54 protein-coding genes, 1 rRNA gene and 2 pseudogenes (1 of these 57 only partly in view) are annotated in these 57,671 nt (G+C 39.8%); 43 read left to right on the forward strand and 14 right to left on the reverse strand.

Features of this window, described 5'->3' with window-relative positions; all coding sequences use genetic code 11:
- Positions 1-1,037: 1,037 nt before the first annotated feature.
- A complete protein-coding gene (locus MKX36_RS12015; protein WP_340864746.1) occupies positions 1,038-1,931 on the reverse strand; it encodes a DGQHR domain-containing protein in 894 nt (297 codons plus the stop codon).
- 137 nt (positions 1,932-2,068) lie between these two features.
- Between MKX36_RS12015 and MKX36_RS12020 the strand changes: the two genes are divergently transcribed.
- On the forward strand, positions 2,069-2,431 hold the full coding sequence (locus tag MKX36_RS12020; protein ID WP_340864747.1) for a helix-turn-helix domain-containing protein: 363 nt from the start codon (positions 2,069-2,071) through the stop codon (positions 2,429-2,431).
- A gap of 1,301 nt (positions 2,432-3,732) precedes the next feature.
- Here the strand turns inward: MKX36_RS12020 and MKX36_RS12025 are convergent.
- Genes MKX36_RS12025 through MKX36_RS12045 form a run of 5 tightly spaced genes read right to left on the reverse strand, consistent with a single transcriptional unit; the run spans position 3,733 to position 6,047 of the window.
- Positions 3,733-4,029 (reverse strand): spore coat protein, encoded by a 297-nt coding sequence (locus tag MKX36_RS12025; RefSeq protein ID WP_340864748.1) that lies wholly within the window; start codon positions 4,027-4,029, stop codon positions 3,733-3,735.
- 11 nt (positions 4,030-4,040) lie between these two features.
- A complete protein-coding gene (locus MKX36_RS12030; RefSeq protein ID WP_064797162.1) occupies positions 4,041-4,241 on the reverse strand; it encodes a hypothetical protein in 201 nt (66 codons plus the stop codon).
- A gap of 31 nt (positions 4,242-4,272) precedes the next feature.
- Positions 4,273-5,409, reverse strand: coding sequence for a zinc-dependent alcohol dehydrogenase (locus MKX36_RS12035; protein WP_340864749.1), 1,137 nt, complete (start codon positions 5,407-5,409; stop codon positions 4,273-4,275).
- Positions 5,406-5,792 (reverse strand): spore coat protein, encoded by a 387-nt coding sequence (locus tag MKX36_RS12040; RefSeq protein WP_102998069.1) that lies wholly within the window; start codon positions 5,790-5,792, stop codon positions 5,406-5,408. Before MKX36_RS12040 ends, MKX36_RS12035 begins: the two co-directional genes overlap by 4 nt.
- 12 nt (positions 5,793-5,804) lie before the next feature.
- On the reverse strand, positions 5,805-6,047 hold the full coding sequence (locus MKX36_RS12045; protein WP_063211977.1) for a hypothetical protein: 243 nt from the start codon (positions 6,045-6,047) through the stop codon (positions 5,805-5,807).
- A 190-nt stretch (positions 6,048-6,237) separates the two neighbouring features.
- Here MKX36_RS12045 and MKX36_RS12050 point away from each other — a divergent pair, with 190 nt between their 5' ends.
- The 9 genes from MKX36_RS12050 (at position 6,238) to rrf (ending at position 12,608) form a co-directional block, all read left to right on the forward strand.
- Positions 6,238-6,519 carry a hypothetical protein gene (locus MKX36_RS12050; protein ID WP_340864750.1) on the forward strand — a complete coding sequence of 94 codons (282 nt, stop codon included), beginning with the start codon at positions 6,238-6,240 and terminating at the stop codon, positions 6,517-6,519.
- A 548-nt stretch (positions 6,520-7,067) separates the two neighbouring features.
- Entirely contained in the window at positions 7,068-8,153 is a 1,086-nt protein-coding gene (locus MKX36_RS12055; protein WP_340864751.1) for an L-dopachrome tautomerase-related protein, read from the forward strand.
- 237 nt (positions 8,154-8,390) lie between these two features.
- Positions 8,391-8,942, forward strand: a complete 552-nt coding sequence (locus tag MKX36_RS12060; protein ID WP_340864752.1) for a TetR/AcrR family transcriptional regulator — start codon at positions 8,391-8,393, stop codon at positions 8,940-8,942.
- A 396-nt stretch (positions 8,943-9,338) separates the two neighbouring features.
- Positions 9,339-10,190 (forward strand): SDR family NAD(P)-dependent oxidoreductase, encoded by an 852-nt coding sequence (locus MKX36_RS12065; RefSeq protein ID WP_044785942.1) that lies wholly within the window; start codon positions 9,339-9,341, stop codon positions 10,188-10,190.
- Between the two features lie 12 nt (positions 10,191-10,202).
- The gene (locus tag MKX36_RS12070; protein ID WP_340864753.1) at positions 10,203-10,829 is read left to right on the forward strand and encodes an FAD-dependent monooxygenase; all 627 of its coding nucleotides are present in this window, start codon (positions 10,203-10,205) and stop codon (positions 10,827-10,829) included.
- A 60-nt stretch (positions 10,830-10,889) separates the two neighbouring features.
- Entirely contained in the window at positions 10,890-11,294 is a 405-nt protein-coding gene (locus MKX36_RS12075; RefSeq protein WP_340864754.1) for an FAD-dependent oxidoreductase, read from the forward strand.
- 111 nt (positions 11,295-11,405) lie between these two features.
- Complete coding sequence (locus tag MKX36_RS12080) at positions 11,406-11,729, forward strand: putative quinol monooxygenase (RefSeq protein ID WP_044785947.1); 324 nt, start codon at positions 11,406-11,408, stop codon at positions 11,727-11,729.
- Between the two features lie 95 nt (positions 11,730-11,824).
- Positions 11,825-12,157, forward strand: a complete 333-nt coding sequence (gene csaA, locus MKX36_RS12085; protein ID WP_290409898.1) for a chaperone CsaA — start codon at positions 11,825-11,827, stop codon at positions 12,155-12,157.
- Between the two features lie 333 nt (positions 12,158-12,490).
- A 5S ribosomal RNA gene (gene rrf / locus MKX36_RS12090) occupies positions 12,491-12,608 on the forward strand.
- 562 nt (positions 12,609-13,170) lie between these two features.
- On the opposite strand, the gene MKX36_RS12095 is transcribed toward rrf, so the two are convergent.
- From MKX36_RS12095 to MKX36_RS12105, 3 genes are read right to left on the reverse strand one after another with little or no spacing between them, the layout of a single operon-like run.
- Positions 13,171-14,274 (reverse strand): Ger(x)C family spore germination protein, encoded by a 1,104-nt coding sequence (locus MKX36_RS12095; RefSeq protein WP_340864755.1) that lies wholly within the window; start codon positions 14,272-14,274, stop codon positions 13,171-13,173.
- Entirely contained in the window at positions 14,271-15,392 is a 1,122-nt protein-coding gene (locus tag MKX36_RS12100) for a GerAB/ArcD/ProY family transporter (RefSeq protein WP_340864756.1), read from the reverse strand. Before MKX36_RS12100 ends, MKX36_RS12095 begins: the two co-directional genes overlap by 4 nt.
- A 1-nt stretch (position 15,393) precedes the next feature.
- Entirely contained in the window at positions 15,394-16,842 is a 1,449-nt protein-coding gene (locus MKX36_RS12105) for a spore germination protein (protein WP_290409901.1), read from the reverse strand.
- A gap of 603 nt (positions 16,843-17,445) precedes the next feature.
- Between MKX36_RS12105 and MKX36_RS12110 the strand changes: the two genes are divergently transcribed.
- The 8 genes and pseudogenes from MKX36_RS12110 (at position 17,446) to MKX36_RS12140 (ending at position 22,201) form a co-directional block, all read left to right on the forward strand.
- Positions 17,446-17,889: an ASCH domain-containing protein gene (locus MKX36_RS12110; RefSeq protein WP_340864757.1), complete on the forward strand. Its 444-nt coding sequence runs from the start codon at positions 17,446-17,448 to the stop codon at positions 17,887-17,889.
- Positions 17,890-17,932: 43 nt separating this feature from the next.
- Positions 17,933-18,226: pseudogene (locus MKX36_RS25400) on the forward strand (IS4 family transposase); the annotation flags it as partial.
- Positions 18,227-18,455: 229 nt separating this feature from the next.
- Positions 18,456-18,812, forward strand: coding sequence for a hypothetical protein (locus tag MKX36_RS12115; RefSeq protein ID WP_340864758.1), 357 nt, complete (start codon positions 18,456-18,458; stop codon positions 18,810-18,812).
- Between the two features lie 190 nt (positions 18,813-19,002).
- Positions 19,003-19,596 (forward strand): hypothetical protein, encoded by a 594-nt coding sequence (locus tag MKX36_RS12120; RefSeq protein ID WP_290409909.1) that lies wholly within the window; start codon positions 19,003-19,005, stop codon positions 19,594-19,596.
- Positions 19,597-19,707: 111 nt separating this feature from the next.
- On the forward strand, positions 19,708-19,914 hold the full coding sequence (locus MKX36_RS12125; RefSeq protein ID WP_290409910.1) for a hypothetical protein: 207 nt from the start codon (positions 19,708-19,710) through the stop codon (positions 19,912-19,914).
- Between the two features lie 39 nt (positions 19,915-19,953).
- The gene (locus MKX36_RS12130; RefSeq protein WP_340866098.1) at positions 19,954-20,574 is read left to right on the forward strand and encodes an ATP-binding protein; all 621 of its coding nucleotides are present in this window, start codon (positions 19,954-19,956) and stop codon (positions 20,572-20,574) included.
- A 28-nt stretch (positions 20,575-20,602) separates the two neighbouring features.
- A complete protein-coding gene (locus MKX36_RS12135; protein WP_340864759.1) occupies positions 20,603-21,211 on the forward strand; it encodes a hypothetical protein in 609 nt (202 codons plus the stop codon).
- Between the two features lie 45 nt (positions 21,212-21,256).
- A complete protein-coding gene (locus MKX36_RS12140) occupies positions 21,257-22,201 on the forward strand; it encodes a hypothetical protein (protein WP_290409913.1) in 945 nt (314 codons plus the stop codon).
- Between the two features lie 91 nt (positions 22,202-22,292).
- Here the strand turns inward: MKX36_RS12140 and MKX36_RS12145 are convergent, their stop codons facing one another.
- On the reverse strand, positions 22,293-22,622 hold the full coding sequence (locus MKX36_RS12145; RefSeq protein WP_103042446.1) for a helix-turn-helix domain-containing protein: 330 nt from the start codon (positions 22,620-22,622) through the stop codon (positions 22,293-22,295).
- Between the two features lie 137 nt (positions 22,623-22,759).
- Between MKX36_RS12145 and MKX36_RS12150 the strand changes: the two genes are divergently transcribed.
- The 13 genes and pseudogenes from MKX36_RS12150 to MKX36_RS12210 all read left to right on the forward strand — a co-directional run bounded on the left by MKX36_RS12150 (position 22,760) and on the right by MKX36_RS12210 (position 39,735).
- Positions 22,760-23,755 (forward strand): DGQHR domain-containing protein, encoded by a 996-nt coding sequence (locus MKX36_RS12150; protein ID WP_103042445.1) that lies wholly within the window; start codon positions 22,760-22,762, stop codon positions 23,753-23,755.
- Positions 23,756-23,869: 114 nt separating this feature from the next.
- Positions 23,870-24,094, forward strand: a complete 225-nt coding sequence (locus MKX36_RS12155; RefSeq protein WP_145958752.1) for a hypothetical protein — start codon at positions 23,870-23,872, stop codon at positions 24,092-24,094.
- A gap of 465 nt (positions 24,095-24,559) precedes the next feature.
- Positions 24,560-25,038: pseudogene (locus MKX36_RS12160) on the forward strand (IS3 family transposase); the annotation flags it as partial.
- Positions 25,035-25,637 (forward strand): hypothetical protein, encoded by a 603-nt coding sequence (locus tag MKX36_RS12165; protein ID WP_103042444.1) that lies wholly within the window; start codon positions 25,035-25,037, stop codon positions 25,635-25,637. The pseudogene MKX36_RS12160 and the gene MKX36_RS12165, both read left to right, overlap by 4 nt.
- Positions 25,638-25,736: 99 nt before the next feature.
- The gene (locus tag MKX36_RS12170) at positions 25,737-26,327 is read left to right on the forward strand and encodes a hypothetical protein (protein ID WP_290409915.1); all 591 of its coding nucleotides are present in this window, start codon (positions 25,737-25,739) and stop codon (positions 26,325-26,327) included.
- Between the two features lie 354 nt (positions 26,328-26,681).
- Positions 26,682-29,849 carry a TerB N-terminal domain-containing protein gene (locus MKX36_RS12175; RefSeq protein WP_340864760.1) on the forward strand — a complete coding sequence of 1,056 codons (3,168 nt, stop codon included), beginning with the start codon at positions 26,682-26,684 and terminating at the stop codon, positions 29,847-29,849.
- Between the two features lie 20 nt (positions 29,850-29,869).
- Entirely contained in the window at positions 29,870-31,189 is a 1,320-nt protein-coding gene (locus MKX36_RS12180) for an ATP-binding protein (protein ID WP_103744610.1), read from the forward strand.
- On the forward strand, positions 31,186-33,363 hold the full coding sequence (locus MKX36_RS12185) for a DEAD/DEAH box helicase (protein WP_340864761.1): 2,178 nt from the start codon (positions 31,186-31,188) through the stop codon (positions 33,361-33,363). Before MKX36_RS12180 ends, MKX36_RS12185 begins: the two co-directional genes overlap by 4 nt.
- Positions 33,364-33,691: 328 nt before the next feature.
- Complete coding sequence (locus MKX36_RS12190; protein WP_340864762.1) at positions 33,692-34,000, forward strand: ArsR/SmtB family transcription factor; 309 nt, start codon at positions 33,692-33,694, stop codon at positions 33,998-34,000.
- A 650-nt stretch (positions 34,001-34,650) separates the two neighbouring features.
- Positions 34,651-35,307, forward strand: coding sequence for a hypothetical protein (locus MKX36_RS12195; protein ID WP_340864763.1), 657 nt, complete (start codon positions 34,651-34,653; stop codon positions 35,305-35,307).
- Positions 35,304-37,388, forward strand: coding sequence for a hypothetical protein (locus MKX36_RS12200; protein WP_340864764.1), 2,085 nt, complete (start codon positions 35,304-35,306; stop codon positions 37,386-37,388). The genes MKX36_RS12195 and MKX36_RS12200 overlap by 4 nt, the downstream gene beginning before the upstream one ends.
- Positions 37,388-39,067: a hypothetical protein gene (locus MKX36_RS12205; protein WP_340864765.1), complete on the forward strand. Its 1,680-nt coding sequence runs from the start codon at positions 37,388-37,390 to the stop codon at positions 39,065-39,067. The genes MKX36_RS12200 and MKX36_RS12205 overlap by 1 nt, the downstream gene beginning before the upstream one ends.
- 473 nt (positions 39,068-39,540) lie before the next feature.
- Positions 39,541-39,735, forward strand: coding sequence for a hypothetical protein (locus tag MKX36_RS12210; protein ID WP_340864766.1), 195 nt, complete (start codon positions 39,541-39,543; stop codon positions 39,733-39,735).
- Between the two features lie 387 nt (positions 39,736-40,122).
- Here MKX36_RS12210 and MKX36_RS12215 read toward each other — a convergent pair.
- Positions 40,123-41,240, reverse strand: a protein-coding gene (locus MKX36_RS12215) for an IS3 family transposase (protein WP_340864767.1) whose coding sequence is annotated in 2 segments (ribosomal slippage) — positions 40,123-40,994 and positions 40,994-41,240 — 1,119 coding nt in all. Because the reading frame shifts where the segments join, the coding sequence is not laid out codon by codon here.
- Between the two features lie 158 nt (positions 41,241-41,398).
- On the opposite strand from MKX36_RS12215, the gene MKX36_RS12220 reads away from it, so the two are divergent.
- The 6 genes from MKX36_RS12220 (at position 41,399) to MKX36_RS12245 (ending at position 48,234) form a co-directional block, all read left to right on the forward strand.
- On the forward strand, positions 41,399-41,722 hold the full coding sequence (locus MKX36_RS12220; protein WP_340864768.1) for a hypothetical protein: 324 nt from the start codon (positions 41,399-41,401) through the stop codon (positions 41,720-41,722).
- A 25-nt stretch (positions 41,723-41,747) separates the two neighbouring features.
- Entirely contained in the window at positions 41,748-42,260 is a 513-nt protein-coding gene (locus MKX36_RS12225; protein WP_340864769.1) for a hypothetical protein, read from the forward strand.
- Positions 42,261-42,617: 357 nt separating this feature from the next.
- Positions 42,618-45,374, forward strand: coding sequence for an ATP-dependent DNA helicase (locus MKX36_RS12230; RefSeq protein ID WP_340864770.1), 2,757 nt, complete (start codon positions 42,618-42,620; stop codon positions 45,372-45,374).
- Between the two features lie 994 nt (positions 45,375-46,368).
- Positions 46,369-46,548 (forward strand): hypothetical protein, encoded by a 180-nt coding sequence (locus MKX36_RS12235; protein WP_340864771.1) that lies wholly within the window; start codon positions 46,369-46,371, stop codon positions 46,546-46,548.
- Between the two features lie 72 nt (positions 46,549-46,620).
- Positions 46,621-47,010, forward strand: a complete 390-nt coding sequence (locus MKX36_RS12240; protein WP_340864772.1) for a copper amine oxidase N-terminal domain-containing protein — start codon at positions 46,621-46,623, stop codon at positions 47,008-47,010.
- A 285-nt stretch (positions 47,011-47,295) separates the two neighbouring features.
- Entirely contained in the window at positions 47,296-48,234 is a 939-nt protein-coding gene (locus tag MKX36_RS12245; protein ID WP_340864773.1) for a DNA/RNA non-specific endonuclease, read from the forward strand.
- A gap of 181 nt (positions 48,235-48,415) precedes the next feature.
- On the opposite strand, the gene MKX36_RS12250 is transcribed toward MKX36_RS12245, so the two are convergent.
- The 3 genes from MKX36_RS12250 to MKX36_RS12260 form a co-directional block, all read right to left on the reverse strand.
- Complete coding sequence (locus tag MKX36_RS12250) at positions 48,416-49,624, reverse strand: IS110 family transposase (RefSeq protein WP_340864774.1); 1,209 nt, start codon at positions 49,622-49,624, stop codon at positions 48,416-48,418.
- 392 nt (positions 49,625-50,016) lie between these two features.
- A complete protein-coding gene (locus tag MKX36_RS12255; protein WP_340864775.1) occupies positions 50,017-50,490 on the reverse strand; it encodes a DMT family transporter in 474 nt (157 codons plus the stop codon).
- Positions 50,491-50,504: 14 nt separating this feature from the next.
- Positions 50,505-50,945: a DMT family transporter gene (locus MKX36_RS12260; RefSeq protein WP_340864776.1), complete on the reverse strand. Its 441-nt coding sequence runs from the start codon at positions 50,943-50,945 to the stop codon at positions 50,505-50,507.
- Positions 50,946-51,206: 261 nt separating this feature from the next.
- On the opposite strand from MKX36_RS12260, the gene MKX36_RS12265 reads away from it, so the two are divergent.
- The 6 genes from MKX36_RS12265 to MKX36_RS12290 all read left to right on the forward strand — a co-directional run.
- Entirely contained in the window at positions 51,207-52,160 is a 954-nt protein-coding gene (locus MKX36_RS12265) for an AraC family transcriptional regulator (protein WP_340864777.1), read from the forward strand.
- Positions 52,161-52,444: 284 nt separating this feature from the next.
- Positions 52,445-53,464, forward strand: coding sequence for a FecCD family ABC transporter permease (locus MKX36_RS12270; protein ID WP_340864778.1), 1,020 nt, complete (start codon positions 52,445-52,447; stop codon positions 53,462-53,464).
- Entirely contained in the window at positions 53,464-54,474 is a 1,011-nt protein-coding gene (locus MKX36_RS12275; RefSeq protein ID WP_340864779.1) for a FecCD family ABC transporter permease, read from the forward strand. The genes MKX36_RS12270 and MKX36_RS12275 overlap by 1 nt, the downstream gene beginning before the upstream one ends.
- Positions 54,475-54,502: 28 nt before the next feature.
- A complete protein-coding gene (locus MKX36_RS12280; RefSeq protein WP_340864780.1) occupies positions 54,503-55,489 on the forward strand; it encodes an ABC transporter substrate-binding protein in 987 nt (328 codons plus the stop codon).
- A gap of 93 nt (positions 55,490-55,582) precedes the next feature.
- Positions 55,583-56,449: an AraC family transcriptional regulator gene (locus tag MKX36_RS12285; protein WP_340864781.1), complete on the forward strand. Its 867-nt coding sequence runs from the start codon at positions 55,583-55,585 to the stop codon at positions 56,447-56,449.
- An 89-nt stretch (positions 56,450-56,538) separates the two neighbouring features.
- Positions 56,539-57,671, forward strand: the 5' portion of a protein-coding gene (locus tag MKX36_RS12290) for an MFS transporter (RefSeq protein ID WP_340864782.1). The gene runs 85 nt beyond the window's last position; 1,133 of the gene's 1,218 nt are visible here — the first part of the coding sequence; it begins with the start codon at positions 56,539-56,541; its stop codon lies beyond the right edge, outside the window.

The following is a 57,671-nucleotide window of genomic DNA, read 5'->3' on the forward strand; positions in this document are numbered from 1 at the left end:
CGTCCCTATCAACCCTATGAAAAGTTGATCAAGCAAAACATTCAGAAGTAAAAAAATGATGCTATGGTAGGACTGACTCCATAAAGTGAAATAACTTAAAGTACCTTCAAATGAATGCAATCATGTCGCAAGATATGGAGACAACCTTGAGGTGTTTTTGTTGTTCGTGATAAGAATCAACTAAATAAATGCAACTTAAAATGAGTTTGACTGGTATTCCGGTCTAAGGAGTTGTGGAGCAACTGAGCATACTAAATAGGCACAAGTGAGGCCAGGATGAGAGGGAATCGCGGTGGCGAATGAAACGGATTGGAGCAGCCTATCGGTAAACAATACGGCTACGGGAAAGAAACCCTAGTTTACGTCTGAGTCGAAGAAGTTAGGCAGAAATGGGCTTTTGAAATAACAATGAGTGTTCTAAAAAGTGAGAGAAGGTGTCATTAAAGATCATAGTAGAGTGGGCGGGCTTTATTTGGCAAGAATTCAGTGTCACACAAGCACTAGTATGGATAAAAATCCTCTGGAATAACATGTAGCATAATAAAAAGCACGTTCGTGTCTTTAAAGTGGATTCGCCGATTCCTGATAATCGTGGTGTGATCCGGACTTGATAGGTTAAACCCAAGTCTACAACCAACGTTAAGCAAGTTCGTTTGAATTTTATGTTCAAGCGGCTGCAAGAATTGAATGTGGTAGATTTTAAAAAAGACGAAAGGATCAATGACTGACGACAGTTGTCGCACAATATAGAGGACGAACCTTCTCATCATTAAAGGTAAAATAAGGATAATTTATTAAATTAAGGATATATATAGCGACCGTAAAAATAATAAAATCGAATGTCATAACATATAGCATCAGTGTATCAATAACTATTCTAGTAAAGTTATAGGCAGCCATAGAGGTTGCCTATAATAATTCCTTCTAACTTAGCTTTTTTCTACATTCATTAATTCAAACAATTCTACTGCTAGTGTTTTCGATCCAGAAATACCCTTTAGGTATCTAAATGGCCCATCAACAGACCAATTAATCGCCTATAAGCGTTTTAAAGATTTGGTAAATGCTTGATAATCAGCATACTTAGGGTTTTCTTTTTTACAGTGCTGTAGTAGCTTTGAACTAGCCATTGCTAAAGCGTCTAAACATACGATATGAGTAATTTTAAATTCTTTATAATTGATCCATTCATTAGGATAAAGTTCTCGGATAATGTTAAAAAGCGTAAGAGCCATATCCAATCTTTCCTCTTTAGACAAATGTGAGATTTCAGCTTCTTTAGAAAGGTATTTAAGTGTTCTATAAAGATTTTGAAGCGTTATATGCTTTCCTTTACTACGCTTCCCTATGACACTTCCGATATGAAAGAATGGGCTTTCTGGTCTAGTCAAGAGTACTGTTGCAATCCAAATTAATTCATCTGACTCCCTTTTAAGATATTTGCTTAATGAAGAAGTTATGCCTTTCGCCTTGGTATTTATTGCATTAAACAAATTGATTTCTTCGTCATCATCCAGATAGTGGTACGTCATAAAAAGAATGTTTAACTCAGAATTTGTTTCTTCGATATACCGTTTGATTCCTCCAAGGCGATGTTGATCATCCATTAAGGAAGCCTTACTTTTACATAACAATCGGCCATAGGTCGGTCTTCTAGCGTCGTAAGCGGTAAATTCCCACGTTCCTGCACTATTCAATAAAATAGGTGTAAATAGCGCATCATCGCCTTTAGAAAGATACATAGCAAAGTCATGAATACGTTTAAGGTCTGCAGGTCTTTGATATCCTTTACCTGAAGGATGGTCAAAAGGTTTAATATATGTCAAATTTAATGCATTAGAAGCTGGTAAGTAGCTTTGGTAAGCAACTTTGCCTCTCATTTTGAATTGTATTACATTTTCTATAACAAATTGATGGGGCAGACTATTCAAATGACTTATCCTCCTAAATAAAAATTTATTTTTTAATATATATCTTAAAGCATATAATTAAAAGTGGTAATATATAGTTTGAGTATATTTAATTCATGCTATTGTACACCTACTCTTAGTATGAGAGGTGAAATTGCATGATAAAAATAAATACTTATGTTGGAGAACGAATTAAGTCTTTACGAAAAGCGAAAGGTTTGACCCAGGCAGTTTTAGGAGAACAAGTGGACTTACCTCAATCATATATCGGTGGAATTGAGAAGGGAGAGAGGAACATTTCACTAGATACACTTCAAAAACTAATGAATGCTTTACATATCTCACCATCAGAGCTTTTTCGGGAGTATGATAATAAAGATGCTAACCTAAAAGAAATTATAGAATCGCTGGATCGAATTAGTACAGAGCTTTCGAAACGAAGTGTTAAAGAAGTAAAATTAATTGAAAGTTTTATAACCAATATACTTGAGACATTAGATGATTTTAAAAAAATGGACTAAATGTAAGCTATAGTAACTCACCGATTTTTGGTGGCTGCTAACTTTAATTATTAGGAAATACAATTGTTTGTTAGGAGGGGTGGTATGGAACACAAAAAAGAAATTATTTAGGCCCTTACACTTTCAGTAAACAGGTTAGAAAAGGAAAACATGACTGAATATGAAAAAGGTAAGATAGATGGTCTGAACGATTCAATACGATTAATTCACATGCTGACTTCTCAACATCTTAAAAACAGAAAACCAATAAACATAATTATTGATGATATACCTTCCAACAATACAATTAACTGAAAAATAGAAATTGATTAAGAATAATGTGTTTTCAACAAAGTAGTACTAAAGAATCAAAAAGGATTGAATAATAAAAAAGGGTCTAACAATCTTGGGAGTTTTTGACGGGTATATTGGAACGTGCAACAGAATCTGACGGTAACGAAAAAATGAGAGCATTATGCTTACCATCTTAGAATTAATATAACTACCGTGAGAAAGGAAGTTCAAGTCCTTGACGGTACGTTTGTTGTTTATAAAACTTGTAAACTAATAATTTAATTCGAGGGGAAACATGGAGAAATAATAGGACAATCTCAGAGTGTATTTACTGATCATTGGAGAGAGGGATATATCCGTATGGGAGATCGTAAAGCAAAACAGCCTTATGAATTCCGGATTACAAAGCTAGATCAGGATTCCAGAGGAGCTTACCCTTGAAAGGGGAGTGGTGGATAAACGATAAAAAGACCCTAACTGGTCAGTATTACTCAAATAGATAGAAAAACTGTTCCTATCAGGGAGGAAGTTCGTTTTTTCTTTTTAAGGAATTATAAAGATAGTGTAGTTGACTCTTAGCTGGCTTAAAATTAATAGAGTAAAACTGAATGCTTCCTTAAGTTATTTTCTCGAATTAGATGATTAAGGATGTGGCACGTCAATCAAAACTCAATTCTTCTTTAGAGGAAAATATTCAAAAACTGTATGAGCGGGGATTGAGTATTTACTAAAATCAGAAAACAGACGTTATCTGAAAAAATTGGCATAAGAATACTTATAGAGAAAAGGGTAACCGTGAGAGCGGGGATTCATAAAGTGCGTCGCGATAACCATCAGAAGCAAAACAAACGAAGAAACGTTTGTTCAAGTGAGTTTGACACTAGCCGCAATAAGTGCGGAGCGTATCCGCCCTTATTGTATTGTTGGATTCTTGACACTGGGAACATCTTGTTCTCTGAAGTCTAATCAAACAAAAACGCGCCTGAACCATTGTGGTTTTGCGCGTTTTGCCGGGACGAAATACGGTGTCATGACGGAATGTTCATAGCGGTCTGAATGTTTTTCAGATCGAGTTGAATTTGCTCTGTAAAATGGTAAGGATGGTATAGCCCCCGCTCCATCATGTAGATTGTTATCTTTTCATGGGAGTCTATGGCTTCGTCGAGCTGTTTCATCAAAATTTGCTTGATTTCGGGGGTGGCACATTCGGTCACGGCCATGGCGTAGTTTCTGACTTCGCTCTTGGTGTTTATCAAAAAATCCATTGCGATGACTTCGTCGGTCAGTGTATGAAGCCCTGTGATGTGTTCTAATATTGTGTTCATGTTTTTATCTCCTATAGGGTCATTTTAGACAACACTCCATCGAGCTCCTGAAGTTGCTGCTGTGATAATTGCACGTCTTGCTGCAAAATTTGCATGAGCTCCGGGTCTGTCACGAGAGCTTGCATGGTTTTGGATTTAGTGTTGCAAACGGTCTTAAACGCAGCTATTTCATGAACCTCCAGCATCTCATGCAAAGCATAATTGGAATTCATTCGGATTGTCCTCCCATGTATCTATCCATATTCAAGGCTTTAAGACAACTTTGATGCAATTGTCCGTTTTCGTATCGAACACTTCATAGCCGCGCTTAGCCTCGCTGAGCGGAATGACGTGCGTAACAATGTCTCCAGGGTCCACTTTGCCCGAAGTAACCAACTCGTACATATACGGCATGTAGTGAATGACCGGAGCTTGTCCGGAACGAATATTAACGTTGCGCTGCATGATGTCGCCGAGTGGGAATCCGTTATAACGTCCGCCGTATACCCCAGTGACTTGGATGGTTCCGCCTTTGCGGACAGCCTGAGACGCAATGATAAATGCGCTCATGGTGCCACCTTGAAGCTTCAAACCACTGGCTAGAAATTCGAGGTCGCTCATCTTGCCGTCCATCCCCACTGCATCAATCACGACATCGGCACCGCCTTTGGTCATTTCCTTGAGAGTGTTGCCGATATTCTTATCCTGTTCGAAGTTTACGATTTCCACATGGTTCGTTCGCTTCGCATGCTGTAAGCGGTAATCGACATAGTCGACGGCTATGACCCGCTTTGCTTCTTTCAGCCAGCAGAATTTCTGGGCCAGAAGTCCGACCGGACCGCAGCCGAGCACGATGACCGTATCTCCATTCTTTACGCCGGCGTTATCTACGCTCCAAAACGCCGTCGTCATGGCATCGGCAATCAAGCTTAGCTTTTCGTCCGGTTGTTCGCAGTTTTCAGGAATCTTGAAGTGTGTAAAATTTGCAAACGGAACTCGTAAATACTCGGCTTGCCCGCCAGGGTATCCGCCGGTCGTTCCAGAATAGCCAAAATAAGCGCCCATGTCCCCGTGTTCGTTTGACTTGTCACATTGGCTTTCTAGCTGATTTTTGCAAAAAAAGCATTCTCCGCATGCGATGTTGAACGGGATGATCACTCGGTCCCCTTTCTTTACATTTGTCACACCAGGGCCTACTTCTTCTACGATCCCCATCGGTTCATGCCCGATGACATAGTTCTCTTGAAGGTTAGGGATCATCCCGTGAATAAGGTGAAGGTCAGAACCGCAAATGGCGGTACTGGTAATCTTTACGATCATATCGTCCGGTTTCTTAATCTTCGGATCAGGCACCTCTTTGACCACGACATTTTTAATCCCTTGATACGTTACCGCCTTCATGCTTTATGTCCTCCAATATGTTCATCTGGGGTCCGATCAAACATCCCTTTACGCGACGTATCATCCGGGAACAAATTCATCTGCCCGATCATCACCGTATTTTTCGCCGAAAGCTGGTCGAGTTGGTACTGTTCGTTCAGTTCGTAAGGATGAAACCATTTTTTGCGAATCATGAGCTCTGAGACTTCTTGGTGCATTGCAATCCCCTGCTTAAGATGATTGCGCAGCAGGGCTCTTACATCTGGAGAAGCCGTTTCCGTCAGGGCGATGGACAAATTTCGCACCCCCTCCTTGGCACGAAGAAGGAAGTCCATTGCAAAAGTCATGTCTGCCATTTCCGGCATGTTTAATGAATTAATCGGGTCTAAATAATCGGTATTCATTTGCGTTCCCCTTTAATGTGTTATAGGTGTCGGGCTATTCGGAACAGGCGCTTGGAAAGGAGCTCTTGCATAGATTGCTTGCAGCTCAGCGATCTGTTGTGTGGATTGAATTACGTCTTTCTGCATTAACGCTTTTAACTCTTGGTCAAAGACCAAGCCCTGCATAAGTTTTGACTTAGCGAGGCAGAGCGTTTTAAAATTTAACGCTTCATGCAGTTCCATCGATTCGTGCGGCGCTAACGCTGGAGTATTCATTGACAAATTCTCACCTCCTTTTTTCACCAGAGTTAGATTTCCCAACGCATCGCATCTTATACTAAAATTGATTGCTGGAATTGTGTACTCCATATACTCCTATTTAGTTGCAGGAATACAAACAAAATATCAACTGCATACTTATTACTGTTTCAATTAATGATCTTTGCTTAAGGGAGGAGGACACACCTTGCCTAATGGAAACAAAATTGATCTAGCCACTGAAGGTGCAAGAAAACCGGCAGAAAGTGCACTTAACTCGAGCGGCAATACGCTGGAGCAACATGCTTCTAACGCGGTTTCTGAGGTGCAAACGGCTTTAAATCAGGCGATGAACTCGATAAGTAAACCTAACGCGGCAACAAATTCACAAGCTTTGGAGACGGCCCGGCGGCAATTAACTCAGGCAGAGGAATTCTTAGATCAAGCGCAAACTTCAGCAACCGCATTACGTCTGCCGGACCAACAATAAAATGCTCTTGGCTCAGTTAGACTTTCAGACGAACTACTTGCCAAAGACAACGGAGAGTCACCGTCAAAAGGCTTCGGCTTGAGCCGAAGCCTTTTGTTTTTTGAGATGTCTTGGACATTTTCAAAAAACTTAATTAAATTCGTTATTATTAAGCAGTGAATCCCCATTTATACAATATGCCGGTTTTGATCTCTTCCTGAAGTTAGCCTATCTTCATTTTAGAAATTATATCGACAAAAATTAGCTCATCTCCGTATTTGAGCACCGCACACTCATTCAAAAGACTAGTATTACAGGCAGCAAAGTGAAATCCACATCGCCAATGTGTCGCATGATGCCACTTACCTGCACGGATGTTGATGACTAACCAGCTACAAACTGGTCGGTATCATAAAATTGAGGCGCAACAACCAGCAGAGGGTTACTCTACTCTGCGTCTATGTTTTGGTTAGAAAAAGAATCATTAAGAGCTAGGCATTAGAAAAAGCTTTAAACATATTATAGGTAATATCCGTTCAATTATGGTGGGGAGGATATCAAAAAAAACTATGTTATCTATGGAAGAATATTTCGGTAAGTTTGAACTCGTTTATTCATTTTATGGGGCTATGCCTACAGGCGTTAGTGTGTCAGAAACCGGGCGTATCTTCATCTGCTTTCCGAAATGGGGAGATGACGTTAGATTTACGGTAGCGGAAATTGTTGAGGGTCAGTTGCAGCCTTATCCTAATTTAGAAACGAATTTGATCAACCCATTGAATATCGCTATGTCCTTCATCAGTGTCCAAAGTGTTGTTGCAGATGGAAGGGGAACCCTGTGGGTACTGGATACGGCTGCACCAAATTTTTCTGAGCCAATTAAAGGAGGGGCAAAATTAGTCGCGGTAGATTTAGAAACAAATACAATAAGAAAAGTATATACATTTGCAGATGATGTAGTCTTGCCGACAACGTATTTGAATGATGTCCGATTTGACTTTCGTGTAGGTAAAGCAGGTTACGCATATATAACGGATTCTTCTTCCAATGGTCCAGGCGCTATTATCGTCGTAAATTTAGAAAACGGAAATGCGTATAGACGGTTGCATGGAGCCAGCTCAACCTCACCCGATCCGTATTTTGTACCGAAAGTGGAAGGCAAAATTTTGATGAATCGAAACGCGGATGGTTCGACATCTCCCTTTCGATTGGCCTCTGATGGTATAGCCATTTCCCCTGATGGAAAAATGTTATTCTATTGTCCATTAACCAGTCGCCAGCTATACTCAATCTCAACAGAATCGTTAAGAGACAGAACGATACCGGATTTCAAGTTAAGTGATCTTGTGCAGTATTGGGGAGAGAAGGGGGCATCTGATGGGATGATCACGGACGCAAAAGGAAACGTTTATGCTGGAGATTATGAAAACGATAGTATTCGAAAGATATTGCCGAATGGAATCATGGAAACCATCGCCCATGATCCCAGAATTTTATGGCCAGATACTTTTTCTATTGGTCCGGATCAATACTTATATGTAATTGTGAACCAATTACATAGACAGGCAAGATTTCATTATGGAAAAGACCTGCGAAAAAAAACGTATAGTTTACTACGTTTGAAAATTGATGAATTACCTGCACCTACCTTTTGATAAATAGAACCCATTGTTCAAATTGACTCTATTGCGTAGATCATGCATTTTATTTTTTATTATTTTGAGGAATTTAAAGGCTTCCGAACGGCTGTCTACTGAATTAAGGGGAACGATAGCTCAATAAAACTAAAGAGGCAGTGTTTCACGATGTTGTGATCTCAAACGGGATGACATGGTCACACGAGTGCAACCCTCGTCATGGACATACCTATATAGCACTGATATAATAGAGGTATGAACACATATGACAAAATATTAGCAGCTGCTCTTAAGGTACTCGAAGAAGAGGGCGGAGCCCAATTTTCGACGCGAGCTGTCACTTCGATCGCACAGGTTACGGCTCCTACACTCTACCACCATTTCGGTAATGCCGATGGACTCCTGAGTGCAGCTATAGTGGAAGCTTTCAAACAGTTATTTGAAAGCAAAATTGCTGCAGTGGAGTCCCCTATTCCAGAAATGGCGCTTCGTCAGGGATGGGATGACTATGTGCGCTTTGCGGCAGCCCGTCCACGGATTTATGCGGCGATGATGGGGCGGCTGCTCGAGGGTGCCCATATCGAGGCGGCAGATCAGTCGTACGAAGCACTGGTGCAAAATGTTCAAAGAGTCGCCGCCGAAGGAAAACTGGCTGTTTCAGCCGAAGCTGCGGCAGATCTGGTCTGGGCTTCCGCCAACACGGCCTCATGGCTGTATGTGACGGCCCAAATTCGCAAGGCACCTCCCCCCCAGCCCGACGTCGTTGATCTCATTCGGGAAAGCGTAATGCAGATCATTTTGATGTAAGGCCGGACGCCGGTTCAAAATGAGGGATCGATGACAGAACCTGGAGACTCCGGACAAAGCCCCATTGGGGCTTTGTCTTGTTTCATGGTAAAGAGATGAAGCACCACAAATAGTGGCACAATAGTGGCACATAAGAGAGATCGCCTATCCAAGCAGGATGGCGATCTTTTTCATTTTCAGAGGGTTTTGATGAGCTTATTCCTCACGGCACGGTATTTCGTGAGCGTCGAAGTACATCACGTTGCGCCCGCCAAAAATGATGTTCAGGTCGCGAGAGGATAACACTATGCAAAAATGTATAGCACCGCTATAGACAGTTCTGTATAGCGATGCTATAATAACCGTATAACAGTGCTATACAGCGATCCATATCTTATCAAACGCAGGAGGTTTACAATGCCATATAACACTCAAGAAATGGTTGTCGTCACAGGTACTTCAAGTGGAATCGGCAGGGCTACCGCGGAGAAGCTCGCCGCTGACGGATTTCACGTTTTAGCTGGGGTTCGCCGTCAAGAAGATGCCGACAAAATCAAACAAAAAAATATCGAACCGGTGATTCTCGATGTTACCGCTATCGACACACTAAGGGCGCTGGCCGAACGAGTGGAGCAAGATCCGCTTGGTCGCCCTTTGCGCGCCGTGGTCAACAATGCCGGCATTGCCGTTAATGCACCTCTTGAGATGGTTCCGCTGGATGAATTTCGCCGTCAGATCGAAGTCAGCGTGATCGGGCAGGTCGCAGTTATTCAGGCGCTTACTCCGGCCTTGCTGAACAGCGGCGGACGCGTAGTCAATATCGGATCCGTTGGCGGCAAAATCTCAATGCCCGGTTTCGGAATTTATTCGGCTGCAAAGTACGCGATGGAAGCGATCAATGACAGTCTCCGCAGAGAGATGTCCTCGTTCGGACTCAAGGTCATCATGATTACTCCGGGCGGTGTCAGCACCAGCCTGTCGGAGAAAGGGGTTACGACAGCCGATCGACTGTCCAAGTTGATGACACCCGATCAGCACAGACGCCATGATCGTCTTTTTGACGCCGTGAAGGCTCAGGCTGAATCATGGGCAACGGACGGTATCCCTCCTAAGAAAGTGGCAGAAGTGGTTTCACGAGCCATCCACGAAAGTAAGCCGCGCACCCGCTATACGGCCGGCCGCGATTCGGCACTGCTGACCCGACTGGTTCGTATTCTCCCGGATAAACTCCTCGACCGGATGCTCCGCAGCCAGATGAAGCTGCAGTAATGGGAGTATGAAATGTTGTTACAACAACAGTTTGAACATGCCATTATTGTTGGTGGATCTTTAGGTGGACTAATGATGGGACTTGCGTTATCCCGTTCTGGTTATGCAGTGACTATTCTTGAACGTGCAGATTCATCATTAAGGAATGGTGCTTTTATTCGCCTACACACAAAGCCTTATTCTAATAGTGAAATTGAACGAGAACTAAGTAATTTGGCATCCAATAGTAACAACAATGTTGAAGCCTGGTCAGCCATTCAAGAACGTTTGCTCAATGCGATCGCTAAGGAACCTGGTATTACCCTTCAGCACCATACACCAATTGTTAGTATTGGGCAAAATGAATCTTCTGCTTGGGCTACTAGTGAAAAGGAGCAGACGTTTAAAGGAGACTTTTTGATTGGCGCAGATGGATATCGCAGTATTGTCCGCCGTTATTTAAGCCCTGACAAACCATTTGCAGATTATGCTGGCTATTTGGTTTGGGTAGGGAAAGTGGAGAAAAAATTGCTGCAGAAGAAAGACTGGAAAAAACGTCAGCTTTCGAACGCTTATTTCAATGATAGTGCTGCCGGTACATTGACTACTGCGATGATGCCAGGGATAGAGGGAGAACCAATCCTGGCCAGCGATGGATAGATTTTTGCTGGTTTGATCATTCGCATAATCAATTGCTGTCTGAATTAGGTGTGTTAAAGGATGGGACTACCCAGCATTCCTTATACGGTGAAGCTTCTGGTTTCGCTGCTGGAAGAACTATCACAAACCAGCCAAGCCCATTGGAGCAAAGAAGATGATGCCATTTTGCAAATCGCGATCAAGGATCGCAGTTTAATTGGGGCACCTGTTAATGAATACATCCTTAATATATTGTCAAAAAGAAGAATAGCCATGATTGGAGACGCAGCTCATACCATGTCGCCAATGTCGGGCGCAGGCTTTAATGACTCACTTGATGATACGGTTGCCATCATGGACGCGATTAAAAAGTATCCGAATTCGATAATAAATGCTTTGAGTGAATACCAAATACGTCGTTTAGATGTGGCTCGTCAAGATGTTCTTGCGGGCCAGGGCTTTAATCGTTTTTTTGGTTGCTTATAACAGCATTATGCTAAGCCATTGATACACCAGAATTTCATGCATAAATAGGCAATTCCATTTGAGAAAATGCTAAAGCAAAATTACGAAGTATATAAATTAGGAGGAATTAGCATGAACGATACAAAGAACCGTTACGTTACTGTACTTTGGGAGGCGAGAGCTAAGGCAGGAAGAGAAGCTGAGATGAAGGCATTCATGACGGCTGCTGTCACCCCGTCGCGCAACGACCTGGGCAACATTGACTACGAGGCTCACGAGGTAGAAGGCAAGCCTGGGACATTCATCATCTACGAACGCTGGGAAGACCAGGATGCTCTCGATCGGCACCTGAACGCCCCCCGGATGCAGAAACTGGTACCCCAGCTCTTGGAATTGATGGAGGGATCCATTGAGGAAGGGATTCGACTCCTGAAGCCGTTTCGACCAGCGCAGTAAAATACAACACCGAGCGGAATTCATTAAGTTCTGTCGGGAAAGCGTGAGAGATATTTTTGAGAGCGGCTAAAGACTTTAGAGGGGGAGGTAAAAGATTGGCAACGATCGATGATTTTGAAGCACTAGATATCCGTGTCGGAACGATTAAGGAAGCGGAGTTTTTTGAAGAAGCAAAGATCCTTGCGATAAAACTTAAGATTGATTTTGGAACGGAGATCGGCTTGAAATCCTCAAGTGCACAAATAACTAAGCGTTACAAGGTTGATGAAGTTGTAGGAAAGCAAATTATAGGAATCGTTAATTTTCCTCCTCGGCGCATTGCTGGATTCAAATCGGAGGTATTAGTTTTGGGAGGAGTCCCGGAAAAAGGAGATGTTATTCTATTAAAACCGGATACTGAAATACCTAACGGTACTCCTATTGGATAAGTTAGATGACGAGAACTTGATAACATTCCCGATATGATGTCATCGACGTCGACAGTCGCTCTTTGATTGAACAACGCGTAGACGTTAACTCAATACAATTAAGAAAGCAGCTGAGTAGTGTGTGAACTGCACCCCAATTGTTGGACACCATCTAACAGATCGGAGGTGCAGTTTTTTGTCAAAATTTAATATGGACTTGAAGAGCATTGAGAAATCCTTAGAAAGAGTTCGACAAAGGGAATATTCGAGAAAGAGATGTAATCAAGAATTGGTTTAGGATCCAGTTTTCAGGGTGTAACACCTTGAAGGTAGAATTCACGATGTGAATTCATGTTTGGTGGCGATAGCGGAGGGGTTCCACACGTACCCATCCCGAACACGACCGTTAAGCCCTCCAGGGCCGATGGTACTTGGAACGCAAGGTCCTGGGAGTTGTAGGACGCCGCCAAGCAAGACAAAAATGCACACCCCTTAATGGGATATGCTTTCAGATTGTTGAGAAACCCCATGTCTGATGAAAAGACATGGGTTTCTCTTGGTTTTAATCCGTTCTTTCGGGTGAAATAAACGCCAGTCAGGCATCCTTCGCTTTCCTTTCCAGATGGAAGGCGATCTTTTTGGTTAGCAGCCATGAGCAATTGTTCTGTCGCATTACGCAGTCCAAAACGTCGTGAGCTGTTTAGCATCAGTGAAGCTTCGCTATTTGTTTCAACATTAACGCGATGTCGTGTTAAACTACGTAGAAATAAGAATAGCTGTTGAGACTTTCTCAACAACCTGAATCCCCGTTTTTAACGTGGAATTCTCTGTTCGGGTTTGGAAAATGCGCTTTTCGCTCAATAGGCGATCAAACCCATTTAACTTTATGGATACCCGTAAAGCTCATGGCTATTCAGGTATTTGCTTCAAATTCCGAACGATGCCCTATCACTTGTGGGCTAAACATTTTTTGTATGAGTTGGCCTTAAATTTTCATACATACCTAAAGAGGGGATTTTGACACACAGCAAGTACTAACGATGATATTGATAAGAAGGAATTGCCGGGAGCGGGTTGAGTGTAAGGTGAACTTTCACCTGATAATTTAGACTTCTTTTTGTTTTCTGCCACTCTTCTCCGGAAATAGGTTTTGAGAATGGATGAAGTGCTACATATCCCATAGATAACGGGTCTACATCCCACTTCTGCATTTGCTGAAGAAGTTCCGTTGTACGCTCCTTCAGAAAGTTTTCAATTTCACTTTGCAATTCCATCAGGTTGTTTGTATCGCCTAAATAACGATCTCCCTGATATTCCACCAGTCTGGCGTACAAATTGACATTCACCGCGTAAATGCTGTCGCCGCGGTTCCAATGAAGGTCTACTTTTGAGCGAACCTGGCCGAGAAGAATGGAAAACTCAGGGAGGGGCAAAAGTTTAATATAATTTACATTATCCAGCAGCTGAAAGATGTGGTCTTGCCGGAGGGAAAGTTTTCCCGCCATTTTATCCTTCTGGAAGAGGCCGGTGCCTTCATACTTAAAATCATCCGGAGTTGCTTTAAAAACGGGTAGGACCGGATCGGATAAAGGATTATGATATTTTTGCAAAAAGCGGTGCAGATTGATGACCGTCATCGTACCCTGCTGTTTGTTTTCATAATGTTTAAACATACGATACAAAAAATACTCCAAATCCTTCTGTTTCTCAGTATTAGTCATGATATATTCATCGAAATTTCCGTCGACAACAACAAGATATAATCGCTGTGTTGTTTCCGGGTCCAATAAAAGAGAGGTAACTATTGACGCAATTCCCTTGCGGGCAAGAGATTCGCTGATAAAGAGCATCCGCAGCTGCCCGAGCTTGTATTCGCGGAAATAATTAAGGCTGAGATACTTTCTGCCTTCTTCGAGCATATGCACCTCTTTAGTAACCAGCTTTTTGGAATCATGGGTAAGCGGAGGTGCCAGTGTGCTGATTTTGATTTTACCTTCGCTGCCTTCGCTGAGAGAAAGAAAGGTCACAGGGGCAATTTCTTCGATGGTATTGTTCTCGGTAAGCGATGCACAAGACGTCATTAGCGGCAAGCTTAATAACAATGTCAGGATGATAAGCGATGCTTTCCGTAGTTTCATATATATGTATTTCCTTTCCGCCGCATTGCGATCAGCAAAAGTATAGGAACCAAAAGAAAGGTAGCCGCTTCTGAGTACATAAAAAATCCGGGCCAAAGGTTCTGGAGTGTATCGGCTTTCCAGAGCTTTTCGTTTGCAATGACAAGGAGGGTGCCCATAAGGAAGCAGCTTGCTAAATATCCGAACCGGCTGTTTTTTTCGAGAGTTTTGCCTGCCGTGATCTGCAGGGCACCATAGAACATCAACAGAAACAGCGAGACGGCAAAGACGACGTTAAACATAAAAAAAGAAATTAGAAGGATTTCAATCCGTTCGAATATAGGTGATTGCAGGTAACTGATCATATTGATTACCGGATACCCGGCCGTTTTCAAATACTCGTGTCCATAATAGAGGACTGTGGCAACAAAAAGAAGCAAATACTCAAGTATAGTGAATAGATTAGCGATGGTCAGGTGTTTAATCGTTTTTCGATCCGGCTTCAGCCATGGCACTAAAAAGATAAGATACTCCGGACCCGACAATGCCGACCAGCAGATGACAATACCTCTCCAGGAGTCCAGCGGCGGGTGGAGCGGTATCAAGGGATACAGTTGTTTATAATCTGCGACCGGCGGGAAATAAAAAGGAAGATAGCAGAGGGTGAGCCATATGGTACCGAAAAAAGCAATCACAATGAAACGGAGAGTCCTTTCCATTCCATGAGAGGCTACGTAACAGCTCATCAATAGAATGGCGATCAACGGAACAGTCCTATTCATCACGGGGAAAATATACTCATGTACAATCCCGCTATATCCCAGTACGATCACAGAAGTTTTGAGGAACAGCGGAATCAGCCCGACCGCAGCCAGCAGACGAACGGTTTTGGGACCAAACAGTTCCTTAAAGCCTTCAAGTCCCCGTGTCGCCCAGGGAGAGGTCAGCCACTTGCACAACATCCACAGCATCAGCTGAGAGAGAAGTCCCAGTCCCAGGATCACCCAAAGCATATAGAAATGGGCCAGGTACATAGGCATGATGAGAAAATAATAAAGCATTTGAAGTCTGTTTATGAGCAGCCCGGCATACAAGTTTCCAAGCGTTTCCTTTTTACCGAACAGCGTGAATGCGGACATGTCATCGTCTCCTGCGGCTGTATCGCCATTTTTTCAAAGGTTTCAAATAGGAAGGTCGCGTTTCCATCCAATGAAGGCTTACCCTAATTATAAAATCTTTCCAGTCCCTAAAATAAAGGGGAGTCAGAGGGGCCAAATACGGCTCTCTCAGTGAAGTTAATCCGTTCAAATGCGCCAGCAGAGCGATTAAACCTAATATGATTCCGAAGATGCCAAAATAAGCGGCTAAACAGAGAAGAGTCAGCTGGATGACCGTGTTTGCTTTGGATATCTGGTAATTCGGCGACAGAAAAGAGGCGATCCCCGATACACCTAGAAGAACGATCAGCACTTTGCTGGCAAAACCGGCTTCAACCGCTGCCTGTCCAATAACGATACCGCCTACGACACCTAAAGTTTGGCTCGTTTTGTTCGGCATTCTTAAACTTGCCTCTTTAATAATTTCCAATATTACGAGCATGATCAAACCCTCCCAAAATGGGGTGAATGGAAGCTTGCTTCGGGATTCAATCAGGACAAAGAGGAGAGGCAGGGGGATCATCTGGTAGTGGTGGGCCGTTAAGGCAACATATACCGGAATTAGTATCAGCGACAGAAAAAAGCTGAAGAACCGGAGTAAACGCAAAAAACTAGCGACTATCCAGCGGTGGATATAGTCTTCGGGCGATTGGAAAAGATGAAAAAATGTTATAGGTCCGATCAGAGCAAATGGAGAATTGTCTACCAGGATCACGACCTTGCCCATGGCCAGCGAATAAGCGCATTGATCGGGTCGATCCGTTTGCTGCAGCTGCGGAAAGAGGCTGTTGCTGTGATCTTCGATAAAAACTCCGATTTGGCCAGAATCAAGAAATATATCATAGTTCAAGGCAACTAACTTCTCTTTAGTGTTAGAGATAAGGTTAGTATTGGTTAAACCCTCAATGTATAGCAGAGAGACTGAAGTAGAACTAAGCGAACCGGCTGTGAACTGTTCCGACTTCAATGTACTTAAAGGAAGCCGCCGGCGAATCAAAGTTATATTCTGATCAATCTGCTCCGTAAAACTATCCTGCGGCCCGTAAATAATAGTTTCCGTTTCTGATTTTCCTACAGGACGACCCAGTGTAATCGGAAGAAGAGTGGTCCACCATTGATTTAACGCAGGCTCATGTACGATCACCGCTGCCCGCATCAGTTGCTGTTCTGCATCTTTAAGTGTATGAATTTCTGTGAATTTACAGTTTAGAATACGCTCCGGAACCGGTCTGTCATTTATAGTAAGCAATGGCTTCAGGATGGATTCATTGATGCGTGCCTCATCGACCAGCGTATCCAGATATATAATCCAAATTGGATTTCCGGAAGGTGGGCAACGTTCAATGATACTGGCTTCTGATATGCCGGCAAGCATCGTTTTTAAAACATCAAGGGTTAACGGATAGGTATTTATTTCGGAAGATTTCCACATGTAATCACCATTATCTTTATGGATTTTTCATTAAGCTTTATTATGGGCATTTGATTGGAAAATCATCCGTTCTTAGTTGAATTTAAGTGCTTTGAATGAGAAGGGACTCGCATGAATTGAGCCGCGTCTGTGCAAACGTTGGAAGAAATAATCGGGCTTAACGAGAGGAGTGACGTTAGATGAAAGATAAATTTATAATGCAATCCATTCAAAGGCGTGTAACACCTTTCGGAAGTGTCTTGGAGGAAGTTCCCGTTCAACAAGCGGATGGCGAAACTTATGCCTGAATAATGAGCAGCGTAGTTATACCTGAACCGATCGTTCCGACTGGTTGGAATTCAGAGTGCAATCCGCGATGGCGCATTGGAAATCGAGAGCAATGATCTTCAGAAGCTGCTTGGACGGAGGTCCGACCACGTCACTCGAAGAGGGTCTGCGTCAAATCGCAAACGAAATTCAGGCTTAATCGAGAGTGCTAAAAAGAGGTTGTTCTCAAAGGTCTATTGCTAACGGAGGGAATGCGTCCTTTTTATGCGGGAATGGAAAGTCTCGAGAATGTTTGGGGAATAGTAATTCATTATGACAGTAATGGAGCGTAGAGGAATGAAAGTATTATCCATGATTCAACCATGGGCGACTCTGCTTGTCCAAGGCGAGACTCTATATGAAACCAGATCCTGGAAGACCCGGTACCGCGGACCGTTGGCTATTCATGCAAGCCAGAAAGTCGATAAGCAGGCCTGCAAATATGAACTCATACGTTCTTTACTCGCCAAGAATGGCTATACGGAACAAAGCCTTCCTACGGGGGTTATCCTTGCTACTTGCGAGCTTACAAATTGTTATCAAGTTATCGACGCTAATCATACGTCAGCCATTCTGGATTGCGGGAAGGTTGTGACGGGTGAGGACTTCCTGTTAGGCGATTACAGTCCAGGTTATTTTGCGTGGGAAATAGCGGGTTTCCGTCTGCTGAAGCCCTATATTCCAGCGAAGGGTAAACTGGGACTATGGGAACATCCGATAGACGAAGAGTTGATGATATGACCTATGTAAACAATTAATTAATAGAGGTTCTGACTTCAGTCCGTCCTGCAATTTACTGACCAGCCACACGACGATTGTGTTTTCCCTATACATACTGCTGGCGTGGCATCATCGGAAAAGCACGGATGCGCGTTCCTATGACAGATTGTTTTATTTGTTGTGCAACGAAGTCGGTACGCACGATTGGGTCGTTGCCCTACAACAGCTGCGGATTTGATCAACCAAGTAGCCCTAAAAGCCGATAAGAAGATTTCAGTTCTTAGTCGGCGTCAACTCCAGCAATGGATTGCCACTTTGACCAGTTACATCAAGCCTTGTTTCATGCTGCGAAAGTTGAGTTAGAATGTAGGGGAGACCACTGCAAAAACACCACCCAATATATTCGTTATGGAGAATAGGACGGGGCTCTGCGGGAAAAATCAAATTAAAAAATAAGGGGGTGGGCGCGTGGTAAACCTTTCTGATGGGATGTCTTTGCCTCGGATCGGTCAAGGTACGTGGTATATGGGGGATAAACCGTCCAAGAAAAATGAAGAGCTTCGCACGTTTTAAATATTAATGGTAGCATGGCCAATGGACAGAATCCCATTGTTATAGACAATGTATACAATCTTAATGATGTACTTCAATGCATTCGTAATTCAATAGTTCCATATAAAAAAATCACTTTTACTATACCGGGCATTTCTTATCACGAAAGTGGTGGGCTACCATCTGCTGAAATACCTCAAGCAGAATGGGCACTCTGGGATGAATTCAGTATGGACAATGGTCGCGCCAACCTAGCAAATCTAGTAAAGGACAGATTACAACAAATTGTTGGATGTACTGTTAATTATGGACCAGTTAGTGCACCTGAATTAAGAGGGATTATTGAACGATTATTTCGGACACTGGAAGGAATGGATACAGAAAATTATTAAGCACAACTGGTAGAATCCTTCTGATCCTATAAGAAGGAATCCAGAAGAACAAGCCAAAAAGTATGATATTTCGTTAAATGATCTGGAGGAATTAACGCATATTCTTATTTCAGACTATAACGGAATTCCGCATAGTGGGATTCGGAATTTTACGCCTTTAAAGTTAATGAGACAAAGAATCGAAAAGGGGATGGAGCCGAGAGTTTTAGATCCAACACAAAGGAAAGAGGCAGCTTTTTTCTCTCTCCAGACGAAAAGAACAGTCGCTGGAAATGTTAAGAAAGGTAAGCGCCCTTTTATTCACTTTGAAGGAGTCATTTATCGTAATGATGTTTTATCTAATAGTGCTCATTTAATTGGGAGCGAATTAACTTTGATTGTAAATATGGAGGATATACGAACAATTAGAGCATTCTTGCCAGATGGTAGTGAATTCGGTTTCCTAACGGCATATGGAACTTGGGGGGTTACTCCACATTCACTTCGTACTAGAAAAGCAATAAATAAACTAAAAACAGACCGAAAAATATTTTTCAATTCTTATCAAGATCCATTCCAAATATATTATGATTATTTAGCTTCAAAGGCCAAAACAGCAAAGAGTATGAGAAATAAACTCGCGCAATTAGAGAGAGAACTTCAATCCATTGAAACAGAACATCAAGATATTGTAGAAAATGAAAATCAAGAAATTAGCGAAAACAATCCAAGCTGGTTTAGTTTGGAAACATCTGATTCAAATGACGAAGATGATAGCCGTCCATTTCGTACTTATAACTTCTAAAAATATAGAGGTGATAAAAAGATGAACACTTGTCAACGACCATTAATCCCGCCCAAAACCCATCCTATTGAGACGGGGAGATATTTCATAGGTACCAGAGAGGTTAGGAGAATGTATACCAACATCAAACAATGGGTAGAGAATCGAGCACCTGGAGGAATCGCTTATGGGCGCCCTCGGCTAGGCAAAACAACAGCGATCAGATATTTGGAAAAAGAGTTGCCTATTGATTTTGGCGAAGATATAACCATCCTTAAGTTAAAATGTGAGCAAAATACAAGAATAAATGAAAATACTTATTATGAAGAAATTTTTTAGCAGTTAGGTCATGCCTTACCTTATTCAGGTCGAAAAACAATAAAAAGTGATCGGTTATATAAATTTCTTCAAGAAAAAGCAGAACATTCAAGTAGCAATCGAATTGTACTTTTTATTGATGACGCGCAGCGCTTAGTGCCACTCCAATATAATATACTTATGGATATTTACAACTATTTAATAGATTGTGGCATTAGTATGACAGCTATTCTTGTTGGGCAGGAAGAATTAAAGCATGTTAGATCTGCATTTATTAATGCAAAACAGGGACAGATCGTTGGGAGATTTATGGTGTATGAGTACAAATTTTCTGGAATTAAATCAAAAGATGAACTTCAAACTTGTCTTAATGGATACGACTCACTGTCAGAATACCCTGATCAAAGTGGTTGGTCTTACACGCGATACTACTTCCCAAATGCTTATGAACAAGGGTTCCGCCTTGAACAATGTACGGAGGAGCTATTCTTAACTATTGAGAATGCACGTAAGGTTAAGGGAATAACAAAACCTTTGGAGATTCCTATGCAGTATCTCACATTAACTGTTGAATACGTATTCAAAAAATATGGCGTTAATGGTAGGAATGTATCAAACCTTTCACAAGTTCACTGGTTAGATGGATTAAAGGAATCTGGATATATTTTAAATGAATTATAGAATGATCTTATATGAGGAGAGATTGAACTTGATTCCAGTGTTACAAGATTATCTATCTATACCTGACGGTACACTCACATGGAATACAAGATGGATCAGTGATTTTGAATCTCCATGGTCGATTTTCGAAAAACTAAAGTACACAAATTTAGCAAAAAGAAAAGATATATTTAAATTATTTGGGAACGCAGAAACTTTGAACAAAAAAACGATTATCGGCCATAAAAATCATGATTTATATAAATTAAGCGCTTTTGATGAATTACTCTTCGATCAACGTCTAGGCTTTAAACTTTTAAAATACAATGAAACGGTACTTAACAGCCTTGTAGAATTCCTTAGAGGAGGAGAAGACTATGAGAAAGGAAGTGAGACTTCTGAGTATCATTTTCTTGAAAAGAACCTTTCAATTTGCATGCATTGCATAAAAGACGGATTTCACAGCTTGCTACACCAAGTCGAATTTATTAATCTTTGTCCCTTTCATAACTCACCTTTAATAAACCATTGCCCATCATGTAAGAGAGAAATTCCATATGAACTTTCAGATTCATATTTTGAACATCCTTATCTTTGTTATTGCGGCTTTACTTTTAAAAAAATTGATTCCAATTCTCCCTTATCTAGTCTTTGGTGAAAATACTCTATAGATGATATTAAGAACTCTCAAGTATTAAACTGGTTGAGTTTAGGTGAACAAGAAAAAAATGAACTGGAAAGGGTATATATTTATCCACTCAGCAAAATGTCCAAAACTCCACAAATTCTCACATTCTTATTAAATGTTTCACAAAAGCAGAAGTCTCCTGTTAAGCTCGATAAGTTTTATTCAAGTGTACAGAGTTCATCAAACATTCAATTTTTCAAACATCCATTTCCAGAAAATTCTTTTAAGGGTTATTCTTTCGAGCAATGGAGTCCTATAGATTATAGTATTTCATTTGCCGATAGTTATGGGAATAAGCCTCTTATAAAGGAGTTTGTTAAGATAAAAAGTAACATTCTCAATGCTATGTCCAATCACTTAAAAAGAACCATACTAAAACATCATAAAACATGTATACGAAGATATGTACGTGTTTCGCGATATATAGATCGAGAAGAAACCCCGATCTGTCCCTATGCGGAGGCTTATGTCAATTGGAAGCAAGAACTTCTATCATTTAAGCACTTTTATGATGTTGATAGCCAACCATTAAATCTTCAAAATCGCGCAAGAATATCGGACCTTTCTGTAGTCATTAGTCCCGATCCATTATTAAGTATTCTTGATGCGTGCATTAGAGCTTTCCCTATAGAGAAACCTCAATTTCATTCTCATTACAAATGGCTTATATCTCACTTGATTTGGCATATTGGAAAACAATTGTTTATTTCGTTCCTAAGAAACCCAAACCCATCGATAAAGAAATTCACAGAAGAGCGAATAGCATTTGAAGGACACTTTCTTGCGGTACTATTTCCACAAAAAAACAATGAGCCATTTGTTGTATTTTGGGATAACAAACATGAATGGTTGAATGACAATATTTTAAGCTGCCCATTTCCAACAGTGAAAGAAAAAAGAAAATCAAAGCTGGAAGAATCATTTCACCCTATGCAGGTAGCTATTGACAATCTTTACTGATTCTTATAAATCTCAATAATTATCTTATTTCATTTCAAATTGTTACTACCTTTTGTGCGCAACTAAAAAATGACGCAATCATATGATTGCGTCATTTTTTTATTAGACTCACCGTGTCTTTCATGATTCTATAGATAGTCTTTAAATCATCAGTATGTAAATTTAAGAGCATTGTATCAATCTTCTCGATCAATTCATATTTCTCGGAGATACCGACATTATTTGTAGATATAAAAAGTTCGTATGGTGATATTTTTAATGCCTCTGCAATTCTAAATATCATATCCAGTGTGGTGTTGATTTCTCCACGCTCAATTCTGCCAAGATAAGAGGGATCAATAGAAAGTAGTTCGCCCATTTGTTCTTGAGTTAAACGAGCTGCCTTACGGTGTTGCCTAATTCTTTTACCAACTTCGAACATGGACAATGTATCCTCACCTCTCTTTAAGAGTAGGCAAGTCCACTAAGAGAATGAAGTATACTTTACTACCATTTGCCATTGTAAAAAGGATATATATTACCTATTATTTAAAATAAATGACTAAAAGGAGAATTTTAATGGCATCATTAGCTCAGCAATATGTTATTGAAAATGTACTACAATCAAAAATGCGTGGAAAAGTAACCTATCAGGGGAATTTATCAGCATCAGCTGCCCTTCAATTAACCTACGTAAAACCATACGACCATCCATCTGGAAAAGGATATCAGAGACCAGTCGATAGTAAACGTTGCAATGACTTCGCTATGTACTTGTCCCAAGGTGAAAATGCACTATTCACTCCTATACTGGTAAATGCAGAGTCTCATTGGGATTTCACGCCTTATGACAAGAGTCGTCCAACTTTTGGTCGATTATTATGTAAGAATGAAGCTTCATTAATGGATGGCCAGCATCGCCTGGGTGGAATTAAGAGATACACTCAAGATACTAATTCGGAAATCCATGTTCCATTCTTGGCATTTCATTATCTAGATGAAGATGAGGAAATTCAATTGTTTGATATTATCAACACTAAAGCCAAGGGAATCGGCACTTCTCTAAGTCGATATTTAAAAAGGAACTATGATGATAATAGTTGGATTGCAACTGAATTAATAATAAGAGGGGATAGCCCATTCCATTATATTGGTAGCCTCACCGGAAAAAGAAATACTGGGAGACATGTTACACTACAAAATTTATATAAGCTTTTAGAGATTCTTTTTAAGCCGGATAAACTTTCTCGATTATCTAAGGAAGATAAGTTAATGCTAGTCCTTGTTTACTTTAACAATATAAAAGAACAGTTTAATAAAGAATGGTTAGACTATAAAAACTATCGTATATCACATATTGTAACCCTTAACGCTCTTGCTATCACGGGGACTGAGATTTTTATGAAGATAGTTAATACTGATAAGAAGCACATTGATTACCAGCAAATTCCGAAATACTTAGATAGAATAAGTAGCTTAGATTGGTCCTCTAACGGTCCATTAAAATACATCAAAGGGCTAAATGGATCTAGGGCACTGGCACTGGATTTAGTTTCACTATGCAAAATTAATTAGTCTAACATTACCAAGGTTTAGGATATAGACATTCAAGTGCTAAGTAAGTCTTTTTATTCTATTAATAATTGCAGATATAAAATGTTGAATAATGAAAGAGAGTGGCTTTCATAGGTGATGATGAATACATTTAATAATGTACATGACAAAGAAATCTATTTTATAATAACTGAAACAATGACTGGTAAAATTAATGAATGGGATATGTGTGTGCCTATTGATGTGACTGGAGCAAAATTTTCTTATACTTTTATACCAACAGGTATAGGAATCATAATTCAAGTTCATTGCGATGTTTGTGATAGAATTTTAGACCTTACAGAAGGTTTATTTTGCTGATAATAAAAAAGTAGAGAAAGGGATATAATCCATCTTTTTCCTACCGTGCCATGCCTAAAAGACTAGTCTGCATCAGCTCTTTGGGCATGGTGTTAAATGAAAGAACAAATATAGGAGTTCTCGATAATGAAAATTCTTACAGCTGGATCGGCTACACTCTTCTAGACAGAAAAATTGTGGTCTAATATAGTAGACTACAGATCAACCTAGGAGGAGCAAACGGATCATGACTAAAAAAGAAAGACGCACCTTTAGCGCTGAATTTAAGGCGCAGATGGTTCAGCTTTATCAGAGTGGCAAACCCCGAAAAGATATCTTCAGGAATATGATTTAAATCCTTATCGTTGGATAAATGGATGAAACAGAGTGCCACATCAGGATCCTTCAAAGAGAAAGACAACCGGACTCCAGAGGAATTAGAGCTGATCGAACTTCGAAAACAGTACAAGCAACTGCTCATGGAGAATGATTTTAAGCGATCTGACGTACGTCCGAGTGGGTTCATATTGGAACTACGTATGCTTCTTTGGAGATCTGTTTAATCGCGAGATTATCGGCTACAGGCAGGCCCCCACAAGGTTGCCAAGTTAGTTTACCGTGCTTTGGCTTCAATTAAGGGCAACCTGAATGACATTCAGCTCTTCCATACCGACCGAGGTAATGAATTCAATAATAAGCACATCGACGATGCTCTAGAGGCTTTTCAGATTGAGCGTTCTTTGAGCATGAAAGGCTGTCCCTATGACAATGCTGTTGCAGAAGCCACTTTTAAAATTTTCAAAACGGAGTTTGTGATGAAAAGTCATTTTGAAAGTCTAGCTGAGCTAACCACAGAATTACATGACTATGTGCACTGGTTTAACCCTATTCGGATTCATGGTTCTCTGGATTACTTGAGTCCGGCTGAATGTAAGCTAATCATTTTACTGGGAGGAATACTATGAGTAACGTGGCAAATCCAAATTATGAATTAGGATTATTATATGTATCTGGGATTTTAAAAGAAGATGACCTCTTAATTCTTAGATCAAACTTAAAGAAGAATGGAATAGAACTTAAATCATTTGATAAAAACGGAAATATTACTGCATCAATCGAAGATTTTACTAATGTATATTCATTTTTAATTAATTCGTCATTACTAGCGGGTTTGGTTTCAGGGGTCATCGCAAGTGCAGCGTGGGAAAGCATAAGATACGTGATATTACATACTTTCAAAAAAGTAAAAGATAAAAAATATAACAAAATAACAAGTAAAGGTATTGAAGAAAAAGAAGCTACTTTGGGTATCGAAGTAAAGGTGAATAATAATCATTACAATTTTAGGTTTAATGGAATCTCATCGGAAAAAGCATTTCACGAAGCACTAGATAAAATTATTCCTTTACTAGTATCTGTACAATCACAAACAATAGAAACACACGAAAAATCAATACCTGAAATCCCTACTTTTATTGGAACCTATGATGAAAAAACATGCTTGTGGGTGGTTAGAGAGACGAGTGAAATCATTAAAGAGAAGATTAGAATTTCCAATGATTAGCCTAATTTGAAGGCGATAGCTATAAGTACGTTAGTTATTAAATTTAACAATTTTGGATAAATCATATGACAAGAAAGATCGTTCTGGAGGGAATTTGATTTGAAAGATGACTATAAAGAATACTTACTCGTGAAACAAGAATTTGCAAACATCTCCAAGGAAGTTCCGTTGCTGTTTACTTGGCTAATCGAGATGCTTCAGAAATTAGAATATAAGCTTGCTACTATATTGTTTCTGAAAGAACAAGCAGAAATTGTGGAAAAGGAGGGAACAAGCAAACTAAGTCCAGATCTTTTTGACGAGAATATGGATTTTCGGATTAGCGAGAAGAATAGAAAAAGATTTGTTGATAAAATTGAGAATTCAGTTGGAGATGCTTCATTTGATAATGAAGAGTTGCTAACTATTTTGAGGAATATGGATTTTAAAGTTTTTAAGTTTGAAGATAATAGTAGATTCATAGATATTTTTCATGAATGCAGAAAATATCGAAATTATTTAGCTCACGAATTCTTTGTGGAATATACTCTTAATGGAGTGGACGACAGCAAAGTAAAGGAAATGGAAGAAGAACTTGAGAACATTTTATGGGATACAAATACAGTAGTATTCTTAGCCGATCAAATAATAAATTCATTTGCTCATTTTATTCTTCAGTTCATCGTCGAGGAAGCAGAGGAGGTAGAATAAGCAGAGGGAGGTTGTAGTTCGATTTTACATATGAGTATTTACTTCTCTCTTGGTAGCACATGAAATAGAATTTCTCTTGAAATAAGTTTGTTGTATAGGTTTTAGAAAAGAAACCCCCACCAAAGAATGATATACTATTAATAGTACATTCGACTCAGTTTAAGGGTGGGAGATATGAAGTTCTTATTAAGGATTTTTAGTCGAAAGAAGTATACTTTGAAACTGTATTTTACTCCCAATAAAAGGTTTATACTTAGTGCTTGGTCAAAACATCGATCTATAGCTATTCAGAAGGTGCTATCACTTCCTTCATTACTAGATAACTCCGTTCTCAGTAGATGGAGAAATACTGACTTGAACGAAATTGAGCTTGGTTTAACCGACGTGTTAATTCTCCGAAAGACAGCAATCTCTTTCATGGAGAGTGTCGGTTCAAGCCATATACAGTTTGAAATCGATCCAATTATATTGGATCTGAATCAAATACCTCCACCGGATGATTTTATAATTCAAGTTGTATGGAACTCAAGTCAAAATGAGATCCTTATGGAACTACCGAGTGGAGTAGAATATTTAGAGAACTTTGACCATGGTTGGTTCATAAAAGGAAACCAAGTCTGGCATCTTCCTGATTGGACCTCAGTAGATCGAAGCTGGGTATTCAGTAAAATTCAACCCACTCAACTTCCTTTTTTGCTGACGAATATTCTACCAGATATGATTAACAGAAAGCTTCCAGTATATAGTCCTATCATCCTAGAATCCCAAGAAGCAGTACATTTTCATATTTATGAGTTTGGTCCAGATGCTATTCAGTTAAGAGTAAACGTGCACGTCGATATTCCAAAGCGAATTCCTGGTCTAGAAGGTTATCTCTTAGATGGAAACCATCTATACCCCGGTCCGCATCCAGCTCACTTGAATGATTTCCTGTCTAAGCACCCTGAAGACGAAAATGGGCTAATCCTTCTTCAAGGGGAAGATATACCCAATGTAGTTGCACAGATCGAAGGGGAATGGAAGAGATTTACCTCGGGCGATGTTCAAGGATTACTACAAGCCCATCCTATTCAGAGCGCAATTAAGCTCATCCTTGCAGCATCGGTTCAAATTAATAATGGCATAGGCCAAGTCACTGCAACGCCTATGCTTAAGGTTGAAGGTGTCCAGATGAGCGCTGCTGCAATCTCCCGACGATTGAAACCCAGATTGCAATACATAAGGAATGGATCGGGATGGATTGCGGTAGATGATTTAAGGCGAGTAGGTATCGGGGTTATGGGACGCGCTGTAAATGGTCTCTCTTTAGATAACGTTTTTTCTTTAGAAGCTCGGGAAATTCTCGAAAGAGGAGGCTACCGTTTAGAAGGTCCCTGGAGCAAAATTGAGTTCCCTGAGTTCAACTGGCCACACCAATCAAGCACCCCTGTATTAGAGCATCTTCAATTTCTGGCACATTGGGGCCTGAATGGTGGAGTTAAAGGGGGACAGGTCATTTGGGGGAGTCCTCTTCTAGAGTATCTCTTTCAACTAATCACTCAGTTTCCTAAAGTGCAAATCCTCATGGTTGGCACCAAGGTAATGTTGGAGTCATTAAAAAAGCAATGCAGTGATACGTTTAATTTCACGTGGATCACGTCCTTGGCCGAAGCGAATCGACTTCAACTGGAGGACGTTTCCTATATTGCAGTGACACCAAGTGTTCTGGGCAAGCAAACCGATTTAATAAAGCAGAAGTACGATTTGCTAATTATGTTGGAGCCGGATCTTATAACAAAAAGTACAGACACCAAAATATACGGAACACTCTCATCCATCAAGTCTCAGTGCAGATTTTCCTTGTTTTCAGATGCCAATTACCTTGAGCAGAGTAATGTGAAATCAGCGCATGAAATGCTATTGCAACTCCATTCTGCAAGCGAGCAGCGCTGGACCATTTTTGATCAGAACGCCCCGCTTGCCTTACTGCCAGAACCCTATCAGATGAAGGTGAATACAAGCGTGAAGAATAGCTCAGATGATCTCTTTTTCTCAGAGTTTGACCTAAATGAGTCCAATGAAGAGGACGTGGGAATTAATATACCAGCAAGCACAATCTCGTTTCAGGAACGCACCGTGAAAGTGTCAGTAGAATACGAATCTCGAGAGCAGCAGTTTGTGGAACAGGCCGAGTCACTTGCCGATCGCAACGGTGAACCAGCGCCTTTTGTTCAATTCATGAGCTACTGGCCTACGTATCAGGACATGACTGACTCCCAACAAAAATGGTATTTTTACTGGAGATCGGAAGTCAGGAACATGAGATACCCAGAGACGGACCTATCCTATATTTTTATGCATATCTATGAGCTCATTAATGGAGTAGGATGGGCAGAGCCAAAGCATGGACTATTCCAGCTTACACAGCTACTGATCCACTATGGTGAAGCTTATCGTCAACTTGAGAACTACTTATTTAACTGGATATATGATTTTGCGTTAGTCCACCAGTTAACAAGTACAATTGGGGAACTGGATGTATTGACAAGGAAGCCGGATAGGCTACCTGGAGAGTTTCTTGCAATGGAGTTATTAAGCAAGTTCCAGGAATCTCCGCTTCAGCTTTCATTGGATATGCTATTAAGCTTAAGCAATTATGATATGAAACGAAGCAGATTCTACTTGGGAGAAGGAAAGGATGATCTTGAATTCTATATCCCCCGTATTCTCGCCGTTGTGGATGGCTATATCAGTAAAATACACGGCGTGCGTCTAATAGATATGTTTTCTCCTGGTGAAATGCTAGTGACACAAAGATACCTGTTTCGTAGTGCAGTATATAACAATAGACTTTACGGCAGCACTTTTTCCGTCAGTCATTTGCCCATTTTAGATCATGAACCATTACGAGAATATATTACTCAGATTATCAAATTTGCCGAGAATAAACTCCGTGAATACCAAGGCTTTAAGGGACGGTTAAAAGGGATTTCCTTGGAACCAGAAGTGGAGACACTAATTGATCGTTACTTAGCCAGAGAGTATGCCAAACAGTCTATTGCAACTGCCATTCAAATTGATACTGATAAACTAGCACAGCTTCAATTGGATACAGAGTATGTGCGTGAGATGTTAACGATTGAAGAAATAGAAGATCCACTCGAGACATCAAATGACGCTCATATGTCGGCGGAAGTCTCGCATGAGTCGGAACTAGTCACCCATTTACAATGTGCTGCTGTAGAAGAAGCACAATCACTGGATAACTCTGTAGAGTCTTCGTGGGATACGGCAGACCTTGGAGAGGAATGGTTACTCTTGGCGGAAGCCTTGAACGAAGTCCACTTCAACGCTTTGGCAACACTAATGAGCGATGCACCCGTAATAGAACTAAGCCGATTGGCAGAAGAGCATGGAACGATGCCAACACTTCTTATCGACGAAATTAACCAAGCCGCGATGGAGCATATTGGAGATTTGATCGTGTCAGAAGATGGTGTTGTGGAAGAGTACCTAAATGATGTGAAGAATTTGAAGAGGTGAACAGAATGTTGGAACAAAATATGAGCGCACAAAAAATACCTAAGAGACTTACCACGGCCCTTGTGAACTCTCTGACTGCCGGAGTAGTACCGCGGATAGGACTCGAGCATATCGCAGTTGGCCGTAGAGCAGAGGTTGAAGCCATTTTAAGAGACATGGAGAATATTGCAGAGGGAGGGGCGGCCTTTAAGTTTATTACGGGCCGTTACGGGAGCGGTAAAAGCTTTCTTCTGCAGACGCTTCGGAATTATGCAATGGATCGAGATTTTGTGGTAGCGGACGCTGACCTATCTCCAGAACGAAGATTTGTGGGAACGAAAGGACAGGGCCTAGCCACCTATCGTGAGCTGATGATGCATTTGTCCACGCGGACACGACCAGATGGGGGGGCCCTGGAGTCTATTCTTCAGAAGTGGATAGCTTCTATCCAACAAGAAGTGATGATAGAAAAGTCACTTCGTCCTAATGATCCTGCTTTGAACGTTGAGGTGGAGCAGAAAATTTTCGAGATTACAACGGAGATGCAAAGTCTAGTGCACGGATTTGACTTTGCCCGAGTATTGTCCATTTACTGGAATGGCTACAAGCTTGCTGACGATCACCAAAAGCAGTCTGCTCTTCGCTGGCTCAGAGGGGAATTTCCAACCAAGACGGAGGCCAAAAGAGAGCTGAATGTGGGTGTCATTATTGATGATGAGAACTGGTATGAGTACATCAAACTCTGGGCGGAATTTGTTTCGCGAATCGGTTATAAGGGCCTTCTTCTCTTTATAGACGAAGCAGTTAATCTATACAAGATAAGCAATAGTATTGCCCGACAAAGCAACTATGAGAAGCTACTCACTATGTTTAACGACACAATGCAGGGGAAAGCAGAAAATCTAGGGATTTTCATAGGCGGGACGCCGAAATTCGTAGAGGATGAACGAAGGGGACTATTCAGCTATGAAGCTCTTCGCTCCCGGCTGATTGAAGGAAGATATGCGAATCAAGGCTACTTGAACTATACGGGTCCGATTCTAAAGCTTGAAATGCTGTCTCATGAAGAAATTCTTATTCTACTGCAGCGTTTGACTCAAATTCATGGTCAGCATTTTGGATACAGCTCATCATTAACGAATGAGGACCTTATTTCATTTATGCAGACAGCCGTAGGACGACTTGGTGCTGACCAGTTACTCACACCACGGGAGGTAATCCGGGATTTTATGGATCTCCTTCATACGTTGCACCAGAATCCTGAGGTTTCGTTCGCACAGCTCGTTGGGGAGAGGTCAGTTGCCCCCGCAGAATCAGATCCGGATGAAGTCAATGACTTTCTGTCGGAGTTTGAATTATGACGCAACATCCATTTCATCGGCTCGCTCCATTTTTGCAGGAGTTCATTTATAAGAAAAAGTGGAACGAGCTACGAGCTGCTCAGGTAGAAGCGTGCCGGATATGTTTTGATACTCCACATCATCTACTGATTGCCGCAGGAACGGCTTCGGGAAAGACAGAGGCTGCTTTCTTTCCCGCTCTTACTGAATTGCATGAACGACCTTCCCGGTCCGTAGGCATTTTGTACATTGGTCCTTTAAAGGCACTGATAAACGATCAATTTGAGAGACTTAAGGAATTGATACAGGGATCACCTATCCCCGTATGGCATTGGCATGGGGACGTACCCCAATCCGAAAAAACGAAGCTGGTGCGCAGTCCCTCCGGAATTCTGCAAATTACGCCAGAATCGTTGGAAGGGCTACTGATGAACCGTCCCAGTGCCATTCCTAGTCTCTTTGGAGACCTAAGGTATGTGATTGTAGATGAGGTACATGCTTTTATGGGGGCAGACCGTGGTATTCAGGTGCTAAGCCAGATTAACCGTCTTGAGCGCATGACCTGTGTGAAACCACGTCGAATTGGATTATCGGCCACACTGAGCGACTATGATTCAGCCAAAGCATGGTTGGGGGCTGGAAGCCAGCAAGCAGTGGAAGTCGTGTCCTCTTCAGCTGTCCGCAAGCTGCGGCTACGAGTAGATCATTTTTCATTCCCGGATGCCCGTGATGAGGAACAGGCAGTACAACTGCAAAATGCTAAGAAAGCTTACTATAATCACATTTACGAGAGCACCTATCTCAAAAAAGCCCTGATTTTCACCAATAGCCGTTCAGATGCTGAATTGACTACGCTAGAAATGAGAAGGGTTGCTGCGCAACGTCATCAACCAGATGTGTTCTATGTCCATCACGGCAGTATATCGGCCATGCTTCGAGAGGAAGCAGAGAATGCTCTGAAAAGCGATCCAGGCCCCGCTGTAGCTGCTGCAACGCTAACACTGGAGCTTGGGATTGATTTAGGTGAATTAGAGCGGATTGTCCAGCTTGGTGCTCCTTATAGTACATCCAGCTTCGTGCAGCGGCTTGGCCGCTCCGGCCGGAGGGAGGATAAGGCATCCGAAATGATGTTTGTCATTCATGAGGAAGAGGACGAAGAGGCTCCACTCCCGGCTCGAATTCCCTGGACCTTGCTACGGGCAATTGCCGTCATCGAGCTATATGTCCGGCACAAGTGGGTAGAGCCTCTGGAGACTCGCAGGCTCCCGATCGGGACAATGTACCATCAGACCATGAGCATCCTAAAAAGCATGGGAGAAGCCCAGCCTGCTGACTTAGCGAGGGCGATATTAACGTTACCTTCCTTTAGGGGAGTAACTCCAGAGCAGTATAAGACCTTTTTAAATTATTTGATTCAAACAGACCATATTCAGTGGACAGAGGATAAGAACTTGATCATCGGTCTCACAGGTGAGAAAATCGTTAACAATTTTCGATTCTATGCGGTGTTCAAGGATGATGAGGAACACTCCGTCTACAATGGGTCTGAAGAAATTGGTTCCATCACCACTGTCCCACCGCCAGGTTATTGTTTTTCTCTTGCCGGCAAGCTGTGGAAGGTAGTGGAGGTAGATACAAAGCACAAAGCTGTATACGTCAAAGCGGCTAAAGGGAAGGTAGACACGTTATGGCTTGGATCTGGGGGAGATACTCATACCCTGGTTACGCAAAAGATGAGGGATGTGCTGGCGGGCGAGGAAATCTACTCATATCTCTCACCTGAAGCTGCGAATCGTTTGGAGCGGGCCAGACGTCTGGCAAGAGAGAGCGGATTGCTCAAGGAGATTGTGATTCCGGCAGGAGGCGATTCCTTGTTCATTCTTCCCTGGGTGGGAAGCAAGCAATTTCGGACCATGGAGCGTTTAATCAAACATACACTTTCCACTAGGCTTTCATTACGATCAGTCGTTCCTATGGAGCCATACTATTTGATTGTATCTGGGCAATGTGATGCGCCAACACTTTTACGGGAAATGATCCTTGCATGTAAGAACTGTAATGAGGAGCAACTGCTCGAAGACAAAGAAGCCCCGTATTTAGGGAAATATGATGAGTTTGTAGCACCAGATTTAATACGAAGAGCATTTTTAGCAGATGGACTGGATCTAAAGGGGCTAGCAAGAAATTTGGCATGATAAATTTGCAAGAGACTAGAAAGTTAATATTTCTAGGTTAAATCTTGAGATAACATTGAACCCTGGGCGGCAATTGCCGTCCTTTAATAATATCGAGAACAAGTTAATCCCCACATTCCTTGAAATGTTTAACGAAAACTATCATTTCACTGTTCAAAACAAAAGATTTCCATACTTTTGTCTTTGATATTATAAGGGGGATGAAAATGCTTGAAATAACTGGTGATGAAATTGCTCAACTTAATGATTCAGACTTAATTACAATCCTTTTTAAAGGGCCATACAAACCAATTAACATTTCGGGAATCTTCGAAGTATAATCTATGCCATGGACAAATTAGAATTATTTAAAGCGCTGGCTAATGAAGCTCGTCTACAAATATTGGAATGGTTGAAAGATCCTCATACGAATTTTAATCGCACTTCACAACAAGACATTGATCTGGTCGAGGTGGGAGTGTGCGTCAGTCAGATCACGAAAAAATTAAATATGACACCATCTACAGCATCTCAGTATCTTTCGATGTTGCAAAAAGTGGAACTTTTGCATGCTACACGGATTGGCAAATGGACATACTATCGTAGAAACGAAGAAGTGATAAAATCTATTGCGGAGTACATGTCGAAAAAGTTCTGAAAAAACTGGATTCTAGTCGATTCAGTTTTATTTTCAATGTTACTTTTAAACGAGTACAAAAGTCTCAACCAAAAGTACTTGAAAACCGAGTTACTTCTAATTCAGATTCCTTCTGTGAACTAATTCGCTTAATTTATCGGTATCAAACGAGTCTACATACTCGTACGCCAAAAGTCACTGGCTAAGATGAAGAAGAAGCCGGAAACTCAAACGAAGCGAAGCCAGAGTTTGATTGCTCAGAAAGCTATGGAGAAAGTGACTAATCTCTTATTATGGTTCTTTATAACTATATATAGTTTCGTATTATAAATATATAGACCTATTCCTTTCATATTGGTATAATAATGGAAAATGGGTGAGGGGGTTCTCTCACAAAAAACAGGTATTATAGGGAATAGGTCCTGCTGTTACATTGAAAACATTAGGTCTAACCAAGAGTGAAATTATTATAGGTGAGTGGGGAGAAAAAATGTGATTCCGTATTTTCGGTGTACCTACATATTTTTTTCGTGCATGACTGTTTTTGCATTACAAGATGATTGTGGTAAGGAATCAAAAAAATTTTCGCCTTAAATAACAAAATCGATGAGAAATTAATGTAAATTCTTCTATCAGATGATTATAAAGAGAGATGAGGGATTCAGGATCTTATGGATATAGATCATAACAAAATAAGGTTATTTAAGGATCGCATTAGAATATTCTTTATAATCTATTTCTTCGGGGAGGAGTATCATGATCCTAGCCGTCCTGATTGCTGTAAAGTAATGCAAACAGAAGTGAAAATTCAGAAACTAGATTTTCTTTTAAGAAACCCTGATTATCTCGCTTATGAACTTATGGAACAATTAAAGACAGGTACGATTAAAAAAACAGAAATTAAAGATGAAATTAAACAAATATTCATTGAAAACGAACCTGAAATTCGAAGGCTAGAAATGGAAAAATTTTTTTTCGGTGCATATGAGGACATAGATCAAGTTATTGCTTTTTTGATATCTTGTGGGTTTATCAAACACGCAAGTGAACGTGATACAAGCTTAAGGGTAATCAAAAAGAGCTATTATGTAACAAAGGAAGCAGATCAGAAAATGACTGAGAACCTTGAGAATCTTGAGATGCTAAAATGGTATGTTAAAAGGTGTAAATTAATTAAAAAGTACTTCGGAGATTTCTCCGGCTCAGATTTAAAAGCACTACAGTACCAAATTGAAGAATATAAAAATACTTCATATAAAGAGTATATTACTGACATACAAGAACTCGTAAAAAATCAGTTTTTTAAGGAGTTTGGTGAGAGTTTATGAATAAAGAACTAGAAAAACACATTAGTAGATTAATTGAGGGATTTAACCATATAAATTTAAATCAAGTGAAGGTGCTTATTGATTTCGATTCTGTAATTGAAGATATGCCTTTATCAACAGGAAAAAGACTGATTATAAATTATCTAGGATTTAATGGTCTAAAGAAAAACGGTGACAATATTAATTTTACCAATGAGTTTAAACAAGGTGTAAATTTAATTATAGCAGACAATCTGAGAGGTAAATCTACAGTCTTAAAAGTTCTAAAAGCAGCTTTAACTGGAGATGTAACTAGTATTAAAGCTGATGTCAGACCATGGATAAAAAACGTTACCTTAGGTTTTAAGATTAGTAATAAAGACTACACTGTAATAATATCTTTGGAAAAAAGGTTCAAAGGAATTCTATATAATATTCTTTGGAAAGACCTCAATCTTGTTGATGTTAATTCTATTAATGACAAGATCATATTTGAAGCGAATAGTAACACAAAATATGCCGAAGAAATTCAGAAGTTTTTCTTCAATCAATTTTCCTATTATTCTTTAAAATGGACACAAAAGTCTTCAGCAAAAGACAGTAACGATCTTGTGGAAGCAAGTGCAAGTTGGAAAACATATTATAAATCTATTTATTTGGAATCAAAAGATAGTGTTTCTTTCTATGGGGGACAGAATCAGAAGGTTTTTCAAATGTTGCTAGGTTTTGAATATACTAATTGGATAAATCATCTCAGCGTCAAAAGGGATATGCTGCTGTTTAAGTCGAGCAAGTATAAGGAATTCGAGAGCCGGAAGGATAGTGAAGCAAAAAGCGAAAAAAATGGAGTTGACCTAGAATTGGAGCAAATTCAAAAGAAACTAGAACGAATTAACAATAACTCACTAATGCAAGAACTTTCCGGACTTCAAAATGAATATAACCGAATAATAAAAAAATGGAACCATACTAATTTAGAAACATTAAAGACGAGTCAAGAATCTAGCAGGGAAATTAAAAAGCAGACTGAACTATCAAGAAAGCTTGGCGAGTATGAATACGAGGAAAAACGAATTCGTAAGGAGATAGTAAGAAACAACCGTCTCCTTAACGACTTACTAGAATATATAGAGATTGGGCAATTTTTTTCAAATCTAGACATTAAGAGTTGTCCTAGTTGTAATCAAGAGGTTAACAATCATCACTCTCAAATTAATGGGGCTTGTCCATTATGCCACGAGCAAGTAAGTATCGATGATGACAACAAGCAAATTTATATCCACAAAATCGACGAAACAAAGATAATTTTGGAAAAATTAGAGAATGAAATAAGTTTAATTAAAAAGAAAATACAGGACATTAAAGATAATTTAGAACAAGTGAATCAAAAGGTTGAGACAAAAAAAAATCAGTTGAATCAACAATTGAAATATGAAGAAAAAATGGAAATTGACCTCTCTAAAATTATCAGTAATATTAATTTGGTAAGACAAAATAGTAGCGATATATCAGAAGAGGAAAAAACGTTAATAGCTGAACGTGCTGTGTTGCTTTACAAGAAGGACAGTATCAGTGAAACTAGTAACGAACAGATAACATTAGAAAAAATGGAAGAGGAACTGCAGGTACTGAATTCAGCGATTGAGTTCCTAGATCAAAAAAGGTATGAAAAGAGCAAAGGTATTTTAGACAGCTTGGCAAGAATGATGTTGGCAGAAATTCAAGAATTTGGCCTTGAATCAATAACAGATATTAAGATCGATAATAAATTCAATGTGACTTATATTCAAAATGATGTTTGTATGAAATTTGATGAGATTGCAGAAGGTGAACAGTTAAGAGTAAAGATTGCTTTCTATTTAGGATTAATTCAGTTGGACATAGAGAAAAATTTTGGCCGTCATACACGATTTCTTATAATTGATAGTCCAAATAAAGAAGAAGGGGATTCTAGATATTTGGATGGACTAAAGGATGTACTTAAAAATATTAACGATCGATACGGTGAGAATTTGCAAATAATTATCGGTACTGCAACTCGTGAATTAGAGAATGTTCTAATGAATCAAACGGTCTATCCTGAAGGAGATTATGTGTTCTAATGAAAATAGGGGAGGATTATTTTAATTCGGAGCTAAAGGAAAGAATACGATATTGGGATGAAGAGAATCTTCTTACTGAAGCAGACACATTAAATGAAAAAGAAATTTATTTATTTGCTAAAAATGTTTTAAAAGATTCTGGTGAAAAAATATATTGTAAGCGAAGGGCCTTATGCGATTTACTAACCCTAGTCTATAGAGGTAAAGTAAAACAACGACGAATGATTGGGCTATTGCTTGATGAATGGGAAGAGATACAAGAGACCAGTTTGGAATGTTTAAGACTTAGGTTCTTATCTTTATTTTATCAGAATGAATCGGACGATATAAAAGAAATTTTGAAAGAAAAATCTAATGATAAGAATTGTGAAATAGTGTCGGAAGCAAGTTATCAAATGGGATTAATTCAAATTTTCGATGCTAACGATACAATATCGAAAGAAGATTACCAGATTAAAATAACCGCTGCAGAAAGTTTTTTTTTAGCAGCAGAACAAAATGATGATAACAGAATAGATGCCAGAATACTTAAGCTCATATGTCGATATTTAACAGACATCTTATCCTTCAAGTCACAGTCTGCAGATGAGATATATGTACGTATTATGACGTTAATTTGGGAAACAAGATTACTCTCATTAGATGAATATTCTAATACAGTGTTTATTGGAATTAGTAGATGTATTTCAAAGCTACAAAAAATCAAATGCCAGAATCCTGATTATTGGATAGATTATAGGAAAGAATTTAATTATTTATGTGTTCAATTTTATGAATTGAAAAATGTAGAGTATAAAGAAAATCTTTTCTTTGGAAAAATAGTGCATAATACAAGTGAAAAAATCATAGAGTATTTTATTGAACCAATATTTAAGTTTAATTATAAAGCGTCTCTCTCAAAAATAGATGTCTTGCTAAATCAAGATAGTATAACTGATATTGAAAAAAAATTCTTAAATTACCTAAAGAATATTGTCATAAGCGATACTGTTACTGGACAAGACACAAGCCTTAGTTATATTAAAGAGATTTATCCTACGATTAATGATAAAGATATAGATGAATTTATAAAAAGCTTGCATGAATCCAATAAAACTGTCGCAGTATTGAAGCTTCTTGAAAGTACAAAACGTTATTCATATGATGTGTTGTTAAATTCAATTGTTAATGCATGTGTAAAATTACAAGGAAATCATTTATATCGAAATGTCTCTGAAGATGATAGGAATGGATTCATAAAGAACATCTTGGAAACTACAGGGTTTTATATAAAAGATCAAACAAGGTGGGGGGTTTCAAATACTGGAAAATCCGCTGGTGAAGTTGACCTTCTTATTGAAGAAAAAAATATTCCGTACTCGATTATTGAAGCACTAAATTTATCATCATTAGATGCAAATTATTTAAATCTCCACATTAATAAAATTTTTAAATATGACACAACGGGCCTCCCATTTAATTTTATTATCAGTTATGTAAAGATAAAAGATTTTGGATCATTTTGGTTGAAGTATAAAAAGCATATAACTGAGCACAATTATCCATATAAGTTAGAAACTATTGATTTCCGCATAGATAATGAATTTTATTTTTCAGGAATTAAGATTGCTTTAACTAATCATATCAGGAATGGCATGATAACTGGACTATATCATATATGCGTTAGTATTTCTGACTAAAAATAGCGTGTAGTTTTCAAGCAATTCAACCTACATGCTATTTTAAGCTTAAAAATTATGAAAGAAAACTTGCGGTGAAAAATATGATTTGCTAAGTGTGGTGCAATAAGTAATGATCTAATGAGGGACAAGAACATAACCCCATTGAAAGTCGTTATTTTGCGGCTTTTTTATTTTATCGGAAAATTCTTGTCCCGAGTCGAGAACAAACTTCTAATGTTTACCTATTAAATAAACACCTAACTATAATCTCATGCAATTCAATTGCCGAGGGAGTTCCAAAAGTATCGCTCTCATTAATAGGGGTTCGAGAAAGCCTTTGAAGCGAATAGGTTTGATATCTTATTCTCCTCCCTTCTGCTGATGTCCTCAGCAGTTTTTCTTTATTCGGGGTAGTTGAGATCGTCAATCGGGTTTAGTCAAGAACCCCCAAGAACTTGAATACACCTTTAAGAAAAATAGGAGTTAGCTCCATGCCGCCAACTGGATTCATTTCATCTCTCCCTGTAAGTTTAGATTCACAGGCATCCCTAAGGTTCTTCTTGTCGCTCCATAGCATCGCTTTTTATACGGGATCTTACGTCCCAACCAGCCTCAATCATGGTCATGACAAGTGGGGCGAACGCTATAGCGCTTGGGATCAAGTCCCACTGGCAGGTACGTTCTAGTAGTCTATCTTAATCCTCTATGCAAATGAAAAAAAGGATCAACCAGAAAGAACTGGTGGATCCCATTAGTGGTAAAGCAGAAGATCGAATTGAATGTAGAAGCAACACTGATTAATATTATATAGAATAAATGTCCACGCATGTAGAGTAATTATATTTAAGAAAGCTTGATCTCTTTTCAATGTGAACCGGGCTTTCTTTTTTTCTAAAACAGTAGAAATGTTATGTCTGCTGAATTTTGAAAAATGAATGATATATACTTTTTAAGTGGATACAGGTATTATAAAGGCCTCAAAAATACTTTAATTATTTATTGTACTTATCCTTAGACTATCGCTCGTTGTTGTAATACTTTCGCCATGTTAGATGTGGATTGTCAACAGTAAATCAAACAACTTTTTTAAGGGCTGCATGACGATACTGAATAGGCGTCATATAGCCCAAAGTTCCATGAATTCGATGTTTGTTAAACCAGTTAACGTAATCGTATAATTCCAGTTCCAAATGACGAAGGGTCTGGAAGTTCATCTGGTGAATGAACTCTGTTTTCATGATTTTATAGGTGGCTTCGGCGACGGCGTTGTCATATGGACAGCCTTTCATGCTGAGTGAACGGCCAATATCAAACGTCTTCAAAAGCTCATCCATCTTTTGATTTTTAAACTCACTGCCACGGTCGGTATGAAACCACTGAATTTGACGCAAATCACCTTGTACCGTTGCAAAAGCGCGGGAAATCAGAACAGCATCCTTGTTTGGACCTGCACTATGGCCAATGATCTCTCGATTGAACAAATCAATCAGCACACAAATGTAATGCCATCGGTTCTGGATCTTCACATAAGTCAGATCGCTGACGATGAAGCGTTTGGCTTCCTCCTGCTCGAACTCACGATCCAGAACATTTGCCGTAACGGCTTCATTACATGCCGTTTTATGGGGCTTATATTGCGCCACGGTGTACGTGGAAACCAGTCCTTGTTCTTGCATGATTCGACCGATTCTACGTCTGGAAACAACCATGCCGCGTTCCAGAAGTTTGACTTTGAGTTTTCGAGTGCCATAGGCTCTTCGATTCTTGTGAAAAATATCCACAACGGCTTCCACTAGGTCATTGTCGTTTGTCTGTTCCTTGGCTTCGTGATAGAACGTGCTTCTTGCGAGTTGCAGGACGTCACACATTGCTGATACCGAGTATTTATCCCGATTATTCTGGATGATAGCTACTTTCGTCCCATGATCAGCGCGGCTTGCTTTAAAATGTCGACCTCCATTTTAAGGCGCTCATTTTCTTTGCGTAATGCAAGAAGTTCGTTTTCTTCGGGTGAACGGTTGTCCTTCTCCTTGAAGGAGCCCGTTGTCTGAGCTTGTTTAATCCAGCGATCTAGAGCCGATGCGGTGAGGCCATATTCCTCCACCAAATCTGCTCTGGGCTTCCCATTCTCGTATAATTGCACCATTTGCTTCTTGAAATCTGCTGTAAACGTACGTCGTTGTTTCGGCATTGTAGAGATCCGCTCCTTAGGATGATAGGTTTATTCTACAAGCCCTCATTTTTATTGTCCAACTAAGTGTAGCCAATCCAGATGCGAACTTTTTAGGTTAGAATTAGCGAGAGAAGGTCAGATACAATTAACGTATTTATAGAAAGGGGATGTTTTTGATGAATGAGAAATGTGGTGTTCAAACAATGCAGGAACTCTTATTTGGCACTCCACCTAAAGATGTAGATGACGAAGTTTTTTTGAAGATCAGAAGTTCATATCATGCCTGTTTATCTTTAATATGGATTGAAGAAAAGTTTAATATGGTATCTGCTAATTACTATGAATGGGAAGAACAAATAAAAGAAAATTATGACTTCTTCCTTGCTAATCAAAATGATAAGCAAGACTGTACCGAGAAGTTTCAGAATTTTGGAATGGCTCAAGTTGTTGTGCTAAACAGACGACTAAAACCTACTAAGCACTATAAGGTTGTATCGTGATCAAGTACTTCATGGGTTGTCTCTTTTGGAAAAGCAACTACTTGTTTCCGATTTAAAAATAGAATTTGAAAAGGAGACAAATAAACTGTATGACGAATCTGTTTCATATCAGCTCATGGAATTCATTCGTAATTATATGCAGCACCAGGGATTGATTGTGGAGCGAATCACAGCAATAATACCACTCTTTAGTAGAACGGTAGGTAGTCAATTACCTTATTTTGTGGAGTTAAACTACAAAGAATTGAAAAAAATATATAAATTCAATAATAAGATCAAATTAAAAGAAAAGTTGGATAAACAAGGCGAGTGGCTAAACCTTATCCTAGTGGTAAGGGAGTATTTTACACAAATTATTCGACTACATAATAAATATAGAGAAATCACCGCCCAAATTTATGCAACTGCTTCCCAGGACATTACTGTAATATTAGGAGGGTACTATGGGAAAATACTCGTTAAAGAAGTTGCATTTTATGGGAGAAAAGACAAAGATGAATACAAAGACTTTTTAGTGCAGTTAACGTATGTTGGTTGATAAATTGAAAATTTATCGTCATTCTTTAGCTGTGCTCGAAGAATCGAGGTCATATATAAATAAAACGGTCTTTATTGAATCGGAAAAGGTTCGCTGCGGTAACTCTACGACTTGTAGTATAAGGTACAATATGTAGCTGTAGCTATGAGGTTATTTAAGGGCTACTCTTTTATTTCTTATCTTACTCCAGATTTAGACTAAAGATAAGCGCTACATTATGAAGAGGTATTTGCGTTTTCTACCAAGTGGTGGGGAATTTTGAGAGTAGTAAAAGAATGTATTGCGCTTAAATTCCTCTCTTGGTAGGAAAACGGTATCAGGTGACGAAAAGAAAATCCTAAGAAATGAGGCAAGCAAATGACTACCGACTTTGAAACAATTCGTAGAATTGACGAGCAAATTTTTAGAAGCGATGCTGCTATTTGCCGTCACATTGACAACCTTGACGCTTTGGGGAGAGGAGCAGTCTCACAGGACATTCTGTCCAATCTGCGGACTTTTGTTGAACATGCAATGTTCAAAATTTATGCTCATGCTCATGATACAACATACAATTATTCAAACATAGATCAGGCTATCAGCTTTGTAAAGACAAAGGGAAATCTGAAATTCTTATGGAGGTTTCACGATTATTTACAAATTGTTGCTTCACACTATACTCTTGAACCTGAGGATTCAGAGCGTGTGATGCTTAAATACTATGAATTTATGTTGAGAATCAAAGATTTCCTAAAAACTCAGTATGGACTTGATGTTCTTGCGAATCTGGATAAGTTTCCATTAAACATAGATAGAAATCTTCAGGAGTATTACGAGAAAATAGCTGAGAGGTTAATACGCAGAAATCACCGCGCAGATATAGCATCATCCGATAATATGCGATACTACGTTTACAAAATTAAGCCGTTTTTTGTAGATCAACGAATTTACTATGAAGTCACCTTCATGCCCGCGACCGGAAAAGCGAGTAAATTTGACCGCATAATCGCTTTCACTTCATTAGATATCTCGAAATACTATGCTGTAAAACTAGGAACGATCGAAGAGAACATCACTATCTTAGGGAAGACCATGCCTATTTTCATCATTGTGAGTTGGGAAGTGGCGATTCGGCCGATTGAGATAGAGAAGTTTTCGAACATTTTCGCGGAAAATTTGCAGGGTTATGCAAGTTCTGCTGAGGGAAGAGGCTTGATGCAATTCTTGACAAGAACAGGACTTAACCTAGTTGAAATTCTCTGTTTTGAAGATGAGCATTATAGGCGAATTCGTTCCAGTGTCCTCTCGACTTTTAATGCAAAGGTCAGCTATCTTTTTGACTTGTTTGACCGTTGTCGCGAAATTATTAGAAGTAACCAATCAGGCTACAATGTTCTTAGATATTTACTTTATCATATGAATAAAAGGATTATTGAAGATCAACTTGGTGGATCTAATCCTTATTTGTCACATCTTCGTCTGAATTACGGTTGTATTCCCTTTGATAATATGCCGTTTACTACCTCGCTTTTACATCACAATCCGAAGCTAGTTGATTTGTTTGACTGTCTTGACACTACGAATAGGATGCACGAGTTACTTGCACGCTATGTACTCAAAAACACAGAAAGGAATGGACAACTTTATACTTCACGAAGTGACCTTGAGCGGTTCGGCGATGTTGATATGCTTGTGAGTACTTTCAACAGAGGACTGTACCATAATGAGCGTCATCAAGCGCGACGCTTGAAAGAACGGAACAATCATTTTTATATATCTGGTTATGAAAAGGACACAGTATGGATTATTCAGAAACTCATTGAATTGTCATCGAGTGGCGTCCAGAACTATACTAACTCTGTAGACGATTGGCTTACTTCCGAGGTTCATTTAGTGGACTGTGAAGAAAAAAGAGAATCGTTGCGGCAAATGTTCACGCAGTCTTCTGTTGCTCTTATTTACGGCTCGGCTGGTACAGGAAAGTCTACGCTTATCAACCATATTTCAAATCTGTTTATGAATCAGAGCAGGTTGTACTTGGCCAATACTAATCCTGCAGTGGATAATATGAAACGTAGGGTCACAGTTCAAACAGGTGATACGGACTTTATGACTGTCACAAAGTTTATAAAGAAACAGAGTATACGCACAAAATATGACATAGTAGTCATCGATGAATGTAGTACAGTCAATAACAGTGATATGAAAGAAATCTTAGAAAAAGCCGACTTTGAGCTGCTTATTTTGGTAGGTGATATTTTTCAAATTGAGTCTATCCAATTTGGAAACTGGTTTAATGCGGCAGAAGGTTTTTTACCGGCATCATCAATTAATCATCTTACAAGACCTTACAGAAGCCACAATGAGGAATTGCAGACATTATGGGATAGAGTTCGTGGTGTGGATGATAGAATAGTAGAAACAATAGCTAGAAACCAGTATTCAACTTCTCTGGATGCTTCTATATTTACACCTTCAGAGCCGGATGAAATTATTTTATGCCTAAATTATGACGGACTCTATGGAATAAATAATATTAATCGGTTCCTTCAACAGGCAAATCCTAACCTTGCTGTCTCATGGGGGCTCCAATTGTATAAAGTTGGTGATCCGGTGCTATTCAACGAATCTGATCGCTTCACGCCCTTGATTTATAACAATATAAAAGGCTGGATAGTAGGTATCGAACTTGATGAAGGTAAAATCCAGTTTGATATTGAAGTTGATAAATCAATTAACGGACTGGAGGCTATGCACTATGATTTTGAGCTTCTAGGGAATTCGGCAGCAGGACGTTCAGTAATTCGCTTCATAGTTGACGACCAAAGACAAGTTGATGAAAATCTGGAAGTACCATCAACATCTTTTGTACCATTTCAGGTTGCATATGCAGTATCAATCCATAAAGCACAAGGCTTAGAATTCAATTCTGTAAAAGTCGTTATAACTGATGAAGTTGAAGACCACATAACCCATAGTATTTTTTACACGGCCATTACTAGAGCTCGAGGAAGGTTGAAAATATATTGGACACCTGAGGTTGAAAATAGAGTTCTCGGTGCAATTAAGCCGAAAGATATCAGACGAGAAATCGTATTTTTAAGAGCTTCATTAGCCGAATATACAACCTCATAAGTAGCACTCAGATTACGTAACCTTCTATTTGAATTCATTGAAGATGAATCAGGACGTAAAGTATATGCATAGGTGCACTGTCCCGAACTATCAACCCAACATCAATGAGATTGAAGAGGTTTCTAAGAATACGTATGATAAAAGCGAGTGACTACATGGAACTACTAAGCAAGTAAGAGTGTCTATCAAAGCGAGATTTGTTGAATCATCTCTGAAGACTAATGATGAAATGATTCTTATGGAACAAAAAAGCATCTACAACTTAGTTGGAGATGCTTTTTTGTTCTGGTAAACACGATTAAGTAACACCGCATTGCTGAAATAAGAAAAGCTCATAAATTTGCTTTATTTCATGAAGTGAATCATACATTCTTAATCATATTGAAACGTGGTATTCGCATCAAACATATATGTAGTTACTCTCTAGGGTAACTACGTATAGCTATCCTTGTGGACGAGCATGCTTCAGGACGTCGGAGAGAATATTCCTCTTGCCATAATCAGGTTTTTTTTCGTCATATGAAGCAAGCAGAGAGCTATATCATGAATAATTCGCTCACTGAAAGCAGAAAGATAAATATATTAGGTCGATATAGATATAATTGTGCGGGACAAGAACATTGTTCCATTTAAGTCGCTATTATAGCGGCTTTTTCGTATTATCAGGTTAGCCAGTAATTACTGGTTGGCCTTTTTTTGTGGTCGCTTTACGATGGGGGAGCCGGGAGAACGTAGCGGCTTTAGAGGCTTAGACCTCGTAACAAAAACTGTTCTCCCACGACCTCCAAATCTGTTTCATTAAGCTAACGGGCAGGATGGTTTAAGATCATACTCGGGGAACCATACCGCAAATAATGGATATTTTTTTCGATTGAAAGCAACAAGAATGATAATTTAATGGCAGGATAATAAAGGCAATGCAACCTTCGGGTTCAACCTCGCTGAGAAGTGGCTTGGACCCTTTTTGTATTCCAAAACTAGAGGAGAATTCGTAATGTTGAGACAGAATTGCTGTTACAGCGACTGGGGAGATCGGCAAGTCGCTCGAACGCAAGGGAAGAGCTTTTTTATTATTAGGAGTTGGTTCCGTTGGGTCGAGATAGGACAATTGGGTGAATATTCCAATTTAGATTTCTTTGTCATTGTAAAAGCCGGGGAGAAAACAGATATATAGACCAATTAGATTGGCTCCAGACGTACACCCTCTTCCCTATTGGTTTAAGAATTCGGATGTTGGGCTACTGATTTGCCTGGCGGTCAGCGTAAGACACAGCGCTTGGTGATCAGCAACAAGACAGCTTATGTCGGAGACAGTGCTTATCGTATTTCCGCAGCGCCATTTATTCAGACGGGACGCACCTATGTGCCGATCCGTTTCATCTCCGAGAAGCTTGGGGCAACCGTGAATTGGAATCAGAGCACCAAAGAGGTAACGATTCAGAAGGATGGTAAAACGATTCGTTGGGCTGTAGGGAATAGGCAGGTAAAAGTAAACCAGCAAACGGTGATGCAAGATGCTCCTTTACTTCTGAAGAACGGCAGTGCGTTCGTTCCTGTTCGTTTTGTGGCGGAGCAGTTAAATACTTCCGTTGAATATATGGGAAGTAAGCATATGATCGTGATTTTCAAAAATTAAGCAGCATAATGGAATTACAGAATAATATTTGAAGATAAGGACTCAGTGACCATGCTTCAAAACTAGAGTAAAATATGTAGACCGTCATTAAACTAACGGGAAACTATAGCTTACTGATGACACGAAGGCAGCCGACGACTAAGATCGGCTGCCTTCGCTGCGCTAACGGGGGCAGGGTAATTTAATAGGATATTAGTCTTTTATGGTAAGATTATAGAACAAGAAAAGATAGTTAAAGTCGTCGTTTTTAGAATGAACAGTATGAAATTATAGGAGAGTCCTAAAATGAAAAAGAAAATGAACTATTTAATCTTAATTTTAACGATCATCTTTATGGTTGGTTGTACCAACGTAGAAGATACATCCAATACAGATGTAGAAACAGATTCACAAGTAATAACCACAGATACAACAAATAAGAATAGTGAAAAAAAAGCAGCTGTCAAAGCGGTTGTTGATGAACCAGTAGAAGAGGAAACATCAACACAACCAAATAACAAATTGTTTTTAGGATACAAGCTTATCGAAGTCGATGGTGGTGATTTGTCTGGGTATCGTGAACCTAACGTTGTTGTTGACATTGGATACAGAGACCGTGAATATTGGGCATTTACTAATGAATATGGGCAATTAGTGCGTGTCATTGCTGATGAAATTATTCTACAAGACGACCGTAACGAACCTGTACTATCGTCTGGCAGATACTACCCTGATGAGGCAAAGGTTCCTGGTGTCGAAAGTGACGTTTTAGATGAAGGACATATCATTGCTGATTCTCTCGGAGGGGTATCGAATCCATATAATATTACCCCACAAGATAGCACACTCAACCGACATGGTGATCAGGCTTATATGGAAGATGCGATACGCAAAGCAGGTGGAGCCACTAATTTTGAAGCGATTGTCACATATCCGAATACAGAAACCCAAATCCCTTCAAGTTACCAGTACACGTATACGTTAAAGGGTAACAAGATCGTTGATACATTTGACAATGTGAATCCTGATGAAGTAAATGCATCACTCGGATTAACAGACAGTGAGCCTTCTGACTCAACTAGTTCAAATAAAAACGCTGACATTTCTAGTGTTGATACAAACGGTAATGGACAGGTGACGATTAAAGAAGCTAAAACAGCAGGTTATAGTATGCCAATAACGAGTGATCATTGGTTATATCCTTATATGCACGATGCTGATATGGACGGTATGGTAGGTGAGTAAGACTAAATAAGAGCAGTTTGCCGTCGCGGCAACTGCTTCTTCTCATTCAGCTATACCAGCTAATAGCTTGTCAAGATTACCAGTAAAGTGATTCTAAATCATGTGGTATAGTTAAAATGAGCATGCTAAATAACCCTCCAATTTCCGTTGTGCCTTGGAAGGTTATGCCAATAATAATCTTTTAAATTGGACGAAATTCCTTTTTGTTTTTCAAGATTGCATAGAGCCAATGGACGAGCTTATTTGCACATGCGATTAGAGCTACTTTATGTGGTTTTCCTTCTGCTCTCTTGCGATCATAGAACGCTTTGATTCGCATATTTCGGGAGCGTATAAGCCCACACTGGACAGCCATTACCAGTGCGTAACGCAACTGCCTGGAACCACGTTTCGTGATTCGGTTTCGAGTTGCTGTAAATTTACCGGAAGCAAAGACACTCGGGTCAATGCCTGCAAAAGCCACTAGCTTTTTAGGATGATCAAATCGGTCGATCTCTCCAATTTCAGATAAAATTGTTGCAGCAATTTTATGCCCAATACCGGGAATCGACTGAATTAATTCATACTCTTCAATTTCTTCAGCCAGAGCATCTATGTTCTGTTCCAGTTCAGCAAGATGCTCTTGGTACTGAAGAATAAGGGTAATAAGAACTTTCAAATTGATTAAGTGGCTTGCATACATGGTTTGTTGAAATGGGTTTTGTTTTGCCGCGTCTAGCAGTCGCTGAACCCGTTGGTTAATCCAGCCCTCTGAACGCCCCCGTTTCGAAGAAAGTAGTTCTTTCATCTTAGCTTTGAGTGTAATTTCATCCGTCTGCAAAACTGAATATGAGGTTGGAAATTCACTTAAAAACCGTAGTGAAATACGGGAATACATAGCTCCAAAGACGCCTTTGTAAGCTGGGAAAACCTGATCTAAAACGGCTTGGAATTGCAGCTTTGTCTGTACACACATCTTTGAAAGGGATTCATACTGTCTTGTAAGATAGCGCAGATTGAGAAGTTGCACACCTCTTTTCTTAAAAGGTTCAAACTCTTCCTTGTAGTACAACTCTCCCAATAGGTAAGCGTCCACAGCATCCGTCTTTACTTTACGAAGTTGAGACTTTCTAAGCCGATTTGAGATGAGCGGATTAATGACAATATAAATGTAGTGATGTTCTTCTAGGAACTGAACAACGGGACTTTGGTAATGGCCGGTTGCTTCTAGAATAAGCAGAGGACGTAGTTTGGATGCAGTCTCAACATCCTTCAAAACTTGATGTAAATTTGCTAGGCCATCACGAGTGTGCTCGAAGTGGAATGTCCCTCTGAAGGGCTTTCCGCGCGCTAAAAAGGCTTGTCCATGACTTTCTTCTTTTGAAATATCTAGACCGACAACTGGATTCATTTCATCTCTCCCTGTAAGTTTAGATTCCCCGGCATCCCTAAGGTTCTTCTTGTCGCTCCATAGCATCGCTTGTTATACGGGATCTTACGTCCCAACCAGCCTCAATCATGGTCATGACAAGTAGGGCGAACACTATAGCGCTCGGGATCAAGTCCCACGGGCAGGTACGTTCGACCAGGCTACCTTAATCCTCTATGCAAATGAAAAAAGGATCAACCAGAAAGAACTGGTTGATCTCATAATACGATCGGGCAGGTTAGTTGAATATTATATGTATTACTATTGTTAATCTATTGGAAGAGGCTTTTTTGTTTTAAGGAGCCAAGTTCTTTTCCAAACTGCGGACAAGAACTTGGACCGATTATCGATTTAGATGAATAACTATTTTTATTTTAATTTAATTTTGTTTCTAATGTTGTGCTATTCTTTTCGCTAAAAATTAAAGAAAGAGCGGTTAACATTAGAATAACTGAAATTCCACGCTGCCACGAGAATTCAATGACCGCACTACCGAATAAGCCTAGCGCATCGATCATAAATCCTGCAAGAATCTGGCCTACAATGGCAGTAAGATTAGCGGGAGTTACACCAAGCTTATTCACATTAAAACTGGACAAAAACAAATAACCAAATCCTAAGAAAACAGCAGCAAGTTGTAGTTTGGGGGCATGGACCAGATCAAATACATGGCCGGTACCAAAAAAGCAAACCAAGACCCCAAGAATTAATGCGCCGGTACCCAATGAGAAGAATACAGTCTCCAATAAACCAATTGTTCCACCGACTTTACCATTGATCGATGATTGAGAGCTGACTGCCGCGCCTCCAATCAAAGTGATTATTACAATTACAAATAAAATTCCCATAACGATACTCCTTTTTAAAATATAGTAAAAGTTAAAGCGCCCAACATAAGAATCAAAGCAGCTATCCTTTTGCCGCTAACCCTCTTTTTCATACTCCCAAACCATCCGAAATGATCTATAAGAATACTTGTCAACATTTGTCCTACTACAACCGTTATCATGGATAACCCCACGCCTATAAAGGGAATACCAATAACAATTGAAAGCATATAGACAACCCCTAAAATGCCTCCGAGAAGGTTCCATTTTGGCAATTTCATAATTTTAGGTAGATTACCTCTCCCAAAAAATAATAAAAGGATTAACGAGATGATTGCCCCCATTAAGAAGTTATAGAAGTTAGCCTCTAATTCACCGACCTGTTCTCCTAGTTTTCCGAAAAGAGCGGCTTCAAAGCTCAAGCAAGCTCCAGTTAATATTGCGATGATGTAAAATATAATTTTTTTCAATTTCATTCTACCCCTTCTTGATTGCTAAACGATTGAACGCAATTTGTTAGCCACACACAATTCTAAACTGTTGAAATGAGACTGGTGGTATTGTCCTAAACTTGTATATCAATGTTTTTTTAATTATTATGATAACTTCCTCCTTTTCAATGGCTTGATGCTTTGCAACACAGGTGCTCATGGAATAGAATTATATCATCAGGGAAATATTAAGATAGATATTTTATTCCCAGTAAATAAAATTATATTCCCAAGAAGGTGGTTGTGATGAAAGCTGATACGATGCCCGTCGACCGTACGCTATTTGTAAATATTCAACATGGACATCCTGAATTTCCGATTCAGTATTATGTGGATGAATTATATACATTTCTGGATAGAAGAGTACCTTTACATTGGCATTTTGAGCCGCAATTTTACGTAGCTATGGGGGGAATAGTTCGAGTACAGATTGGGAGTCATACTGTTACCTTAAATGTAGGCGACGGTATATTTATAAACGGGAATACCTTACATGGATTTGAACAAATCAATGAGATGGACATGTGTGAGTGCCCGAATATCATTTTCTCTGCGGAATTAATCGCCCCACATTCAAGTATTATGTTTCAGAAGTACATGAAACCTATACTGACTGACCAAAATTTACCCTATATCATTTTTACTTCGGATATTCCTTGGAACAATGGAATTCTCAAAAAGCTATTTAGTATTTTTGATTTACTCCAACAATATGGAGCTGAAAGTTCGTTTGGTCCATTTCCGAAGTTGAATTTTGAAACGTGTAACCCTCACGAGTCATGTTTCGAGCTTCAGGTTCAGTGTCTATTGAATCAAATATGGCAAACGATCGTACTGAACTTCGAAGAAATCCCGAAATTAAAACTGGATAAAAGGGATTTACAGTATCAGGTGCGATTGCAACATATGGTGTCTTATATAGAGTTCAATTATAAAAAAACAATAACACTTCTTGATATTTCAACATCAGCAAACATTAGTAAAAGTGAAGCATCTCGTGTATTTCAATCCTATATGCATTGTTCGCCTATTGAATTTCTACTTCGGCATCGAATAGAGGCAGCTAAGCGATTATTAAGTATGACCGATTATAGTATCCAAGATATATCCATGGAGTGTGGTTTCAATAATACAAGCTATTTCAATAAAGTGTTCAAAAAGAAAGTAGGAATGACTCCTAAGCAATATAGAACAATATGAAATTTGACTCTCTTCGCTTTTTAAGTGGAATCCACTTAAAAAGCGAAGAGAGTTTTTTATTCCTTTTTTGATGAATAGCTTGTTTTTTGAGGTTCCCTCTCAGCACTCTGAAAGGCAATAATGACGTAAATGCATTAGATAATTTGGATATTTGACATCAACTTCGGTACTTTTTATGGATGTTGTTGAATGCGCATTTACAATGATAATCATTATCAACTAAACTAACTAAGGCTAAGAACTTGATCGCGATAAAGGAGCGGTAAGCCAGACTTGAAAGGGGTATGAGAATCACGTTAATACAGAAAAAACAAACCACTGTTGCTATTACTATTTTTCTGGTTGGTGCTTTACTGCTAATTCTTGGAGTAATGATATCGATCATGTATGGCACTTCGGGGGTAAGTTGGAGAGACGGATGGCAAGCCTTATTCTTATTCAATTCCGAAGTGGATATTCATATTTTAATTCATGAATTACGATTGCCTCGCGTTTTAGGTGCGATGTTAGTGGGAGCGTGCATGGCAGTATCCGGAGCGATCATGCAGGGAATCACTCGAAACCCAATGGCTGATCCATCGGTTCTTGGCTTGTCACAAGGAGCCGGTCTTGCATTATGTATCGCCATGGTCTTATCACCATTATTAAATCACTTTCAACTCATGCTTGTTTCCTTTTTGGGTGCAGGTCTTAGTATTCTCTTTGTTTACGTGATCAGTATTTTTTCTCCCGGTGGAATGACCTCCGTTAAGATGATATTGGCGGGTACAGTGATTAGTTACTTATTCGGTTCACTAAGTTCTGGACTTGCTATATATTTTGAAATCTCTAAGGATATGGCTTTTTTTTATGCAGGAGGGCTATCCATGGTGCGCTGGCCAGAAGTATCGCTTCTTTTACCGATTGGCCTAATTTGTTTATTAATCACAATGTTTCTTTCCCGCTCCATCAGTATTCTAAGTTTGGGCGAAGAAATTGCAACAAACTTAGGGCAGCGGACATTTCTCACCAAATTGTTAGCCATCGCATTAGTGGCTTTAATGACAGGAGTCTCGGTTTCCGTTGCTGGTGCGATAGGTTTTATTGGGCTTGTGATTCCGCACATCGTACGATCTCTTGTCGGTCAGGATTACCGATTAATCATTCCTTGTTCGGCTATGTTAGGTGGGGTGCTATTAACCTACGCAGATTTAGTTGCGCGATGGGTTCAGTTCCCTTATGAAACACCAGTAGGTGCACTAACTGCTGTTCTCGGTGTTCCGTTTTTCTTATATTTGGCCAGAAAGCAATGGAGGGGAATGTAATGCAATTCGTTCGGAGAAAGCATGCCCCGCTGCTTGCCTTCATCATCTTAATTCTCATTTGTATTGTATTTATATTGAGTTTAAATTCTGGTTCGGTTTCTATATCGCCGCACGAAGTCTGGTCGACATTATTAGGGAAAGGAACTCCGGAGCAGAACCTTACGCTTTTTGAGTTACGCCTACCACGAATGGTCATCGCACTTCTTATTGGGTGTGGCTTAGCGATTTCAGGAGCTATTATGCAAGGTTTATCCAGGAATGATCTGGCTGATCCAGGACTAATGGGTGTCCATGCTGGTTCAGGCCTTGCCGTTGTTTTGCTCATGTATCTGGTGTTTCAAAGCGGCACAGTCGCATCCTACAATGCAATGAGTATACCGATTTTCGCCTTTGTTGGTGCATTATTGACCGCTCTAATCATCTATGCCCTTGCATGGCGTAAAGGAATACTACCCATTCGATTAATACTGGTTGGTTTAGCAGTAGGTGAAGGATTACGGGCAATATACATCATTCTTTCCTTAAAATTGAGTGATGAAGTCTATATGGGGGCAACCGTTTGGTTGGCTGGAAGTTTGACAGGAACGGGATGGCCTATCGTGATTGCAATCCTACCATGGATCACGATTCTGTCACTCTATGCATTCTATAATAATCGCTATCTAGACGCATTGAGTTTTGGAGAAAGCACAACTACGAGTATTGGCGTTAAAGTTAATCGGGAAAGACTGAAGTTTCTACTTGTGAGTGTCGGTTTAGCTGGAGCATGTGTTGCTGCTGGTGGGGGAATCGGGTTCATTGGTCTAATGGCTCCGCATATTGCAAGAAAATTGGTCGGTAGTAAATATAAAGTGATTATCCCGATCTCAGCGTTAATCGGTGCATTGTTGCTATTGCTTTGTGATTGGTTTGCACGCACAATTCTGCCACGTGTAGAAGTACCTGCAGGCATTCTTGTTTCATTAGTTGGAGCACCTTACTTTCTGTACCTGCTGCTCCGATCCAAATAAAATCGTGTGAAGAAAAGGGGTTATACGGATGAAGAAATGGAGCATGTTAATATTTATACTATCTGTTTTTATGATGATTTCGGCTTGTAATAATGATACTAATGGGCCATCTGCATCAAAGAGTGAGTCTACCACAGGGAACACGAATGAAGTAAATACCGAATTGCGAACCATCCAAACGATAAAAGGAAGCGTCGATATACCAGTAAATCCGAAACGTATTGTCGATTTGGCATACACCTCGGAGCAACTCCTTATCATGGGATACACACCTGTCGTATCTTCCACTGGTTTAAATGGAAAAGCACCAAATTATTTAGACGGAAAAATGGATAACACCGTATTTGTTTCCCCTCATACGGTTAAAATTGAGGATATTGTGGCGGCTAAACCAGACTTGATAATCAGCAATTCACGAACAGAAAAAATGTATGATCAGTTGTCTAAGATCGCTCCAACGATCTATCTTGAAAATGATTTGTACTCTTGGAGAGAACAGTTTACGGAGCTGGGTGCATTTTTAGATAAGAAAAAAGAAGTGGATGAATGGTTCGGACAGTATTCTGCAAAAGCAAAAAATATAGGAAGTGAAATTAAAGCAAAGTATCCAGGAGAGACATTTACCCTATATGTAACCAATGCAACTGAATATCGTATTTATGGACGGTCCCTGTTGGGCGATATCTTGTTTACGGATATGGATTTACCTGCGGCTAAGGGAGTCCCATTAGACAAACCGGATTCAACGGTAGAAGTCGTCTCATTAGATACCATTTATAGCCTTCAGCCAGACCACATTTTTGTAGGTAATTATGCGTTTGAATCAAATACAGCAGATTTGGTTCAATCCCGTTTTGAAGATTTTATATCCAATCCCTTATTTACTCGTTTGAAAGCATCCAGGGAGGGAAAGGTGTACTCGATGATCGGAGAAGAGTGGCACCAATCCGAGTATCCCTTAGGGAAAGAGAAAGCACTTGAATCCATACGACAAAAGGTTCTAGGGCCAAACTGAATAAGGGAATCCAAAGTTGCTCCGTGACCTAGCTCACGGAGTTTCTCACGTTATGTTACTCCGTTCTTGAGTCCTGATAGAAAGGATTAAAACATGTCAAAAAATATACCCATCTTTCATGATTTTGAATTTATGAATCCAAGAAAATTTGATTTATCGCCAATCAATGGTCCATTTTATAAAACAAAAGTAAAGGATGTGCTTTCTCCACATCGTCATGACTTCTACGAGATCTTCTGGATTTTAGAGGGTACGGGAACGGTACACATTGATTTTAAAGAATATACTTTACAGTCTCAGATGCTCTGTTTTATTTCACCAGGGCAAGTGCATGGATGGAGTTTTACACGGGAGGATCAACCCCTCAGAGGATATTTACTGAAATTCAATAATGAATTGCTAACAGAATATGGATTAAGCTTTAACGCGTCAGACGAGGGTTATACAGCTAGTCTACAGCCGATATATCACATTAACAATGAACAAAAAGAATTCTTCAATGGTATTTTTGAACTACTCTATAGAGAATGTCGCATCGCTTTGCCACGAGGGGACGAAGCCGTTCGAAGTTATTTAAGATTACTTTCCATAGAGATTTACCGGATTCAGAATCAAATGGAGATGACACATCAAGAGGAGCGCACTTTCCAACTGACTCAAGCATTTTTAAATTTGGTTGAGGATCATTATAAAGAACGTTTGAATATTGACAACTATGCACAAATGCTTTTTGTAACACCGAATCACCTCATTCAAACCATTAAAGGAGCGCTTGGCAAAACAGCAGGCGAAATTATTCGCAATCGACGGATATTAGAAGGCAAAAGGTTACTGAGGTTCTCGACCTTATCCGTTGAGGATATCGCCACGTTGATTGGCTTTGTTGACCCATCTTATTTTAGTCGGGCTTTCAAACAGCATACGGGTTTATCTCCGACCAGATACCGTATTCTACATTAGTGTTCGAACTATATTCTGTAAATGTACAGAGCTAAATCTATTATTAATATGGAGTGATTAGTATTTCTACTTTTATATCTCAGTCATCGGTGTTTAGAACCAATGTTTCCTTTCGCAAGTTTTGGTGCGTAGAGATCATTTCTACGCTGGCTTTTCAAATGTTAGCAGTGACCATTGGTTGGCAAATGTATGCACTCACGCAGGATGCCTTTGAACTCGGTTTGGTTGGGCTTGCTGAATTTGCACCTATGATTTTACTCACCCTAATTGGGGGACAAATCGCTGACCGTCTGAATCGGCCTAAGATTATTATCGTGGCACAGTTGGCTGAGTGTGCAGTGATCCTCTTTTTAGCCATCTCGAGCTTGGGACACTGGATAGAGGGTTACCATATTTTAATTGCAGCTGTGCTATTTGGTACTTGTAGGGCTTTTGAGAATCCCGCCAGTTCAGCGATGATTCCGAGTATCGTAGATCGAAAAGAATTGCCAGAGGCGGTAGCGTGGCATTCATCGGCAGGGCAAACTGCATCCATCGTAGGTCCAGCATTGGGAGGGATACTCATTGTTTTTACACCTTCAGCGGTTTACATTACTTCATTACTCGCCCTGTTATGTTCTGTAATTTTAATCTCGCAAGTGAAAGTTATAAAAACCTATCAGACTGAGGATGCTGCAACGTTAGATTCTTTACTCTCAGGACTCCGGTTTGTTTTTAAGCGGAAAATAATTTTGGGTACAATTTCCCTAGATTTATTTGCAGTTTTACTAGGAGGAGCAACAGCACTTCTTCCTATTTTCTCTAAGGAAATTCTTCAAACAGGAAGCTGGGGTTTAGGCTTGATGCGGACTGCACCTGCTGTTGGTGCGTTGCTGATGTCGTTAGTACTCACACGATTTTCTATTCAACATTCTGTAGGTAAGTATTTATTTGGGTCTTTAGCTGTTTTTGGGGTTTCAACCATCGTCTTCGGGATGTCTACGAATCTCGTTCTTTCTTTAATCGCATTATTCTTTATAGGAGCCTCCGATGTAGTTAGTGTAGTTATTCGTTCCACCGTGGTGCAGTTAAATACACCACTTGAAATGCAAGGCCGTGTTGGTGCGATCAACTCCCTTTTTATAGGTACGTCTAATCAGTTAGGCGAATTTGAATCTGGGATGATGGCAGGTTGGTTCGGTGCCGTGAGAGCAACGGTCATTGGAGGACTAGGCTCAATAGC

Origin of the sequence: Paenibacillus sp. FSL W8-0439 (genome assembly GCF_038008995.1) — a bacterium.
In the GTDB taxonomy this organism is placed as follows: Bacteria; Bacillota; Bacilli; order Paenibacillales; family Paenibacillaceae; genus Paenibacillus; species Paenibacillus polymyxa.

What these genes read in the sequence shown, in the direction of transcription:
- MKX36_RS12030 (WP_064797162.1), bottom strand. Translation starts at nt 4,241, where the DNA reads ATGAATTCCAATTATGCTTTGCATGAGATGCTGGAGGTTCATGAAATA.
- MKX36_RS12075 (WP_340864754.1), top strand. Translation starts at nt 10,890, where the DNA reads ATGGGACTACCCAGCATTCCTTATACGGTGAAGCTTCTGGTTTCGCTG.
- MKX36_RS12235 (WP_340864771.1), top strand. Translation starts at nt 46,369, where the DNA reads ATGTTGAGACAGAATTGCTGTTACAGCGACTGGGGAGATCGGCAAGTC.
- MKX36_RS12020 (WP_340864747.1), top strand. Translation starts at nt 2,069, where the DNA reads ATGATAAAAATAAATACTTATGTTGGAGAACGAATTAAGTCTTTACGA.
- MKX36_RS12265 (WP_340864777.1), top strand. Translation starts at nt 51,207, where the DNA reads ATGAAAGCTGATACGATGCCCGTCGACCGTACGCTATTTGTAAATATT.
- MKX36_RS12105 (WP_290409901.1), bottom strand. Translation starts at nt 16,842, where the DNA reads ATGTGGAAATCTTCCGAAATAAATACCTATCCGTTAACCCTTGATGTT.
- MKX36_RS12205 (WP_340864765.1), top strand. Translation starts at nt 37,388, where the DNA reads ATGAAAATAGGGGAGGATTATTTTAATTCGGAGCTAAAGGAAAGAATA.
- MKX36_RS12040 (WP_102998069.1), bottom strand. Translation starts at nt 5,792, where the DNA reads ATGAATACCGATTATTTAGACCCGATTAATTCATTAAACATGCCGGAA.
- MKX36_RS12250 (WP_340864774.1), bottom strand. Translation starts at nt 49,624, where the DNA reads ATGAATCCAGTTGTCGGTCTAGATATTTCAAAAGAAGAAAGTCATGGA.
- MKX36_RS12280 (WP_340864780.1), top strand. Translation starts at nt 54,503, where the DNA reads ATGAAGAAATGGAGCATGTTAATATTTATACTATCTGTTTTTATGATG.
- MKX36_RS12255 (WP_340864775.1), bottom strand. Translation starts at nt 50,490, where the DNA reads ATGGGAATTTTATTTGTAATTGTAATAATCACTTTGATTGGAGGCGCG.
- MKX36_RS12190 (WP_340864762.1), top strand. Translation starts at nt 33,692, where the DNA reads ATGGACAAATTAGAATTATTTAAAGCGCTGGCTAATGAAGCTCGTCTA.
- MKX36_RS12045 (WP_063211977.1), bottom strand. Translation starts at nt 6,047, where the DNA reads ATGAATACTCCAGCGTTAGCGCCGCACGAATCGATGGAACTGCATGAA.
- MKX36_RS12245 (WP_340864773.1), top strand. Translation starts at nt 47,296, where the DNA reads ATGAAAAAGAAAATGAACTATTTAATCTTAATTTTAACGATCATCTTT.
- MKX36_RS12100 (WP_340864756.1), bottom strand. Translation starts at nt 15,392, where the DNA reads ATGTCCGCATTCACGCTGTTCGGTAAAAAGGAAACGCTTGGAAACTTG.
- MKX36_RS12055 (WP_340864751.1), top strand. Translation starts at nt 7,068, where the DNA reads ATGTTATCTATGGAAGAATATTTCGGTAAGTTTGAACTCGTTTATTCA.
- MKX36_RS12065 (WP_044785942.1), top strand. Translation starts at nt 9,339, where the DNA reads ATGCCATATAACACTCAAGAAATGGTTGTCGTCACAGGTACTTCAAGT.
- MKX36_RS12270 (WP_340864778.1), top strand. Translation starts at nt 52,445, where the DNA reads ATGAGAATCACGTTAATACAGAAAAAACAAACCACTGTTGCTATTACT.
- MKX36_RS12220 (WP_340864768.1), top strand. Translation starts at nt 41,399, where the DNA reads ATGAATGAGAAATGTGGTGTTCAAACAATGCAGGAACTCTTATTTGGC.
- MKX36_RS12080 (WP_044785947.1), top strand. Translation starts at nt 11,406, where the DNA reads ATGAACGATACAAAGAACCGTTACGTTACTGTACTTTGGGAGGCGAGA.
- MKX36_RS12165 (WP_103042444.1), top strand. Translation starts at nt 25,035, where the DNA reads ATGAGTAACGTGGCAAATCCAAATTATGAATTAGGATTATTATATGTA.
- MKX36_RS12230 (WP_340864770.1), top strand. Translation starts at nt 42,618, where the DNA reads ATGACTACCGACTTTGAAACAATTCGTAGAATTGACGAGCAAATTTTT.
- MKX36_RS12145 (WP_103042446.1), bottom strand. Translation starts at nt 22,622, where the DNA reads ATGTTCGAAGTTGGTAAAAGAATTAGGCAACACCGTAAGGCAGCTCGT.
- MKX36_RS12185 (WP_340864761.1), top strand. Translation starts at nt 31,186, where the DNA reads ATGACGCAACATCCATTTCATCGGCTCGCTCCATTTTTGCAGGAGTTC.
- MKX36_RS12060 (WP_340864752.1), top strand. Translation starts at nt 8,391, where the DNA reads ATGAACACATATGACAAAATATTAGCAGCTGCTCTTAAGGTACTCGAA.
- MKX36_RS12150 (WP_103042445.1), top strand. Translation starts at nt 22,760, where the DNA reads ATGGCATCATTAGCTCAGCAATATGTTATTGAAAATGTACTACAATCA.
- MKX36_RS12195 (WP_340864763.1), top strand. Translation starts at nt 34,651, where the DNA reads ATGGATATAGATCATAACAAAATAAGGTTATTTAAGGATCGCATTAGA.
- MKX36_RS12035 (WP_340864749.1), bottom strand. Translation starts at nt 5,409, where the DNA reads ATGAAGGCGGTAACGTATCAAGGGATTAAAAATGTCGTGGTCAAAGAG.
- MKX36_RS12115 (WP_340864758.1), top strand. Translation starts at nt 18,456, where the DNA reads ATGGCCAATGGACAGAATCCCATTGTTATAGACAATGTATACAATCTT.
- MKX36_RS12200 (WP_340864764.1), top strand. Translation starts at nt 35,304, where the DNA reads ATGAATAAAGAACTAGAAAAACACATTAGTAGATTAATTGAGGGATTT.
- MKX36_RS12110 (WP_340864757.1), top strand. Translation starts at nt 17,446, where the DNA reads ATGAAAGTATTATCCATGATTCAACCATGGGCGACTCTGCTTGTCCAA.
- MKX36_RS12180 (WP_103744610.1), top strand. Translation starts at nt 29,870, where the DNA reads ATGAGCGCACAAAAAATACCTAAGAGACTTACCACGGCCCTTGTGAAC.
- MKX36_RS12025 (WP_340864748.1), bottom strand. Translation starts at nt 4,029, where the DNA reads ATGAACACAATATTAGAACACATCACAGGGCTTCATACACTGACCGAC.
- MKX36_RS12275 (WP_340864779.1), top strand. Translation starts at nt 53,464, where the DNA reads ATGCAATTCGTTCGGAGAAAGCATGCCCCGCTGCTTGCCTTCATCATC.
- MKX36_RS12125 (WP_290409910.1), top strand. Translation starts at nt 19,708, where the DNA reads ATGTATACCAACATCAAACAATGGGTAGAGAATCGAGCACCTGGAGGA.
- MKX36_RS12070 (WP_340864753.1), top strand. Translation starts at nt 10,203, where the DNA reads ATGTTGTTACAACAACAGTTTGAACATGCCATTATTGTTGGTGGATCT.
- MKX36_RS12260 (WP_340864776.1), bottom strand. Translation starts at nt 50,945, where the DNA reads ATGAAATTGAAAAAAATTATATTTTACATCATCGCAATATTAACTGGA.
- MKX36_RS12095 (WP_340864755.1), bottom strand. Translation starts at nt 14,274, where the DNA reads ATGAAACTACGGAAAGCATCGCTTATCATCCTGACATTGTTATTAAGC.
- MKX36_RS12285 (WP_340864781.1), top strand. Translation starts at nt 55,583, where the DNA reads ATGTCAAAAAATATACCCATCTTTCATGATTTTGAATTTATGAATCCA.
- MKX36_RS12120 (WP_290409909.1), top strand. Translation starts at nt 19,003, where the DNA reads ATGGAGCCGAGAGTTTTAGATCCAACACAAAGGAAAGAGGCAGCTTTT.
- MKX36_RS12210 (WP_340864766.1), top strand. Translation starts at nt 39,541, where the DNA reads ATGCCGCCAACTGGATTCATTTCATCTCTCCCTGTAAGTTTAGATTCA.